The sequence below is a fragment of the Pedobacter sp. genome (genome assembly GCF_039594775.1).
Taxonomy (GTDB): domain Bacteria; phylum Bacteroidota; class Bacteroidia; order Sphingobacteriales; family Sphingobacteriaceae; genus Pedobacter.
The window spans coordinates 173,015-230,685 of record NZ_JBCNMT010000001.1 but is presented as its reverse complement, the minus strand read 5'-3'; the positions used below and the strand labels follow the sequence as shown (position 1 = coordinate 230,685).

Below are 57,671 nucleotides of genomic sequence, written 5' to 3'. Positions count from 1 at the left end.
AAGTTCTAAATTGGCTCATGAAATCTTTGCTTTCGTCGAGTTTAACCCAACCATCGCCGTTGGTTTGGTCAAAAGAAAGGCTTTCTACCCTATTGCCGTATACCAGGATGTTTTCTTCGGCAATTGCTTGGCCGTCAATAGTTACCTTGGCCGAAAGCGGTTTTAACTGATATTTATAAAAAGTTTGACGGTATCCTTTCTCGCCATCTAAAGGTTTTAATCCAATGGCTGCAAATTCTTTCTCTATAAAGGATGCCGCTTTATCAATGCCGGGTGTAAAGGTACGACGTCCTTGCATGTCGTCAGCACTTAACGTTTTGATCAAGTGGTCTACATAATCTTTGGTAATGACTTTGTCGATGTTTTGAGCGTTTGCCGTTAACGAGGCTAAGGCAAGACCCAAGGCGTAAAAGGTTTTTTTCATTTTTATAGTTAATATGATTAGTTAATTCTTTTTGTTGTTTTGATTTCTAGTTGGTGTTAATCGTTCTTGTTCTTTGCTTCACAACTGATTCCTAGCCACTAATTTCTGACTACTTTAAAGCACTTTCCAGCCATTTTTCTCTAAAAGCCTTCATTTCAGCCGTTAACGTTGCTCCGGTACTTTCAATAGGTACCAATTCCAACATTGGGTTTTCAATGAAAGTAAGTTTGGTTGTTCTTTCTACTCCTTTTCGACTATAAACAATCTCAATTGTTTCACCAGGTTGGTGTTTTTCTGTTACCGAATCAAAATCTTTTGCAGTTTTAATTTCAGTACCATCAGCCTTTAAAATTACATCATTAATGTCTAATCCGGCTACATAAGCAGGCGAACCTACTAACGTGGCGGGTACATAAACTTTGCCTTCATTAACTTCTAAACGACCAATGCCGCTATAGGCTTTGCCAGCACTTTCTTTCTTCAAAACCAATCCTGCTTTCAGCAGTAAAGACGTGTAATCTTCTTTCTTGGTTGCATACACAAAGTTCTTAAAAAATTGACCAGCAAATGCAGGGTTTTGAGTTAGCGTAGCCAAGGTTTTTTCTAAATCTGGAATGGTATAAGCAATTTCTGTTTTGCCATAGGCTTTCCAAAGGGCTTTCATGTAATCGTCTAAGGTGAGATTAAAATCTGATCTTAAACGTAAATCTAAAGCCAAAGCAACCGCAGCGCCGTAGGTATAGTAAGAAGTAAAGATATTTCGTTGATTAGTTTGGTCAACAGCTACGCCTGCATCAGCAAAAACGGCGTATCTACTAGCTTGTACTGGAGAGAAGTTTTTTGCCCCAGGCGAGTTAACAACGGAGTTTACTAAGCCATTAAAATTTCTAGTGATATTTTCTAAAGTTCTGAAACCAGCTCTTTTTAAAGTGAGGTTGCCATAATACTGGGTAAATCCTTCGGCAATCCAAAGTTCGTCGCTAATGTTCGATTGAGAAAAATTAAACGGTTCTAATGTTTTTGGTCGTAAGCGCTCTACATTCCAAGCGTGAAAAAATTCATGGGAAAATGTACCCAACAAATTGCTTTCGTTACCTCCAATTTTAGGTGTGCGCTGTACAATTACCGTCGAGTTGCGATGCTCCATGCCGTCGCCTGCATAACTTGGGTGTACGCAATGCAGAAAATAATAGTTGCCATGGTCAAAAGTTGGCAGTTCGCCAAAAATGGCCTTTTGTTCATCAACTACTTTTTTAATCATGTTGGCATAGTTGAAAACGGTCATCTCATCATCGTCGGCGTGGGCAATTAAATGGATTTTTTGGGTTTTTCCATCCACATTCTTTACCTCCCAGCTCGCTTCTTTAAAGGCTGATATTTCGATGGGACTATCCATAAAATATTGAAAATCTTTCGCGTAATAAACACCGTTGCCCATTGGTTTTAGCTGCGTAGCCACTTTCCAGTCAGCTTGCTTAGGGTAGCTAAATTTTACGGTTCTTGGTCGCTTGTCCATGCCTATGGGAAATGCAAATACAGCGGGAATATTCATGTGGGCATGTTGCTCATCGAAACCAGAATAGGTGCCATCAATCCAATTGCCAAAAATGGTGTAGGTGATTTTTATTTTACTGGTAGGCTTTTCAATTTCATAAACATCTCCAGCGGGTTGTTTAAGTGTTAGGGCTTTACCATTAGCGTCAAAAGCTTTTAAGTGATAGACGTTTTTGCCAAACTCGTGAGTAGCATATCGACCAGGTGACGAACGAGCAAATCTAACTTTCAATGGTACATTGGCAGGTACATTAGGTATGGTCATGCTAATTTCAGCTTCATGGTGTACCACATTTGGGAAACTCACTTCATAGCTGATTTCTTGCTGAGCTTTAAGGCTTACGGAGGTGCCAATAAGCAGAGCAGCGATTATGTAATTCTTCATTTTGTGTAGTTTAATATTTGAAGTTAAAACTTCCTTTTGTAAATACTTGGTTTTGGAGACATTTTTTACGCTTTTTTAAGAAGAGGAATGTTGTTCTAAAAGATGGTTTGGGAATTAAAATAAATGAAAAACGGCATTTTTAGGATTTATTTAAGCGAGCCCCGCCATTCGCTCATACGCCTTTTGGCCTTAGCCAATGCCCGGTATCCCTGCCTATCGGCAGGCAGGCGCTGCTGTCGGGTTTAGTTGCAAGTGTTATGCACAGGTTTACGTGTTATAAACCCGATAGGAACGGAAAGCCCGCAAGGTGCGCAGCGAATGTGGACTTTTAGTGGATAGCGGGACTATTACGGGCAAGATAGGATCGCTTAGGTTTTCTCCATTAAAATATTGGTCTTGCGCATCAAACAAAAATGCGCTAACTTGAACCAAGCTAACTTATAAACCTAATGCAGATTAAAAAACAAAGCAAACATTATGATGCGGTAATTGTGGGTTCGGGTGCTGGTGGTGGTATGGCGGCATATACGCTGGCCAAGGCCGGATTAAAAGTGTGCCTTTTGGAGGCAGGAGCCATGTACGATCCCCAGAAAAATATTACACAGCTGAAAAATCCCTGGGAATCGCCGCGTAGGGGAGCAAGTACTAAGTTTCGTCCTTTTGGCGATTTTGATGCTTGTTACTATGGATGGGATGTTGAAGGTGAACCGTACACCAAAGAGCCCGGAACGGAATGGGACTGGTGGCGGGCTAGGATGCTGGGCGGTAGGACCAATCATTGGGGGCGTATTTCTCTGCGTTTTGGCCCTAAAGATTTTAAACGGAAAAGTGTAGATGGCTTGGGTGAAGATTGGCCTATCAGTTATGATGATATTAAGCCTTTTTATGATAGGGTTGATAAGTTGATTGGTATTTTTGGTACTAATGAAGGTTTGGAAGACCATCCAGATGGGTTTTTTCTTCCGCCACCTAAGCCTCGTTTGCATGAGCTTTTCATTAAGAATGCCGCTGGAAAATCGGGTGTGAAAGTAATCCCTTCGAGATTGTCTATCCTTACCCAAAAAATTAATGACGAACGTGGCGTTTGCTTTTATTGCGGGCAATGCAATAGAAACTGTAGCATGGCAAAGGCCGATTTTTCTTCGACCAACGTACTTATTTATCCAGCTTTAGCTACTGGAAATATCGATATTGTAGCCAATGCCATGGCCAGAGAGGTGCTGACTAATGAAGAGGGTTTGGCCACTGGGATTTCGTATATCAATAAAGATGATATGATGGAATATCAGGTAACTGGACGTACGGTTATTTTAGCAGCTAGTGCTTGTGAATCTTCTCGTTTGTTACTAAACTCTAAATCAAAGCGTCATCCAAATGGCTTGGCCAACAATAGTGATGTGGTTGGTCGTTATTTGCACGACTCTACTGGAGCGGCCATGGGCGGTGTACTGCCACAGCTTTTTGACCGAAAGAGATATAATGAAGATGGCGTAGGCGGTATGCACATTTACTCGCCATGGTGGTTAGATAATAAGAAATTAGATTTTCCGCGGGGATACCATATTGAGTACTGGGGCGGAATGAGCCAGCCAGCATATGGTTTTGGTGGAGGCATTGAAGGGATGAATGGAAAATTTGCCGTAAGGGGTGTGCAAAAGGAAGCTGGAGGTTATGGCAAATCGTTGAAAGAGGATTATCGCTATTTCTATGGGGCAAGTGTGGGCATGGCTGGTCGTGGAGAGGCTATTCCGCTGTACGACAACCGTTGCGAAATTGACCCAAATGTGGTAGATAGGTACGGTATTCCGGTATTGAAATTCAATGTGAAATGGAGCGAACATGAGATTTTGCAAGCCAAGCATATGAAGGAAACGTTTGATGAAATGATGCACAATATGGGAGCTGTTGTAACTTGGGGCGGCGATTATAATAAAGAGAATAATTATGGACTAGAGTCGCCTGGAAAGATTATTCACGAAGCGGGAACGGCCCGTATGGGTAATGACCCTAAAACATCGGCCCTGAATAAATATAACCAAGCCCATGATTGTAAAAACTTGTTTGTGGTAGATGGTGCCGCTTTTACCTCGCAGGCAGATAAAAATATTACTTGGACCATTTTAGCACTTTCGATGAGGGCTAGCGAATACATTATTTCTGAAATGAAAAAACAAAACTTATAGCCATGAACAGGAGAGAGACATTAAAATTATTAGGTGTTGGAGCCATTTCGGGTACTGCTTTGGTGAGTGGCTGTAAACCCAAGGAAGAAAAGGAAATAGCTGTAAAGGACCCAGAGTTTACCTACGACCGAGCAAAAGAAGAATTGGCGAGAGAGAAGGAGCTTTTATCCCAACCAAATTTCTTTAGCAAGGAGGAAATGGCGACCATTACCATTTTGTCGGATATTATTATTCCTAAGGATGAGGTGAGCGGAAGTGCATCGGAAGCTAAGGTGCCTGAGTTTATTGAGTTTATTGTAAAAGATATGCCACAGCACCAAATTCCTATGCGTGGTGGTTTGCGTTGGTTAGATTTACAATGTTTAAACCGTTTTGGCAAACCTTTTAGGGAGTGTAGCGATAAGCAGCAGATAGAGTTAGTGGATATGATTGCTTATCCGAAAAAAGCCAAACCAGAAATGAGCCAAGGGGTATCGTTTTTTAATCGCATGCGCAATTTGGTGGCTTCGGGTTTTTATACCTCGGAAATGGGTGTGGCCGATATTGGCTATGCAGGAAATTCTCCAAACCAATGGAACGGTGTGCCTGATGAGGTGTTGAAGCAATACAAACTGGCTTATACCGAAAAGGAACTGAAGGAGTGTGTGAAGTTTGATAGTTAGAGATTAGTTGTTGGTGGCTAAGAGCTAGGGATTAGTGCTTAACTTAATTCTTTCCGTCATTTCGACGATAGGAGAAATCTAGCACGTGTATATGCATATTGCTAGATTTCTCTTCGTTGCACTCCTCGAAATGACGGGAAGAAAATACTACAGCTCTCCAACAAATTCCTTCATGGCGAACCCTGGGTTCTCGGTTTTCATAAAGTTTTCGCCAATTAGAAAACCGTTATAACCTACCTGTTTCAAATCTTTAATGGTTTGCGGGTTGCTGATGGCACTCTCCGAAATTTTCAAAAACTCATTAGGGATTTTATCCACTAGGTCAAAAGAGGTTTGAATGTTAACCGTAAAATTGCCAAGGTTCCTGTTGTTTACCCCGATGGCGTCTAAGTGCGGACAAATGCTGCGTTCCAATTCCACTAAGTCATGTACTTCCAATAGCACATTCAGCCCCAAACTTTGAGCAAGCTTGCCTAAGTCTGCAATTTGTTGGGGAGTTAAAATAGCGGCAATCAATAAAATAATATCAGCTCCCCAAGCTTTGGCTTCTAAAATTTGATATTCATCAATCATGAAATCCTTCCTTAAAATTGGAATTTCATTCACGCTACGGGCTTGCATTAAATCTTCTTTTTTACCGCCAAAGAAATCAGTGTCTGTCAGTACCGAAAGCGCCGAAGCACCTGCTGCATTGTAAGCTTGGGTAATTTCCTTAACATCAGCATTGCCATTGATTACTCCTTTTGAGGGCGACTGTTTTTTGAATTCGGCAATAATACCTGTTCTATCTCCAGCGAGTAAAAAATCCTTAAAACGATAAGGAGTTCGCCCAAACGCAGGACTGCTTTCCAGTTCTTTTACACTTGTTTGTTGTTTGGCAAATGCAACTTCTTCTTGTTTTCGTAGAACGATTTTATCTAAAATATTTTGGCTCATTGTTTTCTTTTCTTGTAATGCTTTCCTCTAGCTTCCTTCCAACCAGTTTTTCATCATCTGTTTACCTTCTGGCGTTAATACACTTTCGGGATGAAACTGTACACCGCAAATGTCCAGTTCTTTGTGTCTTAACGACATGATTTGACCCTCATTGTCTACGGATGTAATGATTAAGCATTCAGGCAAATTAGCAGGGTCAACCACCCAACTGTGATAGCGGCCTACTTCAAAAGGTACCGCAATGTCTTTGAAAAGCTGCTCGTCGTCAATCGTTTTGCTTACGGGGGTGGCAATACCATGCATAGGTCTGCCTAAATTGAGCAGGCTGCCTCCAAAAGCCTCGGCAATGGCTTGCTGTCCCAAACAAACACCCATAATGCTTTTGGTAGGCGCATAAGTTTTAATGACATCTAATAGCAAACCGGCCTCTTCTGGAATGCCTGGCCCAGGTGAAAGTAAGATTTTATCATACTTGGCAACATCTGCAAGTTCAAATTTATCATTTCTCCATACTTCGGTTTCATAGCCTAGTTCATTAATCAAATGCACCAAATTATAGGTGAAACTATCGTAGTTGTCTATTACTAAAACTACATTTTTATGCTCGTTCATTATCTATCGTAATTCGTCAATCAAAAATCTTAAATTCCTACAGCCATTTCTATTGCTTTGCGCAACGCGGCTATTTTGTTATTTACTTCGTTAAGTTCAGTTTCAGCAACCGAATCGGCCACAATGCCCGCCCCAGCTCTATAATAAAGTTTGTTGTTTTTGCTCATGAATGTTCTGATCATAATGGCATGGTTGAAATCATCGTTAAAGCCCATGTAGCCAATAGCTCCGGCGTAAAAATTACGACCTAAGTTCTCGTTTTCATCTATCAATTGCATGGCCCTATATTTTGGCGCACCGCTCAATGTTCCTGCTGGATAGGTGTCAGCCACTACTTTGAAAGCGCTGTCTTTTTGTTGAAGTTTCCCGCTTACTTTAGATACCAAGTGGATCAAATGTGAGTAATATTGTACCTCTTTAAAGGATTTTACTTCTACCTGCTGGCAATGGCGGCTCAAGTCGTTACGTGCCAAATCAACCAGCATTACATGTTCCGCACTTTCTTTAGGGTCATTTTCTAAGGCTTTGGCAATTTTTGCATCTTCCTCATCGTTACCACTGCGTTTGAAAGTCCCTGCAATTGGGAAAATATTGGCCGTTTCATTTTTGATGGTGATTTGGGCTTCTGGTGATGAACCAAATAACTTGAAACTGCCATAGTCGAAATAAAATAAATATGGCGATGGGTTGATGGAGCGAAGACAACGATACACGTTAAATTCATCCCCTAAAAAGCCTTGACTGAAAGCTCTCGAAGGTACAATCTGAAAAACATCGCCGCGATAGATGTGCTTTTTGAGTTTCTCCACCGTATCCATAAACCCTTGATCGGTTAGATTTGAATTTTCGGCCCCGTTAATGCTGAAACCGTATTCGGGAAAATTTTTGTTTTGGATGATATATTCCATCTTGCTCAAATCTTCATCTTCATCATTGTTGAAGGTGTTTTTGAATAAGGTGATTTCATTTTTGAAATGGTCTATGGCAATAATGTAGCGATAGATATGGTATTGCATTTCAGGTATTTTATCTTCTTCCGGCGTAGCCGATGAAAATTTGATGTCCTCAAAATATTGAACGCAATTCCAGGTAAAGTAGCCAAATAAACCACTAGAGATGTGCTTTGATTCTGGCGCATTAATTTGCTCAAACTTGTTTTTAAATGCAGTGATTTCATCGGAAAGTATAAAATCTTTCTTTGTTTCCGTTTTTCCATCAGGGTAACTGATGTTAAGGGTGCCATCCTTAACCACAAAGCCGGCTACAGGCTCGGCACAAACATAGCTGGTCGCATTTTCGCGGCTATGATAGTCGGAACTTTCCAGTAAGATGGTGTTCGTGAAGACATCTCTTAAACGAAGATAAATGCTAACAGGAGTTGTGGTGTCCGCTAATCTTTTCTTGTTGTAAGTATGTATCTGATATGTGTTCATTTTTTTTATAAAATAAAAAACCCGACGTGTGGTTCCGTCGGGTTTAAATGTGGTTTAAGTTTAGGTTTAAGTTGATAAACTATATCTTGCACGAGCCATTGACGAAACTTTCTTTCGAGTTAGTACGCCAGTGCCAAGTGTTTATTTTGTTAATCATCGTAAAGCAAATTTATACAAAATGTTAAATAATCAAAATATTTTGAAAAATTTTTATGCGTTTTCGTCATGCTGAATTTATTTCAGCATCAGTTTAGCTAACAGACCCTGAAATAAATTCAGGGTGACGGGAAAGTGCTAAGAAACCCCAAAAAAGCTTCTAGAAGGGTCGTTTTTGACCATCATGAAAATAGAACCAATAATTAAAATTAATGCCAGGCCAAAGAAAATAGCGATGGCCTTATGTTTTGCGGTTCCATCCGTAATCTTTTTCGACCTTGAGTTACCAATGGTAATCAATACTATTGCCAAAAGCATGATAGCAATATGTTCCATTTTCCAATAACGACCAACGGCTACTGAACTATCAACAGCAAACCATTTGCCGATGAAATATAAAGCCAGACCGAAAAGAAACTGAATATGCGCGCTGATTAAGGTAAAAACATTTAGCTTTCTATTGCCTTCTGTATATCCTTTTTTGCCAAACCAACCAGCTAGCGCCTGTAAAAGAGCTACCACCAATAGAATTAGAACAATGTAGCGCCAACCAGAGTGCGCACTTTTTAATATCGGGTATAATGATTCCATGTTTTGTTGTTTTATTTTTTTCAAAAATAGGAATTTAATTGAGCGATTGTATAAAGCCTAAACATAGCTAGTAATTTATAATCGTTTTAAGTTGATTACGATGAGGATGTTTTATTAGTGTGGTTTTTGTTTTCTTTTTGTTGTATTTGTTTACATAAACTTAAAATTTGGCCCTTAAATTCATAAATAGTTAATTTATGAAAGTATTTGAGTTAATCTGCTCGAGGCATTTTTGTGGGTAAATATTTAAAGGAATTTACATGCAACGAGCTTTATTTAAACTATCAATGTTGATGTTCTTGCTGTTGTGCTTTGCCAATGCAAATGCCCAGACTACGCAAGCATCTATTTCGGGTAAGGTTACCGATGAGGAGAAAAAACCTATTCCTGGAGCTTCGGTTCAGGTTAGAAATGAATCAACCGGTTTTACAACTAAAGTAGGAACCAATGCCCAAGGTGACTATACTTTTAAGGAGCTTCCTTTGGGTGGTCCTTATACGGTAAAAGTTAATTTTTTGGGCTATGGCGAACAAACGCTTTCTGGTTATATGTTAAATCAGGGAGATGCGGTGAGAGCAAATGTAAGTATGCAAAACTCGGCGCAGACCTTACAAGCGGTACAAATTAATGGTAATGGTTTAAGAAACAAGGTAGAGCAGTTTGGAGCCTCAACAGAAATTTCTTCTAAAACCATGAACCAATTGCCGGTGAATGGCCGTAATTTTTCCAGTTTAACGGATCTTTCTCCTTTAGCTGCAAATGGTGGGATTTCGGGTCAACTAGGATCTTCTACTAACTTTACTATTGATGGGATGACTGCAAAAAACCCAACATCGGCAGGGAGTACCACCAGTAGAAGTGGTGCCCCATATTCTATTTCGATTGAATCGGTAAGGGAGTTTAAAGTGGTGACTAACCAATATGATGTTACTTTGGGCCGTGCAGGCGGGGGTACCATTAGCGCAGTAACCAAATCGGGTACCAATGAAATTACGGGTAGTGCTTTTGGCTATGGTCGTGCAGATTGGTTGGCCAGCCCTAACGACATCAGGGGAAATAAAAGAACAAATGACTTCTCTACTTATCAATATGGTTTTACCTTGGGAGGTCCAATCATTAAAGACAAGTTACATTACTTTGTGGGTTGGGACCATCAAAAAGATGCTCGCCCGCTAATTATTGCTGATGTGCAAACGGATGCCGATGCGGCTAGGTTTAACATCACCAACGCTACCTTAAATCAGTTTTTAGGGATAGCTAGAGCAAAATATGGAGTGGCGAACACGCCGCAGTTTGGCTCTTTTGATAAAAAACGTGGAACTGATGCGGGCTTTGTTCGCTTGGATTGGCAGATCAACGATAAGCATTTGCTGACGGTGAGAGATAATTATACCAACGACAGAAATCCATTAGGATTGGGCGACAATACTTCTATCAACTTTTTGGAGAGTTACGGTAACGATAAGAACGTAGACAATAGTTTACTGGCTACACTTCGCTCTACCATTAGCAGTAAAGTAACCAACGAACTAAAAGTACAACACCTATATACTTTTCAGGAAAGTTCGCAAAATGATCAACTACCAGGAGCTATACCTAGGGCTGTGGTAAAGAACTTGGTATCACCACTTGGAGGGCGAAACCTTTCAACAAATGTTCAAATTGGCGGGCATCGCTTTGCTCAAGAAGGTTTTACCAATAATGTGTTTCAGTTGGTCGACAATTTTTACTATAACACAGATAAAGTAAAATATACTTTCGGGTTGGATTTGATGTACACACATGCATTATCCCTTTACGGAAGTGAAGTAAATGGTCGTTTTGAATACACAAACAGCATAGGTACCGCTATGCAAGATTTTGAAAATCTAAAACCTGTATTGTTCTATCGCGAGGTGCCTTTAATGAAAGATCCAAGTGTAAGGGCGAATATTTGGAACACGGCCATTTACGGACAAATGCAAACCAAACTGGCCAAAGGCTTAGAATTTACGGGTGGTGTACGTATCGACTATAGTAAATATCCAACTTCGCCCCTTAACCAAGAGCTGTATAAAGCAATTGGTGTAAGGACGGATCATGAATTGAAACAATTTTTGGTACAGCCTCGTATCCAATTCAATTGGGATGTGAACGAAAAACATACCGATTATGTGCGTTTTGGAGCAGGTATTTTTGGTTCCGATGTAAATAACTACGTAACCATTAATAACCTTTCTTTTGATGGGAAGCATTTTGCAACTGTTGATGTTACCGGTGCAGATGTACCAACACCTGATTTTATTGGTTATAGAAATGGTACCGCTCAAGTTCCTACATTAGCACAATTCCAAGTGCCAACAATTAATACTTACGCCGAAGATGCTAAAATCCCAGTGGTATACAAGGCCAACCTATCATATAATAAATTGATTAATGATAATTTGCGTTTAGGGATAACAGGTTACATGACCTTGGCCCGTAACAACTATATGTACGTGGATAGGAATATGGCTGCTGAACCATTTTTCAGGTTAGCTAATGAAGCTAATAGAGGAGTATTTGTTCCTTCGATTCCTTCTAATGGTGCAACAGATTGGAAAACAGGTCGATTAAGCAATGCTTTTGGTCGTGTGTTGGAGCTGAATAGCAAAGGCAAGGTAAATCAGTTTGCGGTAGTGGTGGATGGAAATTGGAGATACTTTAAAGATGGTGAAATTTCAGCTAGCTATACTTGGAACGATACCAAAGATAACACCTCTTATAACGGTAACGTAGCTAACTCGGCAACTTTGTCGTTGCCTGTAGTTGATGACCCACGAAACCTAAGCAATATCACTTATTCTAATGGTCAGTTTAGACACAAGGTAGTGGTTTATGGAACTTTACCTACGCTTTGGGGGGTTAAAGTAGGTGTGCGCTATTCGGGCATCGGCGGTACACGTTATAGCTTGCTTTCTGGTGCGAATAATAATGGAGACTTTGTTGCTACGAATGATTTAGCATATGTTTTTGACAGGAATAATCCAAATGTACCAGCTAACATTCGTACGGGTTTGCAGGCATTGTTAGATAACCCTCAGGCAAGCCAAAGTTTAAAAGACTATATTTTAAAATATGAAGGAAGAATAGCAGAGCGTAATGGTGGTGTTAATGGCTTCTTTGGGACAGTAGATATTCGTGTTGCTTATCAATTTAAATTTGGTAGAGCTAAGAAGCAAAGCGTGGAAATTTCTGGCGATATCTTCAATTTCGCAAACTTGTTGAATAAAAAATGGGGTGTAACGGAGACATTTGGTACGCAAACGTTATATGCATTGGGAATTCCTGCCGTGAGAAATAGCGCTGGTGATGTGATTACTCCTGCAGTTCCTAATTACGACACGACAAATCGTCAATTTAACTATCGTGTAAACAATACTGGAGTAATTAACCCTTCAGGTAACCCTTGGCAAGCACAAATTGGTTTGCGTTACGGTTTTTAATCAAGAATTAACAAGTTATTGATAAGGCCACACCTAAAAAGTGTGGCTTTTTTTGTAAAAAGTAAGATATAGTATATATAAGTTCTTATTTATAAATAGCTTTAACTTTCTAAAAACATTAACTAAAACATGAAGAAAATTTTACTAGCGTTGGCGTTGGTATTTTCTACTGTATTTGTATTTGCACAGCAGACGTTTCCCGTAAACGGTTCTGCCGATGTGCGGTCTGGGCAATATGCCTTAACCAATGCAACTATTGTAGTTAACGCTAACCAAACCATCAGCAACGGTACGTTGTTGATTAAAAATCAAGTTATCCAATCAGTGGGTAGCGGTACAGCAATTCCAAAGGGATATGTGGTGATTGACTTAAAAGGAAAGTATGTCTATCCTTCATTAGTAGACGCTTTTAGCAGCTATGGTTTACCTGAAGCTCAACGCGGCGGAGCAACCATGGGCTTTGGTGGTCAACGTCAATCTATTTTTACCACTACTAAAAAAGGACCTTATAACTGGAATGCTGCCATCAGGCCAGAAACAGAAGTAAGAACTATTTTTGCCATCGATAGCAAGAAAGCAGACGAATTGCGTAAGGCTGGTTTTGGTAGTGTAAATGTTATCAACCGTGATGGTATCGCTCGTGGAACATCGGCGGCAGTTACACTAAATGACGAATTTGAGCACAAGGTTTTCTTGAAAGACCAAACTGCAGCGAACTACTCATTCAATAAAGGGACTTCTTCTAACGATTATCCCACTTCGTTAATGGGGTCAATCGCTCTATTGCGTCAAACCTATTTAGATGCCACTTGGTACAAAGGTCAAAAAGAAGAATACAACATTTCTTTAGAGGAATTTAACAAACAACAAACCTTGCCTCAAATTTTCGAAGCTGACGGCTGGCAAAATATTTTACGTGCCGATAAAATAGCGAAGGAATTTGGTAAGCAATATATCATTAAGGCCGGTGGCGACGAGTATCAACGCATTGATGCAATAAAAGCTACAGGCGCAAGTTTGATTATTCCAATCGCTTATCCGAAGGCTTTTGATGTAGAAGATCCAGCGGAAGCTAGAAACGTTAGTTTAGCACAGATGAAAGCATGGGAAATGGCATCGTCAAATCCTGGAATTTTAGAAAAAGCCGGAGTTAACTTTGCACTTACCGCTTTTGGGTTGGATAATACCCGCGATTTTTGGGCAAATATCCGCACTGCGATAGAAAACGGTTTGACCGAAAAACAAGCATTACTTTCGGTAACCGAAGTGCCTGCCAAAATGTTGGGCATTAGCGATAAAGTTGGTTCTATTGAAAAAGGTAAATTGGCCAACTTCCTAATTACTTCTGACAATTTGTTTAAAAGTAGCAACATTATTCACGAAAACTGGGTGCAAGGCAAGCGCTATATCGTTAACAAAATGGATGTAAGCGACTTAAAAGGCGTTTACAACCTAAATGTAGATGGTGTTGGAACATTGACCCTAAAAATTACGGGGCCCTCAACAGCTGCTATTGAAAGAACGGGTGCCGATAGCGTAAAAACTACAGGAACTTTTGCTCGTAATGGCGACTGGGTAACTTTGTACTTCAACTTAAAGAAAAACCCTAAGGGAGATGTTCGTTTAACAGGATATATTTCTTCAGAATCACCAATTGCCATGAAAGGCGAATCGGCATTGAGCGATGGTACCGAAGGCAAGTGGACGGCCACTTTTAAAGAAGCGGCTAAAGAAATGCCAAAAAGAGAAGAACCTAAACCAGCTCTTGCAGCTAATGGCCCGCTAATTTATCCATTCCAATCTTTCGGTAACGAAACTTTACCAAAAGCGGAAAGCGTATTGTTAAAGAATGCGACCGTTTGGACTAACGAAAAAGATGGTATCCTTCCAAATACCGATGTGCTTTTAGAGAATGGTAAAATTAAAGCCGTAGGTAAAAACTTGGCCGCGGGTTCGGCAAAAGTAATTGATGCTACCGGAAAACACGTTACCCCTGGTATTATCGATGAGCACTCGCATATTGCTGGTGCAGGTGGTATCAACGAAGGAGCACAATCGGTTTCTTCGGAGGTGCGTATTGGCGACATCATCAATTCTGAAGACGTTAACATCTATCGCCAGTTGGCAGGTGGTGTAACCACTTCTCAAATTTTGCATGGTTCGGCAAATCCAATCGGAGGCCAATCTCAATTGATCAAACTGCGTTGGGGCAAATTACCAGAAGAATTGAAATTTGCTGGCGCTGATGGTTTCATCAAATTTGCATTGGGTGAAAACGTGAAGCAAAGTAACTTCGGTGGCGGACAACGCTTCCCAGTAACTCGTATGGGGGTTGAGCAAACTTTCGTAGATGCCTTTACTCGTGCAAAAGACTACGAAGCAGCATTAAAAGTAAAAGGAAATAATGTGCGTAGAGATTTAGAGTTGGACGCTTTGGTTGAAATTCTGAATAACAAACGTTTCATTACCTGCCACTCTTATGTACAGTCTGAAATCAATATGTTGATTCACGTGGCTGATAGCTTGGGCTTTAAAATCAACACATTTACGCACATTTTGGAAGGATATAAAGTGGCCGATAAAATGAAAGCTCATGGCATCGCAGCTTCTACTTTCTCCGACTGGTGGGCCTATAAATTTGAGGTGGCCGAAGCGATTCCTTACAACGGTAAAATCATGCACAACGTAGGGATTACTACTGCCTTCAATTCTGATGATGCAGAAATGGCTCGTCGTTTAAATCAAGAAGCAGGTAAAGCGGTATTGTACGGTGGAGTGCCAGAAGAAGAGGCATTCAAGTTTGTAACCTTAAACCCAGCTAAAATGCTTCATATTGACGATAAGGTGGGAAGTTTAAAAGCGGGTAAAGATGCCGACGTAGTGATTTGGTCAGATAACCCACTATCTATTTATGCCAAAGCGGAAAAAACATTTGTAGATGGTGTTTTATACTGGGATATCGAAAAAGATGCTCAAAAACTAAAACAACAACAAGTAGAAAGAGCTAGATTGATTCAAAAGATGTTAGACAGTAAAAATAAAGGCGGAAGAACTCAACGTCCAATGGGCATGACTTCTACCCTTTACAATTGCGAAACTGCTAGCGATTATTCAAATGGTTTTGAAGCCATACAAACAGAAGAAGGAGGACATCACCATGAATAAGAAAATATTAACCCTGTTCTTAGCCCTTGCAGCAAGCATATCAGCTTTTGCTCAAGCGAATATTTCTCCAGCTAAGGCACAATCCAAAAAAGTGATTTTATTGGGCGGTGTGGTGCATACTGGAAACGGACAGGTTATCAGTAACGGTTACGTTGTATTTGAAAAAGGCAAAATTACAGGGGTGGGTGATGCTACGACTGTAAAATTTGCTGCCAATGATGGTGAAATGATCAACGTAAATGGCAAGCATATCTATCCTGGCTTTATTGCTCCAGTAAATACTTTAGGCTTGGTAGAATACGAATCAGTAAAAGCAACGTTAGATTTTCAGGAAATAGGAAATCTTAATCCACACATCAGGTCAATCGTAGCTTACAATACCGATTCTAAAGTGCCTGCAACTTTACGTACCAATGGGGTATTGATGGCGCAAATTAGACCTAGCGGTGGTGCTATTTCTGGTAGCTCATCTATTGTTCAGTTGGATGCTTGGAACTGGGAAGATGCTGCGATTAAAACAGATGACGGTATGCATGTTTCTTGGCCAACAACGCCTCGTTTCAGGGGAGGTTTTGGTGGTGGACGAATGGCTTTCTCTGCAGAGTCACTCGCAGAACGTACGCAAAATGCAATTTTGGAACTGAATAGTTTCTTTACCGAAGCAAAAGCGTATAACGAAGGAGCAAAACCTGCAGAAACCAATACACGTTTTGCGGCCATGGCCAAATTGTTCAAAGGCGAGCAAAAGCTCTATATCACCGCTAATACCCAAAAGGATATTGTGGCGGCGGTTAACTTTGCTAAAAAGTTCAATATTACGCCAATAATCATTGGTGGTAGCGATGCTTATTTGATTACTGATTTCTTGAAGCAAAACAATGTGTCGGTAATTGTGAAACAACCTCATGCCTTGCCAAATAACATTGATGACGATGTGAACATGCCTTATAAAAACGCGGCAATTTTATATAATGCAGGCGTAACGGTAGCGGTAAGTATCGATGATTTTTGGCAGCAACGCAACCTACCTTTTATGGCTGGAACCGTTGCTACTTGGGGCTTAGATAAAGAAAAGGCATTACAAACGATCACCCTAAATACTGCAAAGATTTTAGGTGTCGATAAATCGGTAGGTAGCTTAGAAGTAGGTAAAGATGCTACTTTATTTATATCTGCTGGTGATGCTTTGGACATGAAGACCAACAAGATTGAAAAGGCATTTATTCAAGGTAGGGATATCAACTTAGATAATCTTCATAAGCAACTGGATAAAAAATTCAGTGATAAATATGGGATTAAATAAACATATCCATTAAACTTTAAAAATCCTCCTGATTTGTGTAGCCACAACAGGAGGATTTTTTATTAGTTTTGAATTTAATGAGGCGCCTGATAATCATCTTTATTTGTAGTGTTTTTGCGGTTTATTCGCTAGTGTTTCTTTCTGCTTTTGTACACAAGCTAATACCAGGGCCACTGAAGTCGGCATTTCAACAGGCTAGGGTTTTTGTTGGCCTAGGCGCCCTATTTGTAAATGAATCTTCCATGCGGATTTATGCCACTAGCTATAGGTTTTATCAGGATGGGAAGTGGAGTGATTGGCAGTTTTTGGAAGGTCCTTTGTTTGAAGAGTACATCTCAAAAGGTCGTTTGGCTTCGTTAAAGCATAACCGTTTGGACAAGCTCCTCTGTCAAAAAATAATAGACTTGCGTCGTAAATCTGGGGATGTAAAAACGAAAGAGAGCAAAGAATTCAAAGCATTCACTTCGCATCTTTTCTATAGGCATAATCAAAATCGTAAACCCGATTCGCTTGAAGTAAAATTTCAACAAAAATTTAGAGAGCCAGACGTTGTAAAGACTGTTTTCAAAATCAAATATCAGCCATGAGCCGTTTTGAAAGTTTTTTAGCGAAGGTTGAATTGACTTTAACCAATCAGAAGGAAAGCACTGCCAACTTGTATTGGTTCAGGAAAGCGGTTTACCTGTTGCTTCTTTTGAAAATGCTATTGATTTGGCCAGAATTAAAAACTTTCTATCACCACGTGGTCGATGCACAAGCTATAACTGTTGGATTTAGCTTTTCAAAGCTAATGTTCCTACCCATATTTCGCCCCTTTTTGGATATTTGGTGGTTTTTAGCCTGCGTAATCGTAGCAATAGCTATTTTATTAAAACCTAAACGATGGTTGTCCATAACAGTATTTGTCATTAGCCTTAATTATCTCAGTCTATCTTATTCGGCAATTAATGGAGGCGATAAGTTCCTCAACTTTTTCGTTTTCTCGCTAATCTTTGTAAATGAAAATGCAGCTAAGGATCAAATTGGTTGGCTCCTCAATAATGCTACAATGCTATTGCTCAAAATCAATATTTGTGGAGTGTATTTTTTAAATGGTTATGGAAAGATTTTAAAAAACAGCTGGTGGGATGGCTCTTTTATGAAGCAAGTTTGGCAGTTGGAGTATTATGTTAATTTGCATTTAGTGCCCCAATGGTTTTCCAACTCAACGGTGTGTTTTATCACTTCCTGGCTAGTGATGCTTTTTGAGTTGAGCTTTCCATTTCTGATCTGGTATAGCACATTCAGGAAATGGTTAGTTCCTATCGGGGTAATATTTCATATCTTTATAGCCACATTTTTATCGCTCCCAGATTTTGGTCTAACCATGATGGCTGCCTATCTGTTGTTTGTAGATAAAATTGGGAAGGTATGGTCTTTGAAAAAATAATGAAAATAAAAAAAAGCGATTCAATCCAGAACCGCTTCCTTAACTAACTTATTATTTATAAAAATGGCTGTTGGGGAAGGAGTCGAACCTTCAAGGGGTAGTTAGCTACAGTTCAAAAATTAATTTGTGGTCAACCCATAAACTGCGTTTGTCCCATGATCCCCACCACCGAGACAAGGAGGTGTGTCTGCCAATTTCACCACCCAACATTATTTACTAAGTTTTAAGTGATAGGTTTTCAAGTTATAAGTAGCGTTTTGCAAAGAAAACGTACAACTTAAACTTACTACTTATAACCATAGTGCTGTAGGGGAAGGAGTCGAACCTTCATAGAGTGGTTGTACCGTTTCCGGATTTCCCAATTTCTCTACCACCGAGACAAGGAGGTGTGTCTGCCAATTTCACCACCCTACATTTTTTAATAATTTCAAGTTTTCAGTTTCCGATTGGCAGCTGTCAAACTGCAAATGATTTGTTGGTAACTGTAAATCGCTTATTGCCTACTGGCATTTGCTTGATACAAATATAGATCGTTTATTTATTATGTTGCAAATTTTTTAATGATTTAATTTTATTTTTATTATATTTTCATTTATATTTATAAATAGTTAACAAAAATGTAATTTATGCTAAAAAAGGAAACTCAAAATTTAGAAATTGATAACCTCGATATTCAAATACTTACGCAGCTGATGCACGACGCAACCAAACCCTACACAGAAATTGCGAAGGAACTCATTGTTTCTGGAGGTACGGTGCACGTGCGAATGAAGAAATTGGCGGATATGGGAATTATACGGGGGTCACATTTAATTATCGATCCGCGTAAGGCTGGTTATGATATTACAGCTTTTTTAGGTATTTATTTGGAAAAGGGTTCCCTTTATAAAGATGCCGTTGAACAGTTGAGCAAAATTAAGGAAGTGGTAGAGCTGCACTACACTACTGGTGCCTATAGCATGTTTGCTAAAATCACTTGTAGAGATACCGATCATTTGCGCCATGTGCTAAATGAGGAAATACAAGCGGTTAAGGGGATACAAAGAACAGAAACATTAATTTCATTAGAAGAAAGTATTAAGAGGCAAATTGAATTGATTTAAGACAGATAGTTGTTTTGAATACCTAAATTATCACAAAAAGGAGTGATAATTGAGTTTTTATTAATAGCTTAGTTCGTTCTAAAACACAATAGAAAAATTGTCCTGAATATGCCGTCTCCAAATTGGAAAGCACCTCGAGATAAAAAGCTGATTTTGCTGGTTGATGACGAAATTACCGTACTCAAGCTTTTGGAATTTATTTTGAAGAAAGATTATGAGTTAGTGATACATAACAATGGATTGGAGGCAATTAGCTGGATGGACGAAGGCCATATGCCGGACCTCATTATCTCCGATTTGGAAATGCCCTATGTAGATGGACTTGATTTTGTACGAAGCTTAAAAACAAGCGGGTATTATCGAGATATTCCCATCATACTACTTTCGGCAGCCTATTCATTGGAAGATTTGGCTGAGAAACTGCCTTATAACTTTAATTTGCTTATGCCTAAACCCTTTAATCCAACCAAGTTAAAAGAAAGTATCCAAAACCTGTTAAACTAGACATCGAAATGCAAGAAACCAGCTCATTTGGCATGCCGCAATCTAGGGTTAATATCATTTATGTTGCCAACAAGTATGACTCGGATATCATCTCAACTTTTGACAATGTAAATAGCACGGTAAAAAAAGCGAATAGCTTTAGCCATTTATACGAAATGGTGAGTAAACTTACCGTGTATGAGCTTGATGTAAATATTCTAGTCGAAGTACAGCCATCCTCTGCTGATGAGGCATTTGCATTGGTTGCTTCATTAAGGAAAAATTGGTTGAGCAGAAATTTAACCGTTATTTTCTTGCTTACGCAAAAAGACCAAGCCATTACTACAGAAGCATTTGAGGCCAGAATTAGTGATTGTTATTCGCCAGATATTTCATTTGCTGATGTAAAGTTGCGTCTACAATTTTTGTCGGCATATAAAATACTTAACGAGCAACTTAAAGATTTGCCGGAGGAACCTTTGCAGCAATACAAAACTCCTTTCCTAAAGCGATTTTTAGATTTGACCATTTCTGTTACTGCCTTAGTACTGCTAAGTCCATTTTTTGTTCTCATTGCTATTCTCATTAAATTAGATTCAAAAGGACCTGTTTTTTACACCAGTAAAAGAGTGGGGACTGGGTATAAGATATTTGACTTTTATAAATTTAGGTCGATGAGAGCCAACGCAGATAAGGAAGTGGAAGCATTAAAAGCAACTACGGCAAACCAATATGGCGATTCGGCATTTTTTAAGATGAAGGACGATCCAAGGGTAACCAAATTGGGGAATTTTTTGAGAAATTCGAGTATCGACGAGCTTCCTCAGCTATTTAATGTGGTGAAAGGAGATATGTCGATTGTTGGAAATAGACCTTTACCTTTATACGAAGCTGAACAATTGACTACTAATGAATGGTCGATGCGCTTTTTGGGGCCTGCTGGAATTACTGGACTTTGGCAAATTATTAAGCGAGGAAAAAGTGATATGTCTGATCGAGAACGGAAAAAGTTGGATAATTTTTATAACAAAAAATTTTCGGTTTGGTTAGATTTGAAAATAATTTTAATGACCGTACCTGTTCTCTTTCAAAAGGAAAAGGTATAAAAATACCACCTATGACACTAAAAAGGCTTTTTATCCTATTGCTTTTTGTCGCAATTAACGTAAAGGTTAGGGCGCAAGATGACATTGCTAGCCAAATTAATCCACCTTTATTGCAGAAGTACGTTGATTTGGCCAAAGAATACTATCCTAAAAGGAAAATGTATAGGGCTAGCGAATTAAGTGCAAAGGCAAAAATAGGTGTGGCCAAAGCTGGTTATTTGGAATCAATGAACGTATCTTATTTCTATCGTCCAGATAATGCTGCCATTGTAGATACCACCAATCCCTATTCTATTAATGGATTTCAGTTTGGTGTTTACCTAAATTTAGGGTTGTTCTTTCGTACACCTTCATTGGTGAAGCAAGCTAGGGAGGAGTATAACTCCGCCTCTTATTTAACCAAAGAATACGATATTTTACTCGAAACGGAAGTTAAGCAGCGATATTATGAATATCTGCAATGGCTTAGTGACCTCAAAGTAAAAAACCAGGCTTATATTGATAACAAAACATCTAGTGATGGGCTGCGTTATAAATTTGAAAAAGGAGAAGTGTCATTGGATGTATATACCAAAGCTAAAGCACTTACTTCTACTTCAAGTTCAGAAAAATTACAGGCTGAATTGAATATGCTAAAAGCAAAAAATTCATTAGAAGCGCTAATTGGGAAAAAATTGGAAGAAGTGAAATAGGCGAGTATGAATATTAAGGAGTTTTTAAATCTTATTGCTAAATATAAAAAGCTGATTATCGCTATTCCGGCAATAACACTCTTTATAACCTATCTATTTGTTAAAAATCTTCCTAAACAATATAAATCACAAGCAAAACTATCTACTGGTTTACTAGATCCTTCTCGTCAAGTGGCTCCAGATGTTCCTAATTACTCTGGACCCGATCTTTTAATTAAAATTAATCAGCAGTTTACCAATATCATGGATATTATGGTAATGCCCAAAAATATGAGCATTCTATCTTATCGTTTGATATTGCACGATTTAAAAAATCCCCGTCAACCTTTTAAAACGCAAAGTGATGATATCAATGCACTTAGCGACGCGGAAAGACAGGAAGCCATTAGGGGATTTGAAGAACGCTTGGCAAAAAAGCAAGTACTTACTCCTTTTGATAATTACGAGGTTAAATTTTATAACCTGGTAAAATCTATGGGATATGATGGGCCTTCCATTATCAAAAAGCTATCCATCACCCATGAAGACAATAGTGATTTTATTACGGTAGAATACACTTCAGAAAACACCTTCCTTTCGGTGTTTGTTGTAAATACGCTTTCTGGAGATTTTATCAATAATTATAGTCTCGACCTGATCAGTAATAAAAATCAATCTATTGTGGTGCTCGATTCACTTCTTCAGAAAAAAGAAGCAGTGATGAACGAGAAAACTCAGCAGCTGAGGGACTACAAGATCAAGAATAAGGTGTTGAACCTCGATAAGCAGTCGCAGATTGTTTATCAGCAAATTATTGATTACGAGAATAAAAAGTCTCAAGCCCTGATTGATTTGCAGTCGTTACAAACGGCCTTGAATAATCTGAATACCAAGCTTAACAATCCATCTTTAGATCGATATTTGGGTGCTGAGCTATCTACGGATAACCAGGCCGTAATTGCCTTAAGAAATAGAGTGCAGGCTGCCAATAACGATTATATTGATGGTGGTTTTAAGCCAGCCGACAAGAAAAAAGTAGACTCGTTACAACAGTTATTGAACCAGCAATTGGTAAAAACCAATGACAATTACGTAGCTGACCCAGTGGTTGCGAAACAAACTTTGGTGCAACGTCGTATAGCGTTGGGGATTGATTTGGATAAAACCCGTGCAAGTATCAAAGATATTGATGATGAACTGACGAAGCTTAACACCAAATTTTCTACCATGGTACCTTTCGATGCTGGCGTGCAGAAATTTGAACGTGATGCCGATGTAGCTACCAAAGAATATCTCGACCTATTAAATCGTTATAATCAAACCAATTTGGATAAAAATATTGGTTTACGTTTACACTTAGAGCAGGAAGGTGTACCTACGGTGGCAGAGCCATCTAGAAAGCTTATATTCATGGTGCTTAGCGCTATTGCGAGTTTTGTGATTTGCTTTTGTGTACTTTTCATCATCCATATCCTCGACAATTCCATCAATAACAAAAAGCAATTGGTTGCGGCAACCAAAGGTAGGGTCATTGGCGAGTTGAACTATATCAAGTCTTCGCAACGCGATATTGATGAAATTTGGAAGAATGCTGCTTATGATAAGGAGCACGCTACCTATAAGAATTTGCTGAGAGAAGCCCGTTTCGAAATCAGTAAGGCCCTAGCCAATGACCAGAAAATTTTAGGATTAACCCGATTGCATCCCGAAAAATTCACCATCTTCTCGGCAGTAAGTTTGGCTTATGCCTTTGCGAGATTGGACAAGCAGATTCTGCTAATAGGTGATGCCGAAATGGCCGCGGAGATACAAAAATGGAATATCCCAACCAATCAATCTTTAAAGACCGTACTGGATAACCTGACCTTACAGAAAAATAATCGTATCACCTTTTTGAATAGCGATCTAGGAGGAGTTTCCCTGCTTGAGAATAAAGATAATCCAAGCATTTCTCAAATCTTTAAGAGCCTGAAAAACGAATTTGATATGATTATCGTTTATTTGGATGCGGTAAATAGTGTTTCTGATATCAAAGAATGGATTTTGTTTACAGAGAAATATCTGGCCACTTTTATGGCAGGAAATTCTATCAACGAAAAAGATAAAGAGTCGATTAAGCTGTTAAATAAAGACGAAAAATTTATTGGCTGGTTGATTAATGGTGTGAAACAAAAATAAGCAAGTTGATGCTTAAAAATTTGTACATACATATTGGCAATCATAAACAGCAATTGTTGTTTTTTCTAGTAGCCATGAGCCTTTCCATCCTGGTTGCCGGCTCCACCCAGCGCTATGGCTTTTTAGGCCCTTTGGCCGTGTTGGCTTTGGCTGCAGCAGGAACTTTTGTAATTGCTTCGTTCAATAATCCACGCATTGCTTTCATCTTTTATTTTGCGTACTGCTTTGTATTGGGTTTTGTAGTTAAAACCTTTTTGGATATCCCCGTGGGTTTGGCCATGGATGCCATTTTATTGCTCACTTGGGGCAGTCTTTTGGTGAACATGAATAAATTTAACTGGAAGAGCCTGAAAAATGAGCATGTATTGTTGTCTCTCATTTGGTTTGGCATAAGTGTGTTGCAGGTACTTAATCCCTATGGAGGCAGCTTTACAGGATGGTTTAACGAGCTAAGGTTTACCGCATTGAGCTGGTTGCTCATTGCACCAATCGTTTTCCTGCTGTTTAATCAAATGGCCGATTTGAATCGCTTCATTGCCTTTATTCTGTTCTTTTCTTGCTTGGCTACTTTATACGGCGTTAAACAGTTGTATATTGGTTTAACTGGTGGCGAGCGACAATGGCTGGATGCCGGAAACAACGTCACCCATATTTTGGGAGGCAAACTGAGGGCCTTTTCCATATATTCCGATGCAGGACAATTTGGGGCATCACAAGCCATCATGGCGGTTATTGCCATGGTGCTGGCCATGGGACCATTCTCCATTACAAAGAAATTGATTTTTGGCGCAATTGCTTTAGTGATGTTATATGGCATGGCGATTTCGGGTACCCGTGGAGCTTTGTTCGCCTTAGTATCAGGTCTAGCGTACGCACTTTTTTTAAGTAAAAATTTTAAAATGCTCATTGTAGGAAGTGTATTTGCACTTGGTGGCTTGGGCGTGTTAAAATATACCAAAATTGGAGATGAAATTTTTCAGGTCAGGCGCTTGCGCAGTGCCTTAGATCCTAAGGATGCTTCTTTTAACGTAAGGGTAGAAAATCAAAAAAAACTGAAATTCTTGTTAAGAGACGAACCTTTTGGGGCAGGTTTGGGCATGAGCGGTATGAACGGAACCACTTATAATGCAGATAAACCCATTGCCAACATACAGCCTGATAGTTATTGGGTAAAAGTTTGGGTAATGTACGGTATTGTTGGCTTGCTCATATGGTTTGGAATCAATTCGTATATCATAGGCAAATGTAGTGGCATTGTCTGGAACTTAAAAGACCCCAAACTGAAGACAAAAATGATTGCTTTGACCTCGGGAACGGTGGGCTGCTTTATTTGTAGCTACGGCAACGAAGTAATGAATGGATTACCTTCTTCGGTAATTATGTTTATGTCGTGGTCATTTGTGTTTATTTCGCCTTGGTTAGATGAAAAAGCGGAAAAATTAAAAGCCGATGGAGATGATTTATAGCCTGATAGATGTTTTGTTTTGGATTTTGGGTATTTACTTGCTGCTCAATTGCTGTTACCTGGCTTTTTTTGGGTTGATTGGGTTATTTAATTTACCCAAATCAAAGAAAGATGCCAGCACTTATCGGAAAATTGCGGTACTGTTTCCTACCTATCAAGAGAATGTGGTGATTATAGAAAGTGTTAAAACGGCATTAAGGCATCAATATCAGGGAACTTTTGAAGTGGTTGTGATTGCCGATGGCCTGCAGCAAGAAACCATTGCTCAACTTAAAGAGCTCGGAGCAAGCGTAATTGAAGTTTTTTTTGAGAAGAGTACCAAAGGAAAAGCAATGCAATTTGCCATGAACCAATTGGAGCACGACGGATTTGATATTGCTGTGGTATTGGATGTAGACAATGTGATGAGCGACGAATGCCTATGGTATATTAACGGTGCTTTCGAAAGAGGCAACAAAGTGGTGCAGGCACATCGAGTGGCTAAAAACATGGATAGCAGCTTTGCATTTTTGGATGCTTGTAACGAAGAGGTAAACAATCACATTTTTCGCAAAGGGCATGCTGTAATAGGTTTATCCGCTGCACTTATTGGATCGGGAATGGCCTTTGATTTTGAATACTTCAGACATCTATTAAACAATATTGGTGAAACCGTGGGAGAAGATAAACAGTTGGATTTTATGATTGCCAAGGACAGAGTGGAGGTGGCTTATTTGAATGATATTTATGTGTATGATGAGAAAATAGAAAATGCCAAGGTATTTACTAAACAACGTACCCGTTGGATAGCTTCGCAGGTAGAGTTTTTAAAGAAGTATGCTTTTGAAGGCTTCGCTCAACTATTTAAAGGTAATTTAGAATTTTTCAATAAAAGCTTACAGACTTTTTTGATGCCTAGAATGCTACTTTTGGCGTTTCTTTTCATCATGTCGGTACAGGCATTTTTTAATCCTTTTGGGCCAACATACCTATTCTGGATAGGCTTGTTCCTAAGTCTCTGCCTTACTTTGATGATTTCTATTCCTAAAAGATTTTATACGGATAAACGCTTATATATTGCCTTGTTTCAAATACCTAGAGCAATGCTAGGGATGGTGATAGCACTTTTCAGTATCGGCAAAGCCAAAAAATCGTTTATGGTAACGCCTCATAGTCATAAACCAGTAGAAAAAGAATCTCATTGATATGCCTTTAGAAATACTTGCTATTCCCGCTATCATTTTTGGAGTCCTCGGATTTATCAGAGGATTAGGTGCATATAGCAGAACAAACAGTGATAACTCGTAGTGAAATGGCAATAATTGAAAACAGAGACTTTATTGTGGTTGGGCAACAACCTTGGGATACCCCAATTGGGAGTAACTGCAAAGACTTAGCTTTAGAATTCAGCAAACATAATCGAGTGCTGTATATTAACGCCCCCTTAGATCGCCGTACAAAATTTCAGCAAGGCCATACCGAGGGCGTAAAAAAACGCATGCGTGTAATCAACGGTGAAGAAGATGGACTAGAGCAGATAGGACCTAACTTTTGGGTGTATTATCCTGACGTGATCAATGAATCTATTAATTGGATGAAGCCCACGGGATTATTCCGGCTCTTTAATAAGATCAACAATAAAAGGTTTGCCAAGTCTGTTAAAAAAGCTATACAAAGACTATCTTTCAAAGATTTCATCCTTTTTAACGATAGTGATATGTTTAGGAGCTATCATTTGAAAGAACTTTTAAATCCTAACACCAGCATTTATTACTCCCGCGATAACCTCTTGGCTACACCTTATTGGGGTAAACATGGCAAGTATTTAGAACCGGAGCTGATTAAGAAAAGTGATTTATGTGTAGCTAATTCGGTTTATTTGGCTAATTATTGTAAACAGTATAACCCTAATTCTTTTTACGTTGGTCAGGGCTGCGATTTCGAGCTTTTTAAAAATGATGACAGCATTAAGGTCCCAGAAAGTCTTATTTATATTCCAAAGCCGATTTTAGGTTATGTAGGTGCTTTATTGTCTATTCGGTTAGATGAGCGTATTCTGTTGCACTTAGCGCAGCAAAGGCCCCAATGGCGTATTGTTTTAGTGGGGCCAGAAGATGATGATTTTAAAAATAGCAAGTTGCATGAAATGGAAAACGTACATTTCCTTGGCCCTCAAAAGCCGGAGACTTTGCCCGCTTATATTAAAGGTTTTGATATTTGCCTAAACCCTCAGGCTCTAAACCCCTTGACTATTGGAAATTATCCGCGTAAAATAGACGAGTATTTGGCAATGGGCAAACCAACCCTTGCGACCAGAACCGAGGCGGTAGGTATTTTTGAAGACTATGTTTATCTTGCCGAAACCAAGGAAAAATATGTGTCGCTAGCGGAAAAAGCTTTGGAGGAAAATTCAGAAACTTTAGCTAATGAACGTATTGCATTTGCAAAGACTCATACTTGGGAAAAGAACGTCGAAGAGATTTATAAGGCAATTCAAACTGTAGAATAACATCATAACTGTCATCCCGATGCTAGGAGGAATCTGAGAGATTCTTCATTGTGCTCAGAATGACATCAAGAAGGAAAAATCAATGTCATTAACCACCATTATTACTGTTAATTTTCATCAAGTTGAGGTGACGATAGATTTATTAAAATCTGTAGCTAAATGGTATATGCCCTCTGAAGTAGAGGTGATCGTTGTGGATAATGGTGCTCATGAGAGTAATGAAGCTGCTTTTCTGCCATATTTTGGAAATATTACCTACATTCAATCTGAGGAAAATTTGGGGTTCGCAGGAGGTAATAATCTTGGAATTAAACAAGCCAAAGGTGATTACATTTTCCTGTTGAATAACGATACTGAAATTCCAGAAGGATGCATTGAGACACTAACCACTGAACTAGAGGCAAATGAAAACATTGGTTTACTATCGCCATTGCTATTATATTTTGACCAAAAGGATTTAGTGCAATATGCAGGGTTCACGCCAATGAATTATCTGGTTGCCCGTAATGCTTACATAGGACAGTTTGAAAAAAATATTGGGCAGTTTAATGATCAAACCTATCAAACTGGGTTTTGTCATGGCGCAGCTGTGATTTGTCGCAGAGCGGACTTACTTAGGGCCGGCTTAATGGATGAAACTTATTTCTTGTACTACGAAGAGCTCGATTGGTGCGAAAAGTTTAAACGTGCCGAGAAGCAGATTTGGTTTACAGGTAAAACCTATGTTTATCACAAAGAATCTATCAGTGTTGGTAAAGCAAGCCCTTTGAAAATCTATTTCAATACCCGCAACCGGATGTTATTTATCAGAAAAAATACAGGCTGGTTAAACACTTTGTTGTTTTCTGTTTATTTCACTTTAATTGCTTGTCCTAAAGCTGTATTGAAATTTTTATTGAACAAACAGCCAGAATTAGCTAAGTGGACTATTAAAGGCTTGCTTTGGAATTACACCCATAGAAAAAATAGCAAGGATTTGGGATATCAAATTAAATAAGAAAGGCTATTATAATTTTTTATAGCTGGTCGTTTTTTTATCACCCAATTTTTCAATTAAGCCATAACCTTCCCATTCTTCCATTCCCGTCACTAAAGGGATGGATAAATTGTAAGGAGGCTTCATTTTGATACTATCAAAGGTAAGTAAATAAATCTAATTGGGGACTAGTTAAATACTACAACCGCTACTTCAACCTTTTCCAAACGGTAGAAAAGGCGTACTTAATAAAATGATAGGCTGATTCAAAGAACCCTAACTTTTCGCTCTCCCTTAATATTTTCCAAGTGTAGCCAATTACCTTTAACTTGTTTGCGGATACGGAACCTTTTCTAATTCGATACAAAACCAACGCTTCATTGATACCATATCCCGAAATATTTTTTTTGAAAAGGTCTAACCAGAATATCCAGTCCTCATGCCCTGCTTTTTTGAATTTTAAATCGCCAACGGCACTTCTAAGTGTGAGAGAAGTTGAAAAGATGATGACGTTGTGAGATAATAATTGTCTATAATTCACGCTATTAGGGGCTTCTATCTTCCTAGAAATGATATTTCCTTCCTCATCAATTCTGTTATAGGCGCAGAAAGTCATGGGTAGGTTTTGACCTTCCATGTATGTAACTTGCTTTGTTAGCTTTTCTTTTAACCAAATATCATCACTGTCTAAAAAGGCTACGTATTTACCTTTGGCATGTTCCAGGCCAACGTTACGGGCATTGGCAACACCGCCGTTTTGCGATAGTTTGATCAATTTAATATTGTGATGTTGTTGTACAAAACCTTCTATTATTTTGCAGGTATTATCCTTCGAACAATCGTCAATCACAATCAATTCCCAATTTTTGTAAGTTTGTTCCAATACCGAGTGGAGTGTTGGAACGATAAAATCGGCGGAATTATAACAAGGGGTAATGATGGATACAAGTGGTTCCAATTGGGTATAAGTTGAGGTCTACTAAACAAAAATCATTAACAAAATAAACACATTTTCTTGTAAAACGAGCTAAAGTTTAAACATAAAACGAGTACTTTAGCAAAGCTGTTTTAGGGTATGGATAAAAGACGTTTCGTAATTAATCTAGTTTCAAATTTTTTTAGTGCACTCTCGGGCGTTGGTATCTCGTTTTTCTTAACGCCTTATATTGTGGAGCATTTGGGTAAAGAAGCCTATGGTTTCTTTCCATTATCGAACAATTTTGTGATGTATGCTGGGATTATCACTACGGCGCTAAATTCAATGTCGAGTCGATACATCACCATCAGCTTGGAGAAGAAAGATATTAAGGAAGCAAACGTCTATTTTAATTCAGTTCTTTTTGGAAATATTCTCATCTCATTAGGCTTTGTTATAGTGAGCGCACTGTTCTGTCTTTTTATTGATAAGATATTGGATATTCCAACCGCTCTTATTCATGATGTAAGATTGCTTTTCATTTTTATTTTCCTGAGTTTGGTCATTAACGTTTCTTCGGCTGTTTTTCAGGTAACGGCTTTTGCCTTGAACCGATTTGATAAACTGGCCTTCATCAATATTGTTTCCAATGTGTTGAAGTTAGGAGCAATTATATTGCTGTTTTATTTTTTTACCCCCAGAATTTACTTTTTAGGCGTGGTTACTGCGATAACAGCATTTTATATGTTGATTGCCAATTATCGGCTTACTAAAAAGCTGCTTCCCGAAATACAAATAGGATGGTCTTTTTTCTCTAAAGGAGCATTATACGTCATTGTAGGCTCCGGAATTTGGAATTCGATCATGGCGCTTGCAAATGTGGTTAATACTCAATTAGATTTATTAATAGCCAACCACTTTTTTGGGGCGTCTGGAATGGGGTTTTTATCGCTTACCAAATTTATTCCTAATGCCATTTATATCCTTTTAGGAATTATTGTCCCCATATTTTTGCCTGAAATGTTAAAGGCTTATGCTAATCATGATATGGGGAGGCTGAAAAAGACATTAGACCTTTCATTTAAAGCTATTTTTTTAGTGGTATTGTTACCACTATCCGTATTTTTCGTGTATGGGGAAGTGTTTTTTAAGCTTTGGCTTCCTACGCAAGATGCTCACGCCCTGCATATCTTATCGGTTATTACTTTAGTGCCTTTTATTGTACATGGCACTGTAGAAACGGTTTATCATGTTTTTGTGATTACCAATAAATTGAGGACTGCTTCTTTTTGGGGCATTTTTATTTCCATTTTCAACTTTGTGCTGGTCATTATCCTTTGTAAATACAGTTCATTAGGAGTCTATTCTATTCCCGTTGGGGCGCTCATTAGTGGTGTAATAAGTCATTTAACCTTTACCCCTTTGTATGCGGCCTATTGCTTGCAGGAAAGCAGATGGTATTTTTTCTTTAAGATCATAAAGGGTCTGGCCGGTTTTTCGGTATTGGTTGGTATTAGTTATGGATGGAAGCAATTAAACTTACTTATGGTTAATACTTGGCCAATGTTTATCATTAACAGTTTAGTTTTAGGAGTAATTTTGCTGGTTGTGACTTTGTTTATGCGATTTAACAGTACAACTAGGGCTGATATTTTTAGGAAATTGAAACAAAAAGTAAATTTATGATACCCAAGATTATACATTATTGCTGGTTTGGCAGGGGCGAAATGCCCGAGCTTGCGTTAAACTGTTTAGAATCTTGGAGAAAGTTTCTTCCAGATTTTGAAATTAAGGTTTGGAATGAGGACAATTTCGATGTGAATAGCTTCCGTTTTTCGGCAGAGGCCTACAAAGAAAGGAAGTTTGCCTTCGTGTCGGATGTATGTAGGCTGTATGCCCTGAAAGAAATGGGGGGAATCTACATGGATACTGATGTTGAATTTCTGAGGCCCTTGGATGAAGATATCCTGGGCAAAAGAGCTTTTACCGGTTTTGAGGATAATCTGCTGTTGTCCTCTGCAATTATGGGAAGCGAAAAAAATGGAAAATGGATTAATGATCTGTTGCCCCATTATGAAAATAGAAGCTTTTATTTGAAAGATGGTAGTTTGGATGTGAACCCTAACACAGAAATCATTACTGCCTTTATGAGGGATAAAAAGGGGATTAAAATCAACAACACTTTTCAGGAAATAGCAGATTATTGTGTTATTTATCCCAGCGATTATTTTTGTCCTAAAAGCTGGAAGACCTTAAAAATAAAGCAAACAAACAATACTTACTGTATTCATCACTTTGCGGGTTCTTGGCTACATACCAAACAAAGTTTAGTAGGCAAATTGGCTAATTTTTTGCTGGGTAAAAGAATTGCAAATGCTTGGGCGGAAAAGTACCGCGGCAATAAAAACGCTAAGTAAACAACTCTATAAACAGGAAATTAAGCTCATGATACCTAAGATTATTCACTATTGTTGGTTTGGAAGGGAAGAAATGCCAGAACTGGCGCTTAAATGCCTTGAATCTTGGAGGAAATATTTGCCAGAGTATGAAATTATGCTTTGGAACGAGGACAATTTTGATATCAATAGATACCAATATGCTGTTGATGCTTACAAAGCTAGAAAATTTGCTTTTGTGGCAGATGTATGCCGTTTATATGTGCTCAAAGAAATTGGAGGTCTTTATTTAGATACGGATGTAGAATTTATCAAGCCCTTACCAGATTATTTTTTAGACGACACTGCCTTCACCGCATTTGAAGATCAATTGGTTTCTGCAGGGGTAATTGGTAGTGTGAAAAATGGAAAATGGATTAGCGATTTGCTTTCTTTTTATGATCATAAAAGCTTTTATAAGACAGATGGAAGTTTAGACGTCAATCCTATTACCGAGATGATTACTAGCTTTTTGTCTAAAGAGAAAGGCGTACTGTCTAATAATACTCATCAAAAAGTAGAAGGTTATTGTACTATTTATCCCAGCGAATATTTCTATCCTAAAAGCTGGAAGACCTTAAAAATGAATATTACGCCAAATACGTATTGTATCCATCATTTTGCAGGCTCTTGGATTGATCAGAATTATACAACTTTAGGTAAAGTTGCTAATTGGCTTTTGGGGAAAAGGACGGCTGAATTTTGGTCAGCAAAATATCGAAAAATAAAACCGAAGAAATAGAGGCTAAAGCCCTTTTATCCAATTCGATAAATCTTCAATAGCCCTTTGCTCTACATTAGCTGGTTTTTGGTATTGTACAACATCTCCTTTTTCTTCTTGCTGGCTAAACAAATGGTTAAAATCAGGATATAATTTAAAAGTTACGTTATTGCCCGTTAAGGCCTCTTTCCACAAATTATAATCTGCTTCCGTAACCTGAAAATCATAACCGCCCTGAATTACAAAAATACGTTGTTTTAATTTCTTGGCAGTTTCAACTTGGTTATAATTATTTAAATCAACCCAATAACTAGCGGGTAAGCCTAACAAAAGAGAATCGGGTTTCATTTTTTCCAGCTTGGTCAATCTGGTTTTTTCTATTTCGGTAATGGCATCAGCAAGTGATTTTTGTAGCACAGCAGATGTATCCTTACTTTGTGCTACCATATACTTATTTTGCTCGATAATCAAATCAGTAAGTTTACGAGCTGGCGCTGCGGCCAAAATAATACCTTTAAGGTCTGGCACAAGCGTAGCAATACGAGGGGCTAGCATGCCGCCTAAACTGTGGCCAAGCACATAAATATTTTTGAGGTCAGCTCCTTCAATGGTTTTCGCCAATGCAATCGCTTGTAAAGCATCATCTAATACTTCTTCTTTTACGGTGAAGGCTTTGCCAAACTCAGCGGGGTAAAGTAAGGTTCTTTTTACATAACGAACCGAAGCAATACCATTAGCGGCCAAACCAGCTGCAATATCTTTAAATGGCTTGTTTGGTCCAATGGTTTCGTCCATATCATTGGGGCCCGAACCATGTACCAATACTACTACAGGGAAGCTGTTGCCATCTTTCGGTACTGTAATAATTGCTGCTAACTGATGTCCAGGAGTTTGAATGTAAGTAGATTTTTCTTTGTATAAAGTAGAGTCTGCATAACCCGGCGATCTGTAGGTAACCGCTTTTGGAGGCAAGTGCATGCCCACCAATTTTTCTGATTTGTCAAAAACTAATACGAAGTCCTGAGTGTCATGTTCAAATTCACCGCTTACGGTAACGGCATAAAACTCACCTTGGTTTTTACTTCCTGTAGCATCTATTGCTTTAACTTTTCCAAGTCTATTTTGTAAGCCCGTCCAAAACTGTTTTAGGTTTTCTGCAGTGACTTTGGTTTTTCCTTCTTCTGAAAAATAGCCGTGAGCTTCTTCAAATTTGCCTGCAGCAAATAAGTCAAAGAAAGTATTGGCCTTGCCAAATAAGCTAAAAATGTTTTGTGAAAAGGCATTTAGCGTAAAAGCCGCTAAAACAAATAGTAAAAAAATCTTCTTCATCAGTGACTATGCAATTCAGTAATAAGCGATAAAGCCAAATGTACTATTTTTTACAAAAAATCAACGTAGTTTTTAGTTAGAAGAAGAACTATTTTGCCATAGATACCCAGATAAGGCTTGGTAAGCCCAATAATCGAAGTGTCTGTGTATCTATGGCTGATGATTGTTTAAGTTCTACGGGCTTACAAGAGCTCCGATTCTAGAGTAATATCGGTGTTTAACAGCTTTGAGATGGGACAATTTGCTTTGGCATCTGCTACCAATTCATCAAACTTTGCTTTTGATAATCCTTCTGCCTTTACCTTTACCACCAAATGGATATTATCGATAGCTCCTTTTTCAGGATTAAGGTTTACGGTAGCTTTGGTTTCAATGCTTTCTGGGGTAATGTTTTCTGCCGAAATATTGAAGCTTAGTTTCATGCTGAAGCATCCCGCATGTGCAGCGGCAACTAATTCTTCTGGGTTTGTACCCGTGCCTTCTTCAAAGCGGCTTTTAAATGAATATTGGGTGTCCTGTAAGGTTGTGCTTTGGGTGGTTAAAGTGCCTTTCCCATCTTTTCCAGTACCGTTCCATACGGCGGTTGCGTGTCTTTTCATGTGTTTTAAATTTAATGGCTTATACTAAGATAAGTGCTATACCTCAAATTAATGTTGTATACAGGTTAATTGTTTTCATAAATTTAACTTTATTTGTCAAACTCAAAAAAGCCATGACTCCAAACGAAGCCCTTATCCATCAGTTTTATACTGCGTTCCAGCAAAAGGATGTAAAGACTATGCAAAGTAGCTATGATGACCATGCCATTTTCAATGATGCTGTTTTTATCAACCTTGATGCCCAACAGATCAGGGCCATGTGGCAAATGCTGTTGTCGCGCAGTGGAGATATGGTGATGGATTTTAGGAATGTGAGGGAAGAAGGAGGCAGAGTGAGGGCTTATTGGGAAGCTCGTTATACATTTACGGCTACGGGTAAAAAGGTGGTCAATAAAATCAATGCCGAATTTGAAATCAAAGACGGAAAAATTGTGAAGCACACAGATACCTTTAATTTCCACAGATGGGCCAGGCAGGCTTTTGGTATTGGTGGATTATTGCTTGGATGGACAAACGTTTTCAAGGAAAAAGTTCGTCAAACAGCAAAGAAGAAATTGGATGAATATATGTTGAAATCTAATCAACAGTAACCGTTAAGCCCTCTTGCTGTAGGATTTTTCGGTATACTTCCATTTCGGTAAAAGACCCCTCCAAAACAGCGCACTTGCCTTCGTTGTGTACTTTCCAAGCTATTTTTTCGGCTTGGGTTTCGTTATAATCCAGATAGCGCATCATGCACCAAATCACATGGTCAAAGGTGTTTACATCGTCATTCCACAGAATTAAACGATGTATCGTTTTCAACGAAGTTAAAATCTCCTCAAGGGTAAAGGTTTCTTCCTGAGTTTGTGTTGACATGCTACAAAAATACAAATAGATTTACGAATTACGATTTTAGATTTACGATTTGCTTAGAAAACATTGTGTTGCATCAAATTTCTTTGGTTTATATCATAGCCCTTAGTCAATCTAAAATCGTAAATTAACTTATCTTTGTTAATCAAACCACCTAATATGTATAGGACAAAAATTGCTGGCATAGGTCACTATGTGCCCAAAAATGTTTATACCAATAACGATTTGTCAAGGTTCATGGAAACCAGTGATGAGTGGATTCAAGAGCGTACGGGTATTAAAGAGCGTCGTTTTGCTGATAGGTTCAAAGAAACTACCACTACAATGGGCATTGAAGCTGCTAAAATAGCCATAGAAAGGGCTGGAATAACTAAAGATGATATCGATTTTATCATTTTTGCCACGCTTAGTCCGGATTATTATTTTCCTGGCTGCGGTGTATTGTTGCAGCGTGAAATGAAGATGAAGGAAGTAGGTGCCTTGGATATTAGGAACCAATGTTCAGGTTTTGTTTATGCACTTTCCGTTGCTGATCAGTTCATTAAAACTGGGATGTACAAGAATATTTTGGTAGTAGGTAGTGAAAAGCATTCTTTTGCCATGGATTTTGAAACCCGAAGCAGGAATGTTTCCGTAATTTTTGGAGATGGTGCTGGAGCTGCAGTTTTACAAAGGACTGATAAGGAAGGCCAGGGTATTTTAAGCACTCATTTACATAGCGATGGTGCTGATGCTGAGATTTTAGCCATGCATTATCCTGGCGCTCACGCTAATAAATGGTTGAAAGATAAACCTGCTTTCCCGGAAAAGGAACTTGGCGGTTTGTTTATGACTACCGAACAATTGGAAAGTGGAGCAGCTTTGCCTTACATGGATGGCCCAGCGGTATTCAAAAAGGCAGTAGTAAAGTTTCCAGAAGTGATTAACGAAGCTTTAGCTGCTAACAATTATACAGCAAAAGATATTGACCTATTGGTGCCACATCAGGCTAATTTGCGTATTAGCCAATATGTACAGCAATTGTTAGGCTTGGCTGACGATAAAGTATTCAATAACATCCAAAAATATGGCAACACCACGGCAGCATCCGTTCCTATTGCCTTAAGTGAGGCATGGGAGGCAGGTAAGGTCAAAGAAGGAGATTTGGTGTGCTTAGCTGCATTTGGTTCTGGATTTACTTGGGCAAGTGCATTAATTAAATGGTAATATTAAATACAGAGTCCACTTCTAAATACTAAAAGCTAATTACTAAATACTATTATGTTCAAAATAGGAGACTACGTTCGTTTTATTGATGAGAAAAGAGAAGGCTACGTGACTAGCCAAATAGACGAACACACGGTAGGAGTTACAGACACCGATGGGTTTGAAATACCAGTGTCCACAGGTAATTTGACCTATGTACATGGTCATTTTAGTAATACTGGAACCAGCAATAATGCCATGCCAGCCAAGCAGGTAGATGAAAAGTTTGTAGAGGATGGGATTTATTTGGCAGTTGCTGAAGATAGTAAAGCTTCTGTGGTAGCACATTTTACTTTATTGAATCAAACCTCTTATCAATTGTTGTTTTCCCTAAAAACTGAAAAAGGAGGAATTTACAAAGGCGAATTTGCGGGGGTGATTCAACCTAAGGGTATGGTACAGGTTTATACCGCTAATTTGGGCGATTTGGACAATTGGCCAAACTTTACTTTTCAGGCATTGCATTTTACCACTTCCAATAAAAAACCTAAGGCTCCGCTACAGGTCGAAAGGCGTTTTAAATCGAAAGACTTTAGTGGTGCTAAAAATCAAATTACGGAAATCAATAAATTTGGCTGGTTAGTGAGATTAGATGAACCTGCTTTGATGGTAGATGCCCATAAATTAAAAGAGAGCTTTTTTACGCCCAAGGAAGAAAGGCCAAAAATTGCCAAACCAGCTAATGAGGTAGATTTACATATTGAGAGGCTAAGAGATGATCATCATTTCTTATCGCAAAGCGAAATTTTAGAAGTTCAGCTGACAAAATTCCAAGAAGCTTTAGATGCTGCAATTGTACATCAAATGCCTTCCATCGTATTTATTCACGGAGTTGGAAATGGAACTTTGAGACATCATATCCATCAAAAAATTAGCAAGCATCCTCAGGTACGTACTTTTATGGATGCTCGTAAAGAGAAATTCGGTTACGGAGCTACCGAAGTGATTTTTAAAATATAATAATAAGTTGGGTGTCTCATCACCCAACTTTTATGATGTAAATAAACCTTCTTTGATGCCAGTCAGTCCCAAACCGGGCAATTGGTTAAGCACATATTTGCCATTTTCAAAAGCAGGTTGATCAAATGGATTGTTAACGGTCAAAAATGGTCCATCCAAATCGGCCCAATCACAAAGTGGAGCTAAATGAGCACCAGCTAGCGTTGCAATGGAAGTTTCGCTCATGCAGCCAATCAATACTTTCATGCCTAGTTGGCGGGCTTTTAAAATAGTCTGATGACCTTCATACATGCCCGTGCTTTTCATCAGTTTAATATTAATGCCGTGATAGGCACCCTTCAAAGAGTCTAGGTCAGAGAGACGCTGCATGGCTTCATCAGCTAAAATTGGAATAGGGCTGCGTTCCGTTAGCCAAGCATTTCCTTCCAGATTATTTTTGTCCATCGGTTGCTCAATCAAAACCACGCCTTTATCGTGTAGCCAATAGATCAAATCGATGGCTTTTTTGCGCTCGTTCCAGCCTTGGTTAGCATCCACATATAACGGCACATTAGTTACGCTGCGAATGGTTTCAATAATCTCTTTATCGTTCTCTCTGCCAAGCTTAACTTTCACCACTTTAAAATCTTTGGCATCTTCCAGTTTTTTCTTTAAAACTTCGGGGGTATCAATACCTACGGTAAAAGAGGTCACAGGCATTTTTGCGGGGTCTGCACCAAATATCTGATAGCAGGGTTTGTTCAGCAATTGACCATTTAAGTCATGGAGCGCAATATCAATAGCTGCTTTTATTGCAGGATTGCCTGGAGCCAAGCTGTCTAAATATTTATTGATGCTGGCAAAATCAAATGGAAATTTAAACCGGCTCCAGTCTACTTTTTTCAAAAAGGCATTTGCAGTTTCATAGCTTTCGCCCATATAAGGAACCATACTTGCCTCTCCATAACCTACCTTTTCTTCATGTTCTACTTTTAATAAAAATAATGGAGTGCTGGTTCTGGTAAATTTGGCAATAGAAAACGGGTGTTTCAATTCTAATTCAAATTCCTTGCAACTAATTTTCATCTTTAATCGTCTAAATCATTAAAAGGTTTACAGCCTTGCAGTATATTTGTTAACGCTAATATAATGGCCATGAATTCTATTTCAAGATTACGTTATTTTCTTTACTTATCCATATTAATTGTTGGATGTACTACCGGAAAAAATGCCTTGCAAAAAGGTGATTACGACGCAGCAGTTTCTAAAGCGGTTGACCGGTTAAGAAGTTCACCACAAAATAAAGAAGCAATGCAGGTTTTACCCGAAGCATTTGATTTGGCTATTAAAACGCATTTGAGAAAAATTGATGAAGCTAAGACTTCGACTGATGCATTGAAATGGGAGAACATCATGTTCCGCTACCAAAAAATTAACCAGTTAAGCGATGAAGTAAACGCTTGCCCTAGTTGTTTGAATTTAGTCCCCAACCCTCCAAAATACGTTAAAGAATTTGAGGATTCGAGATACAAGGCAGCAGAGGCACGCTATTTAATGGGCGAACGTTCATTAAGGGAAAATAACCGCCAAAGCGCAAAGGTGGCTTATCAACACTTTGTGAAAGCGCAAAGTTTATATCCATCTTTAAAGGGAGTGAAGGAAAAGATTGAGGATGCTTATTGGGCTGCAGTGCTAAAAGTAGTAGTTCAACCAGCAATCATCAACAGCAATACTTATAGATTAAGCAATCAATATTTTCAAGAACAGATAGCCAATTATTTGGCTACTTATAAAGGAAATACCTTTGTGAGGTTTTATTCGGAAGAAGAGGCCGAGGCGCGAAATGTAAGGGCCGACCAATTGATAGAACTACATTTTGATGATTTCATTGTTGGTCAAACCTATGTAAAGGAAAGGGTAGAAAAGTTACAAAGAGACAGCGTGGTAATCGGAGAAGATAGGCGTGGCAAAATTTATGGAACTGTTAAAGCCACTTACAGCGTTTTTGAAAAGCAAGTTTCTTCATCAGGCTTATTGAACTTTGCTGTAGTAGATTTAAGCACCAACAAGCTTTTGCGTAATCAGAAAATAGCAGGGACATATGTTTGGAAGGACGTTTGGGCTTCATTTAAGGGAGATGAGCGTGCATTAGACAAACAGCAATTAGCGCTTACCAGAAAACGAGAGATAATGCCCCCACCTCCGGGTAATTTATTTGTGGAGTTTACCAAGCCAATTTATGCGCAATTGGTAGATCATATTAGTTCGTTTTATAGCAGGTATTAATTGAATTTTGAATGATGACTGGAATAAGCAATTAACCAGTTAAACAATTTCATCAGTTCACCATTCTTAATATGACAATTAAACAATTACTCACTTGTCAATTATTGTTAATATTGCACTGATGAACCATAGTCTTTATAATCCTTTTAAAACGTTCGATTTTAGAAACGACAAATGCTTTTTGAGTGGCAGCTCAAGCTCACCTTTGGCTGTTCGTGTGTTACCTGATTGGTTGTTAAACATGGCCAACCTTACGGGCGAGGAGCAGATTAAGTTGCTGGATGAGAGCATTAGAAGTTATAAGAGTTTAGTAGTTCCCGCTAGTGCCGAAATCTATGCAGAAACCATTTTGCCTTTAGAACAAAAGATGGAAGCTGCTTTTGAACAAGGTTATAGAGGTGTTTCGGCTTTGTCAGAAATAGACTTGTTTCATTGGATTGGCAAATTGATGTACAGCTTTTTGTATATCGAGATGCAAGGTGCCATACGTTTAAAGCAATTAAGCGGCGATGGCATGAACATGTCGCAAGGCCTGATGCACAAGTTTGGCAACCTGCATTTAATGTTGCAAGGTGTTTTTAGAGCGGTAGAATTTGAGGATTTTAAGCCTTGGTCGATTGTAGTGGTCCCTTTGGAAAATGCGGAGACCGGATTTAGCTTTCGAGATGAAATCAACACTCTCATCTTCTCCCTAAAGTTTAAAGATTTTGGAATCATTGCCTGTTTACAGGATAACGGAACCAATAAAAGATACCATCAACAACTGTTGGATTTTATAAAAGGCAAACCACTAACCGACCAGCAATTTGAAGAATTGGCAGCGCGCTTCTTTTACTCGGCTTACTTGTTTAATCGTTTGCCAGAGTACAATGTGATTGAAGCAAATGACGTGGCTTATATTGACCCAATGCCGTTACGGGGGATTCAAAATAAACCCATTTTCGACGAATGGCAACACAAGACTTACGGACAGGTATTGGAAAACTTCTGGAAACCTTATGGCCTTACTTTATTTGAAATCATTAAAGACCCCAGAGCACCATTGAGCTTTTTTGAGCAGCCATTACTTCCAGATGCTGGATAGCTGGTTTAAGAAATGAGCAATTACATTGGGGACAAGAATGATTGTTAAAATTAATCCAGCTAATGCGCCAAAAAAGTGTGCATCGTGGTTGATATGATCTCTGGAATTTTTGGACATGTACATACAATAGGCAAGATAAAGTACCCCAAACAAAATAGCTGGCATAGGAATAAACATCACCAAGATTAGATTTAGCGGATCAAACAAAATGTAGCTGAAAAGTACTGCACTAATTGCCCCTGAAGCTCCTAAACTGCTATACCTATAATCATCTTTATGCTTAATAGCCGTTGGAATATCACTGACCACCAAAGAAACAAAATAAAGCACCGCAAATTGCCAATGGCCTATCATTGCTTCTAACCTAAAAGCAAAGAAAAAGAACGTAAACATGTTGAAAAACAAATGCATCCAATCTGCATGGATAAGTCCACTTGTGATGAATGTATATAGCTTTCCTCCTTTTGCTAAGCTATACGGATGCAGCATAAACTTGCCAAATAACTGCGTGTTATTAAAAGCATAAATGCTGGTGACAATTGTGAAAATAAAAATGATGGAGGCCACGGGAGCCATGTTCCAGTATTCTAATGCCATGTTATTTTTGGGTTTATTAGTTTAATAGCACAATCTTTTTGTTTGGCAGATCCTGAAATAAATTCAGGGTGACGGAGCGGCGACTTATCGTCATGCTGAATTTATTTCAGCATCGGCTTAAAAGATACTTTGCTTAACTTATTTTATATCTAATTTAATGTCCTTCGTGAGCCTTCCAATAGGATAGCGCATAAAAGTTGGCTCAAAATAATCAGAATTTTTGTAAATGAACTCCAATTGTGCATAGGCGTTTTTGGAAAGCTCTGCATTTTTTGCTTTTTCCGCTTCTAATTTTTGTTTTAAGGCAGGATTGCTTTTTAAAAGTTGTGCAGCAGTATCTTCAAAAATGTAGGATGAAAAATGTTCCTTCTGTCCTAAAATAGAATCGAAGAAATTCCAATTAAAGAAGGAATCAGGCGCTTGAGGTTCTAGGGTTTCTACAACGTATCGGTTAGTTTTTTGGTTTACATACACTACGTAATCTCCCGCATAGTATTGGATGCTTTGTTGCTTTGGTTCAACTTTTACCGCCGAGTGTAAGTAGTGCCCTTCAAAAGGTTTTTGAGCAGTTTTAAAGTCAGCGATATAGTACATTTCAAGTTCCAATTTCGTGTCTTTTTTAAGCTGGTTAACCTTAACATTATTCAGTTTAAGTAATTGTATCACTTGGGGCCAGGCCTTTGGAATAAGGTAGGCTACTGGTTTTTCAACCGTTAAAGAGGGTTCAAAATTGTTCCATTGTTTAATGGTTTGGGTATAGGGTTCATTTCGGTCGTAATACAGCCTGTCCAATCCACTTACTTCACTAGCTTTATACTTGGCCCCATAACCTTTAAATGCTATCTCGTCAAATTGATCTCTGTTCAATTTCCAGTCTAAGGTAAACGTTGTTTTTGATGCCGTTTCGTTATCTGCTTTTTTCTTATTCTCTCCAATTTTTTTGGCATCGCGCTCTACTAAAGCAATGTAGGTTTCAAGCAGTTTATAGGTCGATTCTACCCTTTGGTCATAAGGCTTAAGCATGTGGGTTTCGGGCATAAAGCCAATGGTATTGTGCAATGCTGCATAACCTGTGCTATATCGAGGGCTTTCCATAAAACCGGAGATACCGTTGTCTGGAGTTTCTTTAACCGAATTTACATAAGGAATCAACTCAAAACCTTTTGCTTTCATTTCTTGATATAAATAAGGAAGCATCGTTTGTGTTAAATAGTTTGATAGGGTTGGATTGAGTTTGTCCTTTTGCGTAGGAATCAAGGTCATCGTATATTGATAATCCGCCCCGTTACTGGTGTGGGTATCCACGAAAATCTCAGGCTGCCAAATGTTAAAAATTTGCTGAAAAGCTGCTGAGTTCTTTGAATCAGTCTTGATGAAATCGCGGTTAAGGTCGTAGTTTTTGCTGTTACCCCTGAAACCGTAGGCTAGCGGGCCATTTTGATTTGCCCTTGAGGTACTTGTTCGGTTAAAGCTGCCATCGATGTTGTAAACAGGAATGATGCAAATGACCACATCTTTGGGTAGTAGCTTTTTGTTGAGCAAGTCCCTAGCTAACATCATGCAGGCGTCAATGCCTTCTGGTTCGCCAGGGTGAATGCCATTGTTGATTAACAGGATGCGTTTATCCGCTTGCTTTATCTTGGCAACATCAAACACCCCATCTCTGTTGAGTACTAACAGGTGCAAAGGCTTGCCAAAATCGGTTTGACCGTAAGTCATCAACTTCGCTTGCTTACCAAATGCTGTAGCAAGTTTTTGGTAATAGCCAATAGCCTCATCATAAGTTGTAGTGGCTTTTTTTTGACTAGCCTCGTAAGGAGTTAATTGTGCAAAAGCAGTCATTGTTGTAGAGATAAGGAACAAAAAGAAATATACCCTCATTATGGAATGATTTAAGTATAAAAATAACTTTTGTTTCTTTTAAGACAATAACTGTATCCAAAATTTTGGATAACAAATCAATTAAAATAAATAAACTAACGAATGGTTTTGCTAGTTATACCTTTGGATCCAAAAGTATATTTGAAGCCTACCGATAGGAAATTATAAATATCATTTCCTTTGTTTTTAAATGGGGGAGGTGAATTATAGCCATCTAGGTTGTCACCAAAGTCCATGGTGGTCTGATAGTTTATATTTAAAATATATCTAATTTCTCCCCATCCATCTGGGAAATAAAAATCCATACCAACATTAACGGGAACAATAAGGCTTTTGGCCTTAGAGTTTCCGGGAAATATATAGCCTGTACCAGGTTGTACTCTAACGGCATCATTGTTATTAAGAACCATGCCAACACCGGTACCCAAGTAAAAGCCTTTTGTATAATTTAAGAAATCGCTATAATAGAAATCAGTAATTTCTCCAGCCCTAAATTTAACATTAGCGGTTAAAGTAGTATAAGAATTTGAAAAAGCCTTTTGATGGCCGTCCTCACCTTTATGGTCTTTTCCTTTTAAAATACCATGTTGTATTTCGAGACCTGTGGTAATAAAAGGTGATAAATAATAATCAAGATACATAGCTCCTGCGTAGCCATATTTTCCTTGTTGGACATCAGTAAAAGTATAAGTTCCACCGCCGCCTATTCCCCCGCTTAATCTATAAAAATTTGATTGACCAAATGCTGTAACTGTAAGAAAAATCAGTGATAAAGCTAAGTAATGTTTTTTCAAGTTGTTATAAATTAAGTGCTTACTTTGCAAAAGTATAATCTTTATTCAAAATAATAAATAATATCTTTGAATTTATGCAAGATATAAAAATAAATGCTGTTTCTGTAACTGAAAGGTTCATGAAATATGTAAAAATAGACACTCAATCTGACGCTTCTTCACCAACTACTCCTTCTACGGCTAAACAAAAAAATCTAGGCAAGATTTTAGCCCAGGAATTGTTAGAATTAGGTCTAAATGATGCGCATTTAGATGAGCATGGATATGTTTATGCAACTATTCCCTCCAATACGGATAAAAAGGTGCCGGTAATTTGTTTTTGCTCACATATGGATACCTCCCCAGACAGTAGTGGAGAGAATGTAAAACCGATTATCCATAAAAATTACCAAGGTGAGGATTTAGTTTTGCCAGATGATCACAACATCGTCTTGAGATTTTCGGAACATAGGGATTTAAAGAACCAAATAGGCAATGATATTATCACCGCTAGTGGGACCACGTTGTTGGGAGCTGATAATAAGGCTGGCGTTGCCGAGATTATGGAAGCCGCTACTTATTTGACACAAAATCCTCAAATCAAACATGGTACCATTAAAATCCTTTTTACACCCGATGAAGAAATTGGCCGTGGAGTAGATAAAGTGAATTTAGAAAAGCTAGGCGCTGAGTTTGCCTATACTATAGATGGGGAAACTTTGGGTTCTATAGAGGATGAAACTTTTTCGGCCGATGGCGCTAAACTGATCATTAATGGTGTAAGTGCGCATCCAGGGTTTGCTAAAGGAAAAATGGAGAGTGCTATTAAAATTTTGGCTGAGATTGTTGATGCTCTTCCAAAAGATAAACTTAGTCCAGAAAGTACTTCTCAAAGAGATGGTTTTATTCATCCCGTGGGAATTAGCGGAAATGTAGAGCAAGCAGAAGCAAATTTTATCCTTCGTGATTTTGATGATAATTTGCTGAAATCTCACGGGGAAACCTTGGAGAAAATTGTAAAGCAAGTGCTTACTGCCTATCCAAGGTCAAGCTATAGCTTAACCGTTAAAGAGCAATATCGTAATATGAAGCAGGTACTGGATAAATATCCTCAAATTATGGCCAATGGTATTGAAGCACTTAAAAGAGCCGGCCTTAATCCGGTAACCCGTAGCATCCGTGGCGGTACTGACGGTTCCCGTTTATCATTTATGGGATTACCTTGCCCAAATATATTTACTGGTGGACATGCTTTCCATGGTAAACAAGAATGGGTTGCGGTACAAGATATGGTAAAGTCGGTTGAGACTATCGTCCACTTGGTACAAGTTTGGGAAGAAAGAAGTTAATTTACGAATGACGATTTTAGATTTACGATTTGCTAGCTTTAATTATGCGGTAGTGCTTTTCAATCGTAATTCGTAAATCTAAAATCGTAAATTATAAACTAAGCTGCGCCAAATACTGATCTTGATCATCCACATAAACAATTTTACAGTTCCAGCCATGCTGTTTACTCAAACGCTGCAATGTAGTTGGGTCAATATATAGCCAGTTAAACCAATTGCCTTTTTGCTTTTTGTATTCGTAACAATAGCTGATCTCCCCAAAATACTGATGGGCTGGCATTGGTAAATCATCATATAAGTAGGAAATATCTGAACTGTCGAAGAGTAATTGCCCTTTTGGAAGGAGCAGGTTTTTAGCACTCTCTAGTAAGTTTTCAAAGCCCGGCAATGTTCCAGTTAAACCAATGCCGTTCATCATGAATAACAAGGTATTGTACTTTTCTGTGGTCTTAAAGAAATCTTGAAACAAAGGTTTTTTTACACCACGTTCTTGCATGATTTGCACAGCTATTTCAGAAATGTCGATAGCGGTAACATCCAGTCCTTTTTTTTCCAGTAGCAAAGCATGACTGCCCACACCTGCACCCACATCAAGTACTTTGCCTTTGCAAAGTTCTAATGCTTTCAGCTCAATTTCTGGCATATCGTTCTCGCTCCTAAAAAATACCTCAATAGGCATTTCTTCAGGTTCATCATAGGAATTATGAAGCCATAAAATTTCAGCTTGCCCGGTCCGATGAAAATCTAAAAGGGCGCTTCCGTAAATATCCATTTTCAAAGATACGGAAATGCCCTTTTATCAAATCAAAAGCTGATGCCTGAAATAAATTCAGCATGATGAATCGGCTGATTATCGTCACCTTGAATTTATTTCAGGGTTGGTGTGCAATAATTGATTTCAAGTCATCAATTATGCTTTCATTTTATCAGCTTTATCTTTTACCATCTCGGCAACCCCTGCAAGTTTATCTTTTGATTTATCAAAAAGGTCACAAAACCAATCGTTTATTTTGCTTTTCATGCCACTATGTTTATCAGACGATAACACCATCGCAACTACGGCACCTAAAGCTACTCCTGCTAAAACGCCGCTCAATATCTTTGTTTGCTTTGTCATAATTAAAATCTTTTATTAAAAAACGATAGTGCGTAAAGATTGTTTTAGGGTTTTTGTTAAAACTGATTCATTGATGCTTATTGCTTTCGAAGAATGCGTCATTTCGACCCAGCGTAGCGAGTGGAGAAATCTTTGAATTTTAATGTTCTAACCCATAAGTTATACTATTTCAAAGATTTCTCCGCAAGGTCGAAATGACGATTTATGAATGGTCTGCATAAAAAACAAAAAATCCCCAAGCCTAATGAAAGATTTGGGGATTTTGTTATAAAAGCTTTGTCAAACTTAATAGACTGCTTTGCAAATAAGTTTGACAAAGCTAATCAGCATAAACTTATACTTCTTCTTCGCTGATAAATTTAGCGCTTAGGTAATCTCTGTTCATACGAGCGATATTCTCTAAAGAAATGCCTTTTGGACATTCAGCCTCGCAAGCTCCCGTGTTGGTGCAGTTACCGAAACCTTCTTCGTCCATTTGAGCTACCATGCTTTGTACCCTGCGGTAACGTTCTGGTTGACCTTGCGGCAATAAAGCCAATTGAGACACTTTTGCAGAAACGAAAAGCATTGCCGAAGCATTTTTACAAGTTGCTACACAAGCGCCGCATCCAATACAAGCTGCAGCTTCAAAAGCAGCATCGGCTTTAGATTTAGGGATTGGTAAATTGTTTGCATCTTGCGCATTACCTGTATTAACTGACACGAAACCCCCAGCAGCAATTACACGGTCAAAAGCAGAACGGTCAACCGCCAAATCTTTAATTACTGGGAACGCTTTTGCTCTCCAAGGTTCAACTACAATAGTATCGCCATCTTTGAACGAACGCATGTGCAATTGGCAGGTGGTTACCAAATCTTTTGGTCCATGTGGTTGTCCGTTGATGAACATTGAGCACATCCCACAGATACCTTCTCTACAGTCGTGATCAAATACAACAGGTTCCTCACCCTTGTTAATTAATTGTTCATTTAGAACGTCAAACATCTCTAAGAAAGACATGTCTGGAGAAATATCGGAAAGCTTATAATCAACTAGTTTGCCTGCTGATTTGCTATTTTTTTGACGCCAAACTTGTAGCGTTAAATTCATGTTTCCTGTACTCATCTTTTTTAATATTGAGTATCGAGTATTTAGTATTTAATAGTTAGAAAATCATCTATCTACTAATACTAAGATCTAAATACTATTTATAATTTCTTTGTGCAACCTTAATGTTCTCGTAGTTCAATTCTTCTTTGTGTAATTCGAATTGACTTTCGCCTTTGTATTCCCAAGCGGCTACGTATGAGAAGTTTTCGTCATCACGTTTTGCTTCGCCTTCTTCAGTTTGATGCTCCTCCCTAAAGTGACCGCCACAACTTTCTTCTCTGTTAAGTGCATCGATACACATCAACTCGCCAAGTTCTAAGAAATCTGCAACACGATGTGCTTTTTCTAATTCAGGGTTAAACTCGTCAGCTGAACCTGGTACTTTAACGTCAGCCCAAAACTCTTTGCGTAAATCTTGAATTTCTTTAATGGCTTGAGTTAAACCTTCTCTGTTACGAGCCATGCCACATTTTTCCCACATAATGTGGCCTAATCTCTTATGGAAATGGTCTACAGATTTAGTTCCGTTAATACTTAAGAATTTATCTATAGTTGCTTTTACATTGTTTTCTGCTTCCACAAATGCAGGATGATCTGTAGGAATTGGCTTCGTTGCAATTTCTTTAGATAAATAAGAACCGATGGTATAAGGCAGTACGAAATAACCATCAGCCAAACCTTGCATCAAGGCCGACGCGCCTAAACGGTTAGCGCCGTGATCTGAGAAGTTCGCCTCGCCTGTGCAATACAAACCAGGGATAGTGGTCATCAAATCATAATCTACCCAAATACCACCCATGGTGTAGTGAACCGCAGGATAAATACGCATTGGTGTTTCATAAGGATTTTCACCAGTAATTTGCGCATACATATCAAATAAGTTGCCGTATTTTTCTTTAATTACGGCAGTACCTAAACGCATGCAGGTTTCTTTATCGGGGTTATGGTTACCAGCTTTTGAAGCTTCAATACGGCCATAACGCTCGGTATTTGCCTTGAAATCTAGATATACCGCTAGTTTAGAGGCACCTACACCGTAACCAGCATCGCAACGCTCTTTAGCGGCACGAGAAGCTACGTCACGAGGTACTAAGTTACCAAAAGCAGGGTAACGACGCTCTAAATAGTAATCTCTTTCATCTTCTGGAATATCCGAAGCTTTACGAGTATCGTCTTTCTTTTTAGGAACCCAAATACGTCCGTCGTTACGCAAAGACTCCGACATTAGGGTTAATTTCGACTGGTGATCTCCAGACACTGGAATACAAGTAGGGTGAATTTGAGTGTAGCAAGGGTTGCCGAAGAAAGCACCTTTTTTGTGCACCTTCCAAGCGGCAGTAACATTGCTTCCCATAGCATTGGTTGACAGGTAGAATACGTTTCCGTAACCACCAGTACCTAAAACCACTGCATGACCGAAGTGACGCTCTAATTCGCCAGTAATCAAGTTACGAGCAATAATACCACGAGCTTTTCCATCAATAATTACGACATCAAGCATTTCGTGACGGGTGTACATTTGTACCTTACCCATACCTACCTGGCGCTCTAATGCCGAGTAAGCACCTAATAATAACTGTTGGCCAGTTTGACCGGCAGCATAAAAAGTACGTTGAACCTGTGTACCGCCAAAAGAACGGTTGTCCAACAAACCACCATATTCGCGAGCCAAAGGAACTCCTTGAGCCACACATTGATCAATAATGTTCGCACTAACCTCTGCTAAACGGTGTACGTTGGCCTCACGTGCCCTGTAGTCGCCACCTTTAATGGTGTCGTAAAACAAACGGTAAGTACTATCGCCATCATTTTGATAGTTTTTTGCAGCATTGATACCACCTTGAGCTGCAATAGAGTGTGCTCTACGAGGCGAATCTTGGAAACAGAAGCATTTTACTTTGTAACCCATCTCTGCTAAGGTAGCCGCTGCAGATGCACCCGCTAAACCAGAACCTACTACAATTATTTCAAGACTTCTTTTGTTCGCTGGGTTAACCAACGGTACAGAAGATTTATATTTAGTCCACTTTTGGGTCAATTCGCCCGCAGGGATATTTGAATTTAATTTCGACATTTACTTAATCCTATTTAATTAAACGTTTCGGTTTAGCCAATCCAACCTAAATAGATGGATATTGGCATTAATGCAAAAATGATAGGTACTATAATGGAGAACCATATACCTACAGTTTTTACCACTGGAGTCCATTTTTTGTGGTTCCAACCCATCGTTTGAAAAGCCGATTGAAAACCGTGTAATAAATGATAGCCTAATGAAATGACACCTAGCACATAAACAACTACTACCCAAAGCTCTTGGAAAATCATCACAATGTTCTGAAAAGTGTTGTGCTCTTGGTGTGTGTAAACAGCTACTTTAGTAGGCCACCAAAAATGATAAAGGTGCAATACCAAAAACATTAAGATCAAGGTGCCCAATAAACCCATGCTGCGAGAATACCACTTGCTGTTGGCCGATGCCTTGTTGTAGGCATATTTCTCTGGTCTCGCGGCATTGTTTTGCGAGGTTAAAATAATGGCCTGTACAATGTGAAGGATAATCCCTACGAATAATCCAACTTCCATGATGCGGATCACAATGTTATGCCCCATGAAATCGGCGGCTACATTAAAGGTTTCTCCACTGTCATTTAAAAAAATCAGTGCATTTATAGATACGTGAACAATAAGGAACAAAATCAAGAAAAGACCCGTTAGCCCCATTACAAACTTTCTACCTATAGACGACGTAAAAGCTTTACTTAAACTACTCATTAGATTGTTTATTTATAATTCTAGTGTGCAAATCTATCTAAAATATGAAAACTTATTGGGAATAAAACTTACAAAAAAACGACAAATCGACAATTTAGAAACGTTCTAAGTAAAATGCTGTTTTGGCAACGTTTGCAGCTTGTAGTTTAAGGGATTAAAATTGAAAATGTAACTAAGTGCATTAATTTGGGACGGCATTCTCCTGTACTAAATTAACTTCGATGTCGCATACAATGTATCTTTTACTTTTTTTGTCATTGCTAGGAACAGGGCAATCTTTCTTTTTGTAATGTGATTATTTCGACTTTTTGCTATGAGATGTTCTGTTGCAGAAGTCAGGCGCATAAAAGGAAAAATGCTTATTTTTTTCCTAATTAGAATAAGCTCGGTTTTTACTCCATTTGATTGGCAGATTACTCAAATACAAATAGAGAATTTAGGAATATACTGGAATTAAAAAACTCTTGTTAACTTAAAAATGCCTTTTTTGAGTTGATAAATGAGGTTTTATGTCAAGAAACCTCTTATTGGTTTGCTTTTCCCTCTATTTAACAATACTTTTATCCTATTATATTAGATAAAATATTGGATTTTAAAGAATTTGGATTTAACGCTGAGCTTTTAGAAGGCTTATTAGCAATGGGCTTTAAAAACGCTACGCCCATACAGCAACAGGCCATTCCCATCATTAGCGAAAACAAAGATTTGATTGCTTGTGCGCAAACTGGAACGGGTAAAACTGGCGCTTATTTGTTGCCTTTGATGAACCTGCTGACCCAAAAGCACGAGCGACATAATAACGTGTTGATTTTAGCCCCAACTCGTGAGTTGGCTCAACAGATAGATGTACAGGTAGAGGCACTTTCTTATTTTACCAACATTAGTTCGTTAACCGTATATGGTGGCGGCGATGGGGTAGCCTATGATCAGCAAAAAAGATCAATGCGTGAAGGAGTGGATATTATTATTGCCACGCCAGGTAGGCTGATTTCGCATTTGGCATCGGGAACATTAAAAATGGACAAGCTGGAACATTTGGTGCTGGATGAAGCAGACCGCATGCTAGACATGGGTTTTTATGATGACATCATGAAAATTGTAGGCTACTTGCCCGAAAAACGCCAAACGGTAATGTTCTCGGCTACCATGCCACCCAAAATAAGAAAGCTGGCTAACAATTTATTGCAACAGCCAGCGCAAATTAACATTTCAATTTCTAAGCCCGCAGAGGGCATTAATCAGCAGGTTTATATCATTCATGATGATCAGAAAATAGCTTTACTTACAGAGATTCTGAAATCGGCTCACTATAACCGTATTATCGTATTTGCAGGTCGTAAGGAAAAAGTGAAGGAATTGGGAAAGGTATTTCGAAAACTAGGACTTAAAGCTGAGGCCTTTCACAGTGATTTGGAACAGAAGGAACGGGAAGCCATTATGCTTGACTTTAAGAACAGCAAGCTAAATGTACTCATTGGTACTGATGTGTTGAGTAGAGGAATTGACGTGACAGGCATTGATTTGGTGATCAATTATGATGCCCCGCAAGATCCCGAAGACTATATCCATCGTATTGGGCGTACCGCTAGAGCGGCAACCACTGGAACGGCGATTACTTTGGTTAATCCAAAAGACAAACGACGTTTGGCTAATATCGAAAAACTGATTGAGCGTCCTATTGAACGTATTCCTCTTCCCGAACATTTAGGAGAAGCGCCAAAGGAACAACCAGAAGGAGAAAAGAAGCCTTATAAAAAGAAGAAGAAAAAGTTTTTTAAGAAAAAGCCGAAAATAGTTTAGCCACAGATACACAGATAATTCTCTTATCTTTAAGGTAGATTTTTACTGATCACAATAAAAATTACCTATGAGTTTGAAAGAAGAGACATACGAGGTCATTGGACTTTGTATGGAAGTTCATAATCAGCTAGGTGCGGGATTTTTAGAGATTGTTTATAAAGATGCACTGAATATGAGTTTCAAAAAACAAACGTATTTTATAAATGAGAACAGGAATATCTTGTTAATTACAAGGGTGTTGTTTTGCCACATAAATTTTATGCGGATTTTGTTGTTTTTGACGACATCATTTTAGAAATTAAGTGTACAAGTTGTATTGTGGACGAACATATTGCACAAGCCATTAACTACTTAAAAGTTTCTAATAAGAAAGTAGCGCTTGTTGTTAACTTTGGAGAAGCCCGCTTGAGTTATAAAAGACTTATATTATAGTGCAAATCGCAGAAGATATTGTAATATTTCGATAAGATTTTATACTGATTGAATTAAAATATCTGTGCATCTGTGGCAAAGAAGAAATTATGCAGAACCTCATACCATTAGCCGAGAGATTACGACCAAAGAACCTTGATGAATATGTAGGTCAAAGGCATTTGGTGGGTGAAGGTGCAGTATTGAGAAAGGCCATTGAAAGCGGTCGTATTCCATCCATGATTTTTTGGGGCCCACCAGGGGTAGGAAAAACGACCTTGGCCACCATTATTTCCCAAAACTTAGACCGTCCCTTTTTTGCATTAAGTGCAATTAATTCCGGAGTTAAAGATGTTCGGGAGGTGATCGATAAAGCTGCCGCAATGAAAGGTGGTTTTATGGGTATGCCCGTGTTGTTTATTGATGAGATTCACCGGTTCAGTAAATCGCAGCAAGACAGTTTGTTGGGGGCGGTGGAACGGGGGTTGGTTACTTTAATAGGTGCTACTACCGAAAATCCAAGTTTTGAAGTTATCTCCGCTTTGCTATCCAGATGTCAGGTTTACATTCTTCAAAATTTAACAGAAGAAGAATTGGTAGGGCTGCTGAATACTGCCATTACCAAAGATGAAATCCTATCGAAAAAGAAAATAAAGATCAAGGAGCACGAAGCCTTAATTCGTCTAAGCGGTGGCGATGCTAGAAAATTACTCAACGTATTAGAGATTGCCGTTAATGGCATTGGTGGCGACAAGATAGAACTCACTAATGAAAACGTGTTGGCCCATGCGCAGCAAAATCTTGCCCTTTATGATAAGGCTGGAGAGCAACACTATGATATTATTTCCGCTTTTATCAAGTCAATTAGAGGGAGTGATCCCAATGCGGCAGTTTATTGGCTGGCTAGAATGATAGAAGGCGGGGAAGACCCATTATTTATAGCCCGTAGGTTGCTTATTCTTGCTTCCGAAGATATTGGAAATTCGAATCCTAATGCGTTGCTTTTGGCAAATAATTGCTTTCAAGCAGTAAATGTGATTGGTTTTCCTGAAGCTCGAATCATTCTTTCGCAGTGTGTGACCTATTTGGCCTCATCGGTAAAAAGTAATGCTTCCTATATGGCCATTAACCATGCTCAAGCTTTAGTAAAACAAACTGGTGATTTACCAGTGCCTTTGCATTTGCGCAATGCGCCAACCAAACTCATGAAAAATATTGGTTACGGTGCCGACTATAAATATTCACACGCTTACGATGGTAATTTTGAAGAGCAGGAATACATGCCAGAAAAATTAGCTGGTACCAAACTATACGATCCTGGAAAAAACCCCGCCGAAGAAAAGCTAAGAGAAAAACTGAGACAAAACTGGAAGAATAAATACAATTATTAATCTATCCATATTTGTTTGCCCTCAGATTAATTTTATTTTAGGCTACTTAAATTTTAAAAACAAATAATAAATACCAAACACACGCATGAAACATCAAATTATCGTTGTCAAGACCACTGCTTTACTTTTAGCGGGATGCATTTTATTAGCTAGTTGCTCTAGCAAAACCTTAATTCAGTCAAACCCAAGTGGAGCAAAAGTGTATTTAAATGGAGAAGCTGTTGGCACTACCCCCTACACACATGAAGACACAAAGATTGTGGGGAGTACCACATCCGTTAAATTAGAAAAGGAAGGCTACGAACCCTTCATTACTTCTTTTTCTAGAAATGAAAAAGCTGACGTGGGCGCGATTATTGGAGGCGTTTTTGTCCTGTTCCCATTTTTATGGACGATGAAATATAAACCAGAACGCACCTATGAATTAATTAAAAGCGGTAATGTTTCGACACCGGCAGTTAAAGAAGCCAGCCAAGCAGAAACGAAAACAAAAGCTGATAAGCTTCGTGAGCTAAAAAAATTATTGGATGAGAAACTGATTACGCAAGAAGAATACGATTCGGAAAAGAAGAAGATTCTATCGGAATCATAAAATATGAATTGGTTTGCAGTTAGTGCCTAAAATTATCAATGGAACCATCAAAATTTTATAACTAAATGATATCAATATTTTTATCACATCAATGGAAATCCTTTTGGCGTAGCCGAAATAAAGCAGGAAGTATTGCCGCTCAAATAGTACTGGGCTTTTTTATGCTTTATTTTTTGGCGGTAGCCATAGGGGTAGGTTTTTGGATGACGGCAATTATCGAAAAGGTTATGCCTAGTGTTAATCCAGTAATTGTGTTTAACGGATTGATTTTATATTATTTTTTACTTGATTTAGCAATTAGGATACAGATGCAGGAACTCCCCACGTTAAGTATTGTTCCCTATCTACATTTAAATATTTCGAGGCAAACCATTGTTAATTTTCTAAACCTTAAATCGCTATTCTCCTTTTTCAATATCCTACCTTTATTTATTTTCTTACCCTTTATATTTATCAATATCGGTGCAACAAGCGGGGTAATTGGGATTGCTGCATATTTGGCCTCTATACTGGGGCTTATCCTATTCAATAACTTTTTGGTGCTTTATATTAAGCGAAAAGCAATTAATAATGTCGCCATTTTTGCCATTGGTATTTTGGTTATTTTGGGATTGGCAGCCTCCGATTATTATGGTTTTATTTCTATCCGAAATTTTTCTAACCTGGTTTTTCAAACTGTCGCTAAATATCCATTTCTGGCATTGATTTTTCCAATGATGGCATTTGCCATTTTCTATATTAATGCTAAATTTTTAAAAGCCAATTTATATACCGAGGAACTTAGCTCTAAGAATGAAAAAAAGGTTAGTACAGACTATCCTTTCCTTAATCAATTTGGTAGGGTTGGAGAGTTGGCAGCATTGGAGTTGAAATTGATTTTGAGGCATAAGCGTTCAAGAAGCTCGGTCATTATGGGCTTTATGTTTCTATGCTACGGATTCTTTTTTTACCGCATGCCCTTAATAGAAGGAGATGAATTTGGTAAGATGCTATTTGCCGCGGTGTTTATGACTGGGATTAATATTTCCGTTTACGGGCAGTTTATGTTCGCTTGGCAAAGTGCACACTTCGATGGTTTACTGACTAACAAAATCAATCACAGAGATTTTATCAAAGCCAAATTTTTACTCTTTACCATGAGCAGTACCATCATTACGCTACTTTCAAGTTTCTATGGTTTTATGAGTTATAAATTGCTGTTGTTGCATTTAGCAGCATATCTATATAACATTGGTGTGGGCACTATAGTAGTGCTTTATTTTGCCAATTTTAATTACAAAAGATTGGACATTACCCGCAGCGCAAGTTTCAACTGGCAAGGAGTAGGTGCTACGCAATGGCTACTGGGCTTACCGCTACTTTTACTTCCTATAATTATTTATCTGCCATTCGGCATCTTAAATCTACCCTATTTGGGCTTGGCAGTCCTTGCTTTTTTAGGTCTTTTAGGATTGTTGATGCGTAACTTTTGGGTAGGTGTTATTGTAAAGAAATTTGAAGAACAACGATATAAAATAGCCGAAGGCTTTAGAGAATAGAATATGATTGAAGTTAAGAATTTAGTAAAAAGCTATGGCGGCCGTACCGTAGTAGATATACAAAGTTTGAGCATTAGAGCAGGTGAAACCATTGGTTTGGTTGGAAACAACGGAGCCGGCAAAACCACATTTTTTAGAATGCTTTTGGACCTGATACGACCAGATAGTGGGGAAATCCTGTCCAAAGATATTGATGTTGCGAAAAGCTCCCAATGGAAAGATTATACTGCTTCTTATTTGGATGAAGGATTTCTGATTGATTACCTTACCCCAGAAGAGTACTTTACTTTTATTGGTAGTTTGCATGGGCTAAGCATTGCCCACGTCGCTGATTATCTAAAGCAATATGAAGAGTTTTTCAATGGAGAGATATTGGGCCGTGGAAAGTATATTCGAGATTTCTCGAAAGGTAACCAGAATAAAGTAGGAATTGCCGCAGCGCTGATGCAGAAACCTGAACTGTTGATTTTGGATGAGCCTTTTGCCAATTTGGATCCTACCACACAAATTAGGTTAAAAACCTTGATCAAGAACTTAAGCACTACGCAACGTTTAACTACTTTTATTTCAAGTCACGATTTAAACCACGTAACCGATGTATGTAACAGAATCATCTTATTGGAGAAAGGAAAAGTCATTAAAGATTTCCATACCGACGAGAATTCTTTAAAGGAACTGGAAGCCTATTTTGGGGAATAATATGGTCGTGTAACGAGTTTGTTGTATAAAATTGTGGTCAATAATTGAACAAAATAGATACGGTTATACTTTTCATTTGCTTAACTATCAACGCTGTTTAGCTTAAAAACGAGGGTATTTTACAAATATATGTTAAATTGGCACTACCTTTGAATACAGGATTCTCACAACATTAGAAAATAAACAACATAAGAAATGATGACTACAAAATTCAAGACAGCAACTGTCGCTATAGCTTTATCGGTAGGTGCAATGATTTTTCAAAGCTGCGATAGCCTAAACAATACGCAAAAAGGTGCAGGTATTGGTGCAGCAGCTGGTGGTGTAATAGGCGCTTTAATTGGAAAAAAAGCGGGTAACACTGCTGTAGGTGCGGTAATAGGTGCTGCTGTAGGTGGTACTGCGGGTGGTTTTATTGGTAAGAGAATGGATAAACAGGCTGCCGAAATTAAGCAGGCGATTCCAGGTGCTGAGGTAATTCG

At 38.6% G+C, this 57,671-nt stretch carries 50 protein-coding genes and 2 tRNA genes (2 of these 52 running past the window's edge); 31 read left to right on the top strand and 21 right to left on the bottom strand.

What is annotated here, in order from left to right; all coding sequences use genetic code 11:
- A protein-coding gene (locus ABDV71_RS00965; RefSeq protein ID WP_343530523.1) for a M20/M25/M40 family metallo-hydrolase crosses the window boundary here: on the bottom strand, positions 1–424 show its 5' portion. The gene continues 887 nt to the left of window position 1, outside the view; only the first 424 of its 1,311 coding nucleotides appear in the window; the start codon lies at positions 422–424; its stop codon lies beyond the left edge, outside the window.
- A 109-nt stretch (positions 425–533) separates the two neighbouring features.
- Entirely contained in the window at positions 534–2,363 is a 1,830-nt protein-coding gene (locus tag ABDV71_RS00960; RefSeq protein ID WP_343530522.1) for a PDZ domain-containing protein, read from the bottom strand.
- 449 nt (positions 2,364–2,812) lie between these two features.
- Between ABDV71_RS00960 and ABDV71_RS00955 the strand changes: the two genes are divergently transcribed.
- Positions 2,813–4,546 carry a GMC family oxidoreductase gene (locus ABDV71_RS00955; protein ID WP_343530521.1) on the top strand — a complete coding sequence of 578 codons (1,734 nt, stop codon included), beginning with the start codon at positions 2,813–2,815 and terminating at the stop codon, positions 4,544–4,546.
- Positions 4,547–4,548: 2 nt separating this feature from the next.
- Positions 4,549–5,208, top strand: a complete 660-nt coding sequence (locus ABDV71_RS00950; RefSeq protein ID WP_343530520.1) for a gluconate 2-dehydrogenase subunit 3 family protein — start codon at positions 4,549–4,551, stop codon at positions 5,206–5,208.
- Positions 5,209–5,355: 147 nt separating this feature from the next.
- Here ABDV71_RS00950 and trpC read toward each other — a convergent pair whose 3' ends face one another.
- The 4 genes from trpC to ABDV71_RS00930 all read right to left on the bottom strand — a co-directional run bounded on the left by trpC (position 5,356) and on the right by ABDV71_RS00930 (position 8,936).
- Complete coding sequence (gene trpC / locus ABDV71_RS00945; RefSeq protein ID WP_343530518.1) at positions 5,356–6,144, bottom strand: indole-3-glycerol phosphate synthase TrpC; 789 nt, start codon at positions 6,142–6,144, stop codon at positions 5,356–5,358.
- A gap of 27 nt (positions 6,145–6,171) precedes the next feature.
- Positions 6,172–6,756, bottom strand: coding sequence for an aminodeoxychorismate/anthranilate synthase component II (locus tag ABDV71_RS00940; protein WP_343530516.1), 585 nt, complete (start codon positions 6,754–6,756; stop codon positions 6,172–6,174).
- Positions 6,757–6,785: 29 nt separating this feature from the next.
- Positions 6,786–8,189 carry an anthranilate synthase component I family protein gene (locus ABDV71_RS00935; RefSeq protein ID WP_343530515.1) on the bottom strand — a complete coding sequence of 468 codons (1,404 nt, stop codon included), beginning with the start codon at positions 8,187–8,189 and terminating at the stop codon, positions 6,786–6,788.
- Between the two features lie 294 nt (positions 8,190–8,483).
- The gene (locus tag ABDV71_RS00930) at positions 8,484–8,936 is read right to left on the bottom strand and encodes a cytochrome B (protein ID WP_343530514.1); all 453 of its coding nucleotides are present in this window, start codon (positions 8,934–8,936) and stop codon (positions 8,484–8,486) included.
- A 260-nt stretch (positions 8,937–9,196) separates the two neighbouring features.
- Between ABDV71_RS00930 and ABDV71_RS00925 the strand changes: the two genes are divergently transcribed.
- From ABDV71_RS00925 to ABDV71_RS00905, 5 genes are all read left to right on the top strand, one after another.
- On the top strand, positions 9,197–12,400 hold the full coding sequence (locus tag ABDV71_RS00925) for a carboxypeptidase regulatory-like domain-containing protein (protein ID WP_343530513.1): 3,204 nt from the start codon (positions 9,197–9,199) through the stop codon (positions 12,398–12,400).
- A 129-nt stretch (positions 12,401–12,529) separates the two neighbouring features.
- Entirely contained in the window at positions 12,530–15,565 is a 3,036-nt protein-coding gene (locus tag ABDV71_RS00920; RefSeq protein ID WP_343530512.1) for an amidohydrolase family protein, read from the top strand.
- Positions 15,522–16,868, top strand: a complete 1,347-nt coding sequence (locus ABDV71_RS00915; protein ID WP_343530511.1) for an amidohydrolase family protein — start codon at positions 15,522–15,524, stop codon at positions 16,866–16,868. Before ABDV71_RS00920 ends, ABDV71_RS00915 begins: the two co-directional genes overlap by 44 nt.
- Positions 16,869–16,945: 77 nt before the next feature.
- Entirely contained in the window at positions 16,946–17,455 is a 510-nt protein-coding gene (locus ABDV71_RS00910) for a hypothetical protein (protein WP_343530510.1), read from the top strand.
- A complete protein-coding gene (locus ABDV71_RS00905) occupies positions 17,452–18,297 on the top strand; it encodes an HTTM domain-containing protein (RefSeq protein ID WP_343530509.1) in 846 nt (281 codons plus the stop codon). Before ABDV71_RS00910 ends, ABDV71_RS00905 begins: the two co-directional genes overlap by 4 nt.
- Before the next feature lie 64 nt (positions 18,298–18,361).
- On the opposite strand, the gene ABDV71_RS00900 is transcribed toward ABDV71_RS00905, so the two are convergent.
- Together ABDV71_RS00900 and ABDV71_RS00895 are read right to left on the bottom strand one after the other, a co-directional pair.
- Positions 18,362–18,506, bottom strand: a tRNA-Asp gene (locus ABDV71_RS00900).
- A gap of 95 nt (positions 18,507–18,601) precedes the next feature.
- Positions 18,602–18,711: transfer RNA gene (locus ABDV71_RS00895), tRNA-Asp, on the bottom strand.
- A 212-nt stretch (positions 18,712–18,923) separates the two neighbouring features.
- Between ABDV71_RS00895 and ABDV71_RS00890 the strand changes: the two genes are divergently transcribed.
- The 9 genes from ABDV71_RS00890 (at position 18,924) to ABDV71_RS00850 (ending at position 28,788) form a co-directional block, all read left to right on the top strand.
- Complete coding sequence (locus ABDV71_RS00890) at positions 18,924–19,400, top strand: Lrp/AsnC ligand binding domain-containing protein (RefSeq protein ID WP_113647279.1); 477 nt, start codon at positions 18,924–18,926, stop codon at positions 19,398–19,400.
- Positions 19,401–19,508: 108 nt separating this feature from the next.
- Positions 19,509–19,904, top strand: a complete 396-nt coding sequence (locus ABDV71_RS00885) for a response regulator (RefSeq protein WP_343530508.1) — start codon at positions 19,509–19,511, stop codon at positions 19,902–19,904.
- A gap of 8 nt (positions 19,905–19,912) precedes the next feature.
- Complete coding sequence (locus ABDV71_RS00880) at positions 19,913–20,989, top strand: sugar transferase (protein ID WP_343530507.1); 1,077 nt, start codon at positions 19,913–19,915, stop codon at positions 20,987–20,989.
- 11 nt (positions 20,990–21,000) lie between these two features.
- Positions 21,001–21,681: a TolC family protein gene (locus tag ABDV71_RS00875; protein ID WP_343530506.1), complete on the top strand. Its 681-nt coding sequence runs from the start codon at positions 21,001–21,003 to the stop codon at positions 21,679–21,681.
- 6 nt (positions 21,682–21,687) lie between these two features.
- Positions 21,688–23,838 carry a lipopolysaccharide biosynthesis protein gene (locus ABDV71_RS00870; protein ID WP_343530505.1) on the top strand — a complete coding sequence of 717 codons (2,151 nt, stop codon included), beginning with the start codon at positions 21,688–21,690 and terminating at the stop codon, positions 23,836–23,838.
- A gap of 8 nt (positions 23,839–23,846) precedes the next feature.
- Complete coding sequence (locus ABDV71_RS00865) at positions 23,847–25,304, top strand: O-antigen ligase family protein (RefSeq protein WP_343530504.1); 1,458 nt, start codon at positions 23,847–23,849, stop codon at positions 25,302–25,304.
- The gene (locus ABDV71_RS00860; protein WP_343530503.1) at positions 25,294–26,487 is read left to right on the top strand and encodes a glycosyltransferase family 2 protein; all 1,194 of its coding nucleotides are present in this window, start codon (positions 25,294–25,296) and stop codon (positions 26,485–26,487) included. Before ABDV71_RS00865 ends, ABDV71_RS00860 begins: the two co-directional genes overlap by 11 nt.
- Before the next feature lie 107 nt (positions 26,488–26,594).
- Positions 26,595–27,791: a glycosyltransferase gene (locus ABDV71_RS00855; protein WP_343530502.1), complete on the top strand. Its 1,197-nt coding sequence runs from the start codon at positions 26,595–26,597 to the stop codon at positions 27,789–27,791.
- A gap of 82 nt (positions 27,792–27,873) precedes the next feature.
- Complete coding sequence (locus ABDV71_RS00850) at positions 27,874–28,788, top strand: glycosyltransferase family 2 protein (protein ID WP_343530501.1); 915 nt, start codon at positions 27,874–27,876, stop codon at positions 28,786–28,788.
- 187 nt (positions 28,789–28,975) lie between these two features.
- Here ABDV71_RS00850 and ABDV71_RS00845 read toward each other — a convergent pair whose 3' ends face one another.
- Positions 28,976–29,725, bottom strand: a complete 750-nt coding sequence (locus ABDV71_RS00845; protein WP_343530500.1) for a glycosyltransferase family 2 protein — start codon at positions 29,723–29,725, stop codon at positions 28,976–28,978.
- Between the two features lie 117 nt (positions 29,726–29,842).
- Here ABDV71_RS00845 and ABDV71_RS00840 point away from each other — a divergent pair, with 117 nt between their 5' ends.
- Genes ABDV71_RS00840 through ABDV71_RS00830 form a run of 3 tightly spaced genes read left to right on the top strand, consistent with a single transcriptional unit; the run spans position 29,843 to position 32,860 of the window.
- Complete coding sequence (locus ABDV71_RS00840; RefSeq protein WP_343530499.1) at positions 29,843–31,369, top strand: oligosaccharide flippase family protein; 1,527 nt, start codon at positions 29,843–29,845, stop codon at positions 31,367–31,369.
- The gene (locus tag ABDV71_RS00835) at positions 31,366–32,100 is read left to right on the top strand and encodes a glycosyltransferase (protein ID WP_343530498.1); all 735 of its coding nucleotides are present in this window, start codon (positions 31,366–31,368) and stop codon (positions 32,098–32,100) included. Before ABDV71_RS00840 ends, ABDV71_RS00835 begins: the two co-directional genes overlap by 4 nt.
- A 28-nt stretch (positions 32,101–32,128) precedes the next feature.
- Complete coding sequence (locus tag ABDV71_RS00830; protein WP_343530497.1) at positions 32,129–32,860, top strand: glycosyltransferase; 732 nt, start codon at positions 32,129–32,131, stop codon at positions 32,858–32,860.
- A gap of 3 nt (positions 32,861–32,863) precedes the next feature.
- Here ABDV71_RS00830 and ABDV71_RS00825 read toward each other — a convergent pair whose 3' ends face one another.
- Both ABDV71_RS00825 and ABDV71_RS00820 read right to left on the bottom strand, forming a co-directional pair.
- A complete protein-coding gene (locus ABDV71_RS00825; RefSeq protein ID WP_343530496.1) occupies positions 32,864–34,168 on the bottom strand; it encodes a DUF3887 domain-containing protein in 1,305 nt (434 codons plus the stop codon).
- A gap of 182 nt (positions 34,169–34,350) precedes the next feature.
- Complete coding sequence (locus tag ABDV71_RS00820; RefSeq protein WP_343530495.1) at positions 34,351–34,767, bottom strand: OsmC family peroxiredoxin; 417 nt, start codon at positions 34,765–34,767, stop codon at positions 34,351–34,353.
- A gap of 113 nt (positions 34,768–34,880) precedes the next feature.
- Between ABDV71_RS00820 and ABDV71_RS00815 the strand changes: the two genes are divergently transcribed.
- Complete coding sequence (locus tag ABDV71_RS00815) at positions 34,881–35,357, top strand: nuclear transport factor 2 family protein (RefSeq protein ID WP_343530494.1); 477 nt, start codon at positions 34,881–34,883, stop codon at positions 35,355–35,357.
- Here ABDV71_RS00815 and ABDV71_RS00810 read toward each other — a convergent pair.
- Complete coding sequence (locus ABDV71_RS00810) at positions 35,344–35,625, bottom strand: ATP-dependent Clp protease adaptor ClpS (RefSeq protein WP_113647264.1); 282 nt, start codon at positions 35,623–35,625, stop codon at positions 35,344–35,346. The genes ABDV71_RS00815 and ABDV71_RS00810 overlap by 14 nt on opposite strands.
- 156 nt (positions 35,626–35,781) lie before the next feature.
- Here ABDV71_RS00810 and ABDV71_RS00805 point away from each other — a divergent pair, with 156 nt between their 5' ends.
- Both ABDV71_RS00805 and ABDV71_RS00800 read left to right on the top strand, forming a co-directional pair.
- A complete protein-coding gene (locus ABDV71_RS00805; protein ID WP_343530493.1) occupies positions 35,782–36,828 on the top strand; it encodes a beta-ketoacyl-ACP synthase III in 1,047 nt (348 codons plus the stop codon).
- Between the two features lie 54 nt (positions 36,829–36,882).
- Positions 36,883–37,827, top strand: coding sequence for a Smr/MutS family protein (locus ABDV71_RS00800; protein WP_343530492.1), 945 nt, complete (start codon positions 36,883–36,885; stop codon positions 37,825–37,827).
- A 30-nt stretch (positions 37,828–37,857) separates the two neighbouring features.
- Here ABDV71_RS00800 and ABDV71_RS00795 read toward each other — a convergent pair whose 3' ends face one another.
- On the bottom strand, positions 37,858–38,892 hold the full coding sequence (locus tag ABDV71_RS00795) for a dipeptide epimerase (protein ID WP_343530491.1): 1,035 nt from the start codon (positions 38,890–38,892) through the stop codon (positions 37,858–37,860).
- A 69-nt stretch (positions 38,893–38,961) separates the two neighbouring features.
- Here ABDV71_RS00795 and ABDV71_RS00790 point away from each other — a divergent pair, with 69 nt between their 5' ends.
- Both ABDV71_RS00790 and ABDV71_RS00785 read left to right on the top strand, forming a co-directional pair.
- Complete coding sequence (locus tag ABDV71_RS00790; protein ID WP_343530490.1) at positions 38,962–40,092, top strand: hypothetical protein; 1,131 nt, start codon at positions 38,962–38,964, stop codon at positions 40,090–40,092.
- 121 nt (positions 40,093–40,213) lie between these two features.
- A complete protein-coding gene (locus ABDV71_RS00785) occupies positions 40,214–41,176 on the top strand; it encodes a hypothetical protein (protein ID WP_343530489.1) in 963 nt (320 codons plus the stop codon).
- Here ABDV71_RS00785 and ABDV71_RS00780 read toward each other — a convergent pair.
- The 3 genes from ABDV71_RS00780 to ABDV71_RS00770 form a co-directional block, all read right to left on the bottom strand.
- A complete protein-coding gene (locus tag ABDV71_RS00780; protein ID WP_343530488.1) occupies positions 41,156–41,773 on the bottom strand; it encodes a rhomboid family intramembrane serine protease in 618 nt (205 codons plus the stop codon). The two genes, ABDV71_RS00785 and ABDV71_RS00780, sit on opposite strands and share 21 nt — an antisense overlap.
- Before the next feature lie 138 nt (positions 41,774–41,911).
- A complete protein-coding gene (locus ABDV71_RS00775) occupies positions 41,912–43,654 on the bottom strand; it encodes a M14 family metallopeptidase (protein WP_343530487.1) in 1,743 nt (580 codons plus the stop codon).
- A 95-nt stretch (positions 43,655–43,749) separates the two neighbouring features.
- On the bottom strand, positions 43,750–44,448 hold the full coding sequence (locus ABDV71_RS00770; protein WP_343530485.1) for a hypothetical protein: 699 nt from the start codon (positions 44,446–44,448) through the stop codon (positions 43,750–43,752).
- Positions 44,449–44,522: 74 nt separating this feature from the next.
- Between ABDV71_RS00770 and pepT the strand changes: the two genes are divergently transcribed.
- Positions 44,523–45,776: a peptidase T gene (pepT, locus tag ABDV71_RS00765; protein WP_343530484.1), complete on the top strand. Its 1,254-nt coding sequence runs from the start codon at positions 44,523–44,525 to the stop codon at positions 45,774–45,776.
- Between the two features lie 91 nt (positions 45,777–45,867).
- Here pepT and ABDV71_RS00760 read toward each other — a convergent pair whose 3' ends face one another.
- The 5 genes from ABDV71_RS00760 to ABDV71_RS00740 all read right to left on the bottom strand — a co-directional run bounded on the left by ABDV71_RS00760 (position 45,868) and on the right by ABDV71_RS00740 (position 50,758).
- Positions 45,868–46,548: a methyltransferase domain-containing protein gene (locus tag ABDV71_RS00760; RefSeq protein ID WP_343530483.1), complete on the bottom strand. Its 681-nt coding sequence runs from the start codon at positions 46,546–46,548 to the stop codon at positions 45,868–45,870.
- A 138-nt stretch (positions 46,549–46,686) separates the two neighbouring features.
- The gene (locus ABDV71_RS00755; protein WP_343530482.1) at positions 46,687–46,893 is read right to left on the bottom strand and encodes a YtxH domain-containing protein; all 207 of its coding nucleotides are present in this window, start codon (positions 46,891–46,893) and stop codon (positions 46,687–46,689) included.
- A 334-nt stretch (positions 46,894–47,227) separates the two neighbouring features.
- Entirely contained in the window at positions 47,228–47,998 is a 771-nt protein-coding gene (locus tag ABDV71_RS00750; RefSeq protein WP_343530481.1) for a succinate dehydrogenase/fumarate reductase iron-sulfur subunit, read from the bottom strand.
- Between the two features lie 79 nt (positions 47,999–48,077).
- Positions 48,078–50,057 (bottom strand): fumarate reductase/succinate dehydrogenase flavoprotein subunit, encoded by a 1,980-nt coding sequence (locus ABDV71_RS00745; RefSeq protein ID WP_343530480.1) that lies wholly within the window; start codon positions 50,055–50,057, stop codon positions 48,078–48,080.
- Between the two features lie 32 nt (positions 50,058–50,089).
- On the bottom strand, positions 50,090–50,758 hold the full coding sequence (locus ABDV71_RS00740) for a succinate dehydrogenase cytochrome b subunit (protein ID WP_343530479.1): 669 nt from the start codon (positions 50,756–50,758) through the stop codon (positions 50,090–50,092).
- Between the two features lie 585 nt (positions 50,759–51,343).
- Between ABDV71_RS00740 and ABDV71_RS00735 the strand changes: the two genes are divergently transcribed.
- The 6 genes from ABDV71_RS00735 to ABDV71_RS00710 all read left to right on the top strand — a co-directional run.
- A complete protein-coding gene (locus tag ABDV71_RS00735; protein WP_343530478.1) occupies positions 51,344–52,558 on the top strand; it encodes a DEAD/DEAH box helicase in 1,215 nt (404 codons plus the stop codon).
- A gap of 521 nt (positions 52,559–53,079) precedes the next feature.
- Positions 53,080–54,360: a replication-associated recombination protein A gene (locus ABDV71_RS00730; protein WP_343530477.1), complete on the top strand. Its 1,281-nt coding sequence runs from the start codon at positions 53,080–53,082 to the stop codon at positions 54,358–54,360.
- Between the two features lie 85 nt (positions 54,361–54,445).
- Complete coding sequence (locus ABDV71_RS00725; RefSeq protein ID WP_343530476.1) at positions 54,446–54,952, top strand: PEGA domain-containing protein; 507 nt, start codon at positions 54,446–54,448, stop codon at positions 54,950–54,952.
- Positions 54,953–55,017: 65 nt separating this feature from the next.
- The gene (locus tag ABDV71_RS00720; protein WP_343530475.1) at positions 55,018–56,490 is read left to right on the top strand and encodes a DUF5687 family protein; all 1,473 of its coding nucleotides are present in this window, start codon (positions 55,018–55,020) and stop codon (positions 56,488–56,490) included.
- Positions 56,491–56,493: 3 nt separating this feature from the next.
- The gene (locus tag ABDV71_RS00715) at positions 56,494–57,189 is read left to right on the top strand and encodes an ABC transporter ATP-binding protein (protein ID WP_343530474.1); all 696 of its coding nucleotides are present in this window, start codon (positions 56,494–56,496) and stop codon (positions 57,187–57,189) included.
- Positions 57,190–57,384: 195 nt separating this feature from the next.
- On the top strand, positions 57,385–57,671 hold the beginning of the coding sequence (locus ABDV71_RS00710) for an OmpA family protein (protein ID WP_343530473.1). It continues 394 nt past the right edge of the window; only the first 287 of its 681 coding nucleotides appear in the window; it begins with the start codon at positions 57,385–57,387; its stop codon lies beyond the right edge, outside the window.

Excerpts from the sequence above, each read along its gene's own strand:
- ABDV71_RS00960 (WP_343530522.1), bottom strand. The coding sequence starts at position 2,363 with ATGAAGAATTACATAATCGCTGCTCTGCTTATTGGCACCTCCGTAAGC.
- ABDV71_RS00955 (WP_343530521.1), top strand. The coding sequence starts at position 2,813 with ATGCAGATTAAAAAACAAAGCAAACATTATGATGCGGTAATTGTGGGT.
- ABDV71_RS00950 (WP_343530520.1), top strand. The coding sequence starts at position 4,549 with ATGAACAGGAGAGAGACATTAAAATTATTAGGTGTTGGAGCCATTTCG.
- trpC (WP_343530518.1), bottom strand. The coding sequence starts at position 6,144 with ATGAGCCAAAATATTTTAGATAAAATCGTTCTACGAAAACAAGAAGAA.
- ABDV71_RS00940 (WP_343530516.1), bottom strand. The coding sequence starts at position 6,756 with ATGAACGAGCATAAAAATGTAGTTTTAGTAATAGACAACTACGATAGT.
- ABDV71_RS00935 (WP_343530515.1), bottom strand. The coding sequence starts at position 8,189 with ATGAACACATATCAGATACATACTTACAACAAGAAAAGATTAGCGGAC.
- ABDV71_RS00930 (WP_343530514.1), bottom strand. The coding sequence starts at position 8,936 with ATGGAATCATTATACCCGATATTAAAAAGTGCGCACTCTGGTTGGCGC.
- ABDV71_RS00925 (WP_343530513.1), top strand. The coding sequence starts at position 9,197 with ATGCAACGAGCTTTATTTAAACTATCAATGTTGATGTTCTTGCTGTTG.
- ABDV71_RS00920 (WP_343530512.1), top strand. The coding sequence starts at position 12,530 with ATGAAGAAAATTTTACTAGCGTTGGCGTTGGTATTTTCTACTGTATTT.
- ABDV71_RS00910 (WP_343530510.1), top strand. The coding sequence starts at position 16,946 with ATGAGGCGCCTGATAATCATCTTTATTTGTAGTGTTTTTGCGGTTTAT.
- ABDV71_RS00905 (WP_343530509.1), top strand. The coding sequence starts at position 17,452 with ATGAGCCGTTTTGAAAGTTTTTTAGCGAAGGTTGAATTGACTTTAACC.
- ABDV71_RS00890 (WP_113647279.1), top strand. The coding sequence starts at position 18,924 with ATGCTAAAAAAGGAAACTCAAAATTTAGAAATTGATAACCTCGATATT.
- ABDV71_RS00885 (WP_343530508.1), top strand. The coding sequence starts at position 19,509 with ATGCCGTCTCCAAATTGGAAAGCACCTCGAGATAAAAAGCTGATTTTG.
- ABDV71_RS00880 (WP_343530507.1), top strand. The coding sequence starts at position 19,913 with ATGCAAGAAACCAGCTCATTTGGCATGCCGCAATCTAGGGTTAATATC.
- ABDV71_RS00875 (WP_343530506.1), top strand. The coding sequence starts at position 21,001 with ATGACACTAAAAAGGCTTTTTATCCTATTGCTTTTTGTCGCAATTAAC.
- ABDV71_RS00870 (WP_343530505.1), top strand. The coding sequence starts at position 21,688 with ATGAATATTAAGGAGTTTTTAAATCTTATTGCTAAATATAAAAAGCTG.
- ABDV71_RS00865 (WP_343530504.1), top strand. The coding sequence starts at position 23,847 with ATGCTTAAAAATTTGTACATACATATTGGCAATCATAAACAGCAATTG.
- ABDV71_RS00860 (WP_343530503.1), top strand. The coding sequence starts at position 25,294 with ATGATTTATAGCCTGATAGATGTTTTGTTTTGGATTTTGGGTATTTAC.
- ABDV71_RS00855 (WP_343530502.1), top strand. The coding sequence starts at position 26,595 with ATGGCAATAATTGAAAACAGAGACTTTATTGTGGTTGGGCAACAACCT.
- ABDV71_RS00850 (WP_343530501.1), top strand. The coding sequence starts at position 27,874 with ATGTCATTAACCACCATTATTACTGTTAATTTTCATCAAGTTGAGGTG.
- ABDV71_RS00840 (WP_343530499.1), top strand. The coding sequence starts at position 29,843 with ATGGATAAAAGACGTTTCGTAATTAATCTAGTTTCAAATTTTTTTAGT.
- ABDV71_RS00835 (WP_343530498.1), top strand. The coding sequence starts at position 31,366 with ATGATACCCAAGATTATACATTATTGCTGGTTTGGCAGGGGCGAAATG.
- ABDV71_RS00830 (WP_343530497.1), top strand. The coding sequence starts at position 32,129 with ATGATACCTAAGATTATTCACTATTGTTGGTTTGGAAGGGAAGAAATG.
- ABDV71_RS00825 (WP_343530496.1), bottom strand. The coding sequence starts at position 34,168 with ATGAAGAAGATTTTTTTACTATTTGTTTTAGCGGCTTTTACGCTAAAT.
- ABDV71_RS00820 (WP_343530495.1), bottom strand. The coding sequence starts at position 34,767 with ATGAAAAGACACGCAACCGCCGTATGGAACGGTACTGGAAAAGATGGG.
- ABDV71_RS00815 (WP_343530494.1), top strand. The coding sequence starts at position 34,881 with ATGACTCCAAACGAAGCCCTTATCCATCAGTTTTATACTGCGTTCCAG.
- ABDV71_RS00810 (WP_113647264.1), bottom strand. The coding sequence starts at position 35,625 with ATGTCAACACAAACTCAGGAAGAAACCTTTACCCTTGAGGAGATTTTA.
- ABDV71_RS00805 (WP_343530493.1), top strand. The coding sequence starts at position 35,782 with ATGTATAGGACAAAAATTGCTGGCATAGGTCACTATGTGCCCAAAAAT.
- ABDV71_RS00800 (WP_343530492.1), top strand. The coding sequence starts at position 36,883 with ATGTTCAAAATAGGAGACTACGTTCGTTTTATTGATGAGAAAAGAGAA.
- ABDV71_RS00795 (WP_343530491.1), bottom strand. The coding sequence starts at position 38,892 with ATGAAAATTAGTTGCAAGGAATTTGAATTAGAATTGAAACACCCGTTT.
- ABDV71_RS00790 (WP_343530490.1), top strand. The coding sequence starts at position 38,962 with ATGAATTCTATTTCAAGATTACGTTATTTTCTTTACTTATCCATATTA.
- ABDV71_RS00785 (WP_343530489.1), top strand. The coding sequence starts at position 40,214 with ATGAACCATAGTCTTTATAATCCTTTTAAAACGTTCGATTTTAGAAAC.
- ABDV71_RS00780 (WP_343530488.1), bottom strand. The coding sequence starts at position 41,773 with ATGGCATTAGAATACTGGAACATGGCTCCCGTGGCCTCCATCATTTTT.
- ABDV71_RS00775 (WP_343530487.1), bottom strand. The coding sequence starts at position 43,654 with ATGAGGGTATATTTCTTTTTGTTCCTTATCTCTACAACAATGACTGCT.
- pepT (WP_343530484.1), top strand. The coding sequence starts at position 44,523 with ATGCAAGATATAAAAATAAATGCTGTTTCTGTAACTGAAAGGTTCATG.
- ABDV71_RS00760 (WP_343530483.1), bottom strand. The coding sequence starts at position 46,548 with ATGGATATTTACGGAAGCGCCCTTTTAGATTTTCATCGGACCGGGCAA.
- ABDV71_RS00755 (WP_343530482.1), bottom strand. The coding sequence starts at position 46,893 with ATGACAAAGCAAACAAAGATATTGAGCGGCGTTTTAGCAGGAGTAGCT.
- ABDV71_RS00750 (WP_343530481.1), bottom strand. The coding sequence starts at position 47,998 with ATGAGTACAGGAAACATGAATTTAACGCTACAAGTTTGGCGTCAAAAA.
- ABDV71_RS00745 (WP_343530480.1), bottom strand. The coding sequence starts at position 50,057 with ATGTCGAAATTAAATTCAAATATCCCTGCGGGCGAATTGACCCAAAAG.
- ABDV71_RS00740 (WP_343530479.1), bottom strand. The coding sequence starts at position 50,758 with ATGAGTAGTTTAAGTAAAGCTTTTACGTCGTCTATAGGTAGAAAGTTT.
- ABDV71_RS00730 (WP_343530477.1), top strand. The coding sequence starts at position 53,080 with ATGCAGAACCTCATACCATTAGCCGAGAGATTACGACCAAAGAACCTT.
- ABDV71_RS00725 (WP_343530476.1), top strand. The coding sequence starts at position 54,446 with ATGAAACATCAAATTATCGTTGTCAAGACCACTGCTTTACTTTTAGCG.
- ABDV71_RS00720 (WP_343530475.1), top strand. The coding sequence starts at position 55,018 with ATGATATCAATATTTTTATCACATCAATGGAAATCCTTTTGGCGTAGC.
- ABDV71_RS00715 (WP_343530474.1), top strand. The coding sequence starts at position 56,494 with ATGATTGAAGTTAAGAATTTAGTAAAAAGCTATGGCGGCCGTACCGTA.